54 protein-coding genes and 1 pseudogene (2 of these 55 running past the window's edge) are annotated in these 57671 nt (G+C 45.6%); 32 read left to right on the top strand and 23 right to left on the bottom strand.

Features of this window, described 5'->3' with window-relative positions:
* The 4 genes from NSQ12_RS05895 to NSQ12_RS05880 form a co-directional block, all read left to right on the top strand.
* Positions 1-388, top strand: partial view of a GNAT family N-acetyltransferase gene (locus NSQ12_RS05895; protein ID WP_339176154.1) — the final stretch only. It extends 461 nt beyond the left edge of the window; only the last 388 of its 849 coding nucleotides appear in the window; its start codon lies beyond the left edge, outside the window; the stop codon is at positions 386-388.
* A 111-nt stretch (positions 389-499) separates the two neighbouring features.
* Positions 500-1768, top strand: a complete 1269-nt coding sequence (locus NSQ12_RS05890) for an MFS transporter (protein ID WP_003233041.1) — start codon at positions 500-502, stop codon at positions 1766-1768.
* Positions 1769-1776: 8 nt separating this feature from the next.
* Positions 1777-2892 (top strand): mandelate racemase/muconate lactonizing enzyme family protein, encoded by a 1116-nt coding sequence (locus NSQ12_RS05885; RefSeq protein ID WP_339176152.1) that lies wholly within the window; start codon positions 1777-1779, stop codon positions 2890-2892.
* A gap of 95 nt (positions 2893-2987) precedes the next feature.
* Entirely contained in the window at positions 2988-3617 is a 630-nt protein-coding gene (locus NSQ12_RS05880; protein ID WP_009966972.1) for a YitT family protein, read from the top strand.
* Positions 3618-3661: 44 nt separating this feature from the next.
* Here the strand turns inward: NSQ12_RS05880 and NSQ12_RS05875 are convergent, their stop codons facing one another.
* Together NSQ12_RS05875 and NSQ12_RS05870 are read right to left on the bottom strand one after the other, a co-directional pair.
* Positions 3662-4420: a phosphosulfolactate synthase gene (locus tag NSQ12_RS05875; RefSeq protein WP_003233048.1), complete on the bottom strand. Its 759-nt coding sequence runs from the start codon at positions 4418-4420 to the stop codon at positions 3662-3664.
* Positions 4417-5103, bottom strand: a complete 687-nt coding sequence (locus NSQ12_RS05870) for a 2-phosphosulfolactate phosphatase (protein ID WP_134991596.1) — start codon at positions 5101-5103, stop codon at positions 4417-4419. Before NSQ12_RS05870 ends, NSQ12_RS05875 begins: the two co-directional genes overlap by 4 nt.
* A 184-nt stretch (positions 5104-5287) precedes the next feature.
* Here NSQ12_RS05870 and NSQ12_RS05865 point away from each other — a divergent pair, with 184 nt between their 5' ends.
* From NSQ12_RS05865 to cysC, 3 genes are all read left to right on the top strand, one after another.
* Positions 5288-5998, top strand: coding sequence for a phosphoadenylyl-sulfate reductase (locus NSQ12_RS05865; protein WP_163182301.1), 711 nt, complete (start codon positions 5288-5290; stop codon positions 5996-5998).
* A gap of 112 nt (positions 5999-6110) precedes the next feature.
* Positions 6111-7280: a sulfate adenylyltransferase gene (gene sat / locus NSQ12_RS05860; RefSeq protein ID WP_163182302.1), complete on the top strand. Its 1170-nt coding sequence runs from the start codon at positions 6111-6113 to the stop codon at positions 7278-7280.
* The gene (gene cysC, locus NSQ12_RS05855; protein ID WP_003245829.1) at positions 7277-7876 is read left to right on the top strand and encodes an adenylyl-sulfate kinase; all 600 of its coding nucleotides are present in this window, start codon (positions 7277-7279) and stop codon (positions 7874-7876) included. The genes sat and cysC overlap by 4 nt, the downstream gene beginning before the upstream one ends.
* A gap of 27 nt (positions 7877-7903) precedes the next feature.
* Here cysC and NSQ12_RS05850 read toward each other — a convergent pair whose 3' ends face one another.
* Complete coding sequence (locus NSQ12_RS05850; protein WP_003245141.1) at positions 7904-8710, bottom strand: alpha/beta hydrolase; 807 nt, start codon at positions 8708-8710, stop codon at positions 7904-7906.
* Positions 8711-8909: 199 nt separating this feature from the next.
* Here NSQ12_RS05850 and NSQ12_RS05845 point away from each other — a divergent pair, with 199 nt between their 5' ends.
* Complete coding sequence (locus tag NSQ12_RS05845) at positions 8910-9548, top strand: pentapeptide repeat-containing protein (protein ID WP_038427591.1); 639 nt, start codon at positions 8910-8912, stop codon at positions 9546-9548.
* A gap of 7 nt (positions 9549-9555) precedes the next feature.
* Here the strand turns inward: NSQ12_RS05845 and NSQ12_RS05840 are convergent, their stop codons facing one another.
* Positions 9556-11010 (bottom strand): PLP-dependent aminotransferase family protein, encoded by a 1455-nt coding sequence (locus NSQ12_RS05840; RefSeq protein WP_217024230.1) that lies wholly within the window; start codon positions 11008-11010, stop codon positions 9556-9558.
* Between the two features lie 66 nt (positions 11011-11076).
* Here NSQ12_RS05840 and NSQ12_RS05835 point away from each other — a divergent pair.
* Both NSQ12_RS05835 and NSQ12_RS05830 read left to right on the top strand, forming a co-directional pair.
* Positions 11077-11738 (top strand): annotated as a pseudogene (locus NSQ12_RS05835) (LysE/ArgO family amino acid transporter).
* Positions 11739-11787: 49 nt separating this feature from the next.
* Complete coding sequence (locus tag NSQ12_RS05830; RefSeq protein ID WP_038428145.1) at positions 11788-12297, top strand: DinB family protein; 510 nt, start codon at positions 11788-11790, stop codon at positions 12295-12297.
* A 50-nt stretch (positions 12298-12347) separates the two neighbouring features.
* Here the strand turns inward: NSQ12_RS05830 and iolX are convergent, their stop codons facing one another.
* The 3 genes from iolX to NSQ12_RS05815 form a co-directional block, all read right to left on the bottom strand.
* A complete protein-coding gene (gene iolX / locus NSQ12_RS05825) occupies positions 12348-13376 on the bottom strand; it encodes a scyllo-inositol 2-dehydrogenase (protein WP_217024232.1) in 1029 nt (342 codons plus the stop codon).
* A gap of 208 nt (positions 13377-13584) precedes the next feature.
* Positions 13585-14598, bottom strand: coding sequence for a transcriptional regulator DegA (gene degA, locus NSQ12_RS05820; protein WP_217024234.1), 1014 nt, complete (start codon positions 14596-14598; stop codon positions 13585-13587).
* Positions 14599-14615: 17 nt separating this feature from the next.
* Entirely contained in the window at positions 14616-15479 is an 864-nt protein-coding gene (locus NSQ12_RS05815; protein ID WP_003245539.1) for an AraC family transcriptional regulator, read from the bottom strand.
* A gap of 123 nt (positions 15480-15602) precedes the next feature.
* Between NSQ12_RS05815 and NSQ12_RS05810 the strand changes: the two genes are divergently transcribed.
* Positions 15603-16970, top strand: coding sequence for an MATE family efflux transporter (locus tag NSQ12_RS05810; RefSeq protein WP_339176148.1), 1368 nt, complete (start codon positions 15603-15605; stop codon positions 16968-16970).
* A gap of 30 nt (positions 16971-17000) precedes the next feature.
* Here the strand turns inward: NSQ12_RS05810 and farP are convergent, their stop codons facing one another.
* Positions 17001-17825 carry a farnesyl diphosphate phosphatase gene (farP, locus tag NSQ12_RS05805; protein WP_339176146.1) on the bottom strand — a complete coding sequence of 275 codons (825 nt, stop codon included), beginning with the start codon at positions 17823-17825 and terminating at the stop codon, positions 17001-17003.
* A 231-nt stretch (positions 17826-18056) separates the two neighbouring features.
* On the opposite strand from farP, the gene NSQ12_RS05800 reads away from it, so the two are divergent.
* Entirely contained in the window at positions 18057-18536 is a 480-nt protein-coding gene (locus NSQ12_RS05800) for a DinB family protein (protein WP_080479538.1), read from the top strand.
* 129 nt (positions 18537-18665) lie between these two features.
* Here NSQ12_RS05800 and asnB read toward each other — a convergent pair whose 3' ends face one another.
* Positions 18666-20510 carry an asparagine synthase (glutamine-hydrolyzing) gene (asnB, locus tag NSQ12_RS05795; RefSeq protein WP_106073796.1) on the bottom strand — a complete coding sequence of 615 codons (1845 nt, stop codon included), beginning with the start codon at positions 20508-20510 and terminating at the stop codon, positions 18666-18668.
* 145 nt (positions 20511-20655) lie between these two features.
* Between asnB and NSQ12_RS05790 the strand changes: the two genes are divergently transcribed.
* Positions 20656-21237 carry a DUF2777 domain-containing protein gene (locus NSQ12_RS05790; RefSeq protein WP_326144903.1) on the top strand — a complete coding sequence of 194 codons (582 nt, stop codon included), beginning with the start codon at positions 20656-20658 and terminating at the stop codon, positions 21235-21237.
* 30 nt (positions 21238-21267) lie between these two features.
* Here NSQ12_RS05790 and wprA read toward each other — a convergent pair whose 3' ends face one another.
* The 3 genes from wprA to NSQ12_RS05775 all read right to left on the bottom strand — a co-directional run bounded on the left by wprA (position 21268) and on the right by NSQ12_RS05775 (position 25497).
* Positions 21268-23952 (bottom strand): cell wall-associated protease WprA, encoded by a 2685-nt coding sequence (gene wprA / locus NSQ12_RS05785; RefSeq protein ID WP_339176143.1) that lies wholly within the window; start codon positions 23950-23952, stop codon positions 21268-21270.
* A 167-nt stretch (positions 23953-24119) separates the two neighbouring features.
* The gene (locus tag NSQ12_RS05780; RefSeq protein ID WP_003244937.1) at positions 24120-24476 is read right to left on the bottom strand and encodes a YisL family protein; all 357 of its coding nucleotides are present in this window, start codon (positions 24474-24476) and stop codon (positions 24120-24122) included.
* 115 nt (positions 24477-24591) lie between these two features.
* Positions 24592-25497: a fumarylacetoacetate hydrolase family protein gene (locus NSQ12_RS05775; protein ID WP_003233084.1), complete on the bottom strand. Its 906-nt coding sequence runs from the start codon at positions 25495-25497 to the stop codon at positions 24592-24594.
* A gap of 154 nt (positions 25498-25651) precedes the next feature.
* On the opposite strand from NSQ12_RS05775, the gene NSQ12_RS05770 reads away from it, so the two are divergent.
* The 8 genes from NSQ12_RS05770 to NSQ12_RS05735 all read left to right on the top strand — a co-directional run bounded on the left by NSQ12_RS05770 (position 25652) and on the right by NSQ12_RS05735 (position 29246).
* The gene (locus tag NSQ12_RS05770) at positions 25652-26575 is read left to right on the top strand and encodes a CotH kinase family protein (protein WP_080529155.1); all 924 of its coding nucleotides are present in this window, start codon (positions 25652-25654) and stop codon (positions 26573-26575) included.
* 144 nt (positions 26576-26719) lie between these two features.
* On the top strand, positions 26720-26890 hold the full coding sequence (gene yisI / locus NSQ12_RS05765; protein WP_003233086.1) for an aspartyl-phosphate phosphatase YisI: 171 nt from the start codon (positions 26720-26722) through the stop codon (positions 26888-26890).
* A gap of 422 nt (positions 26891-27312) precedes the next feature.
* Positions 27313-27534 carry a spore germination protein gene (locus NSQ12_RS05760; protein WP_003233088.1) on the top strand — a complete coding sequence of 74 codons (222 nt, stop codon included), beginning with the start codon at positions 27313-27315 and terminating at the stop codon, positions 27532-27534.
* 14 nt (positions 27535-27548) lie between these two features.
* Positions 27549-27782, top strand: a complete 234-nt coding sequence (gerPB, locus tag NSQ12_RS05755; RefSeq protein ID WP_003233090.1) for a spore germination protein GerPB — start codon at positions 27549-27551, stop codon at positions 27780-27782.
* A 22-nt stretch (positions 27783-27804) separates the two neighbouring features.
* Entirely contained in the window at positions 27805-28422 is a 618-nt protein-coding gene (locus NSQ12_RS05750; protein WP_003245548.1) for a spore germination protein GerPC, read from the top strand.
* Positions 28419-28595, top strand: coding sequence for a spore germination protein GerPD (gerPD, locus tag NSQ12_RS05745; protein ID WP_003233093.1), 177 nt, complete (start codon positions 28419-28421; stop codon positions 28593-28595). The genes NSQ12_RS05750 and gerPD overlap by 4 nt, the downstream gene beginning before the upstream one ends.
* The gene (locus NSQ12_RS05740; protein WP_010886467.1) at positions 28595-28996 is read left to right on the top strand and encodes a spore germination protein GerPE; all 402 of its coding nucleotides are present in this window, start codon (positions 28595-28597) and stop codon (positions 28994-28996) included. Before gerPD ends, NSQ12_RS05740 begins: the two co-directional genes overlap by 1 nt.
* 31 nt (positions 28997-29027) lie before the next feature.
* Positions 29028-29246 (top strand): spore germination protein, encoded by a 219-nt coding sequence (locus tag NSQ12_RS05735; RefSeq protein ID WP_003233096.1) that lies wholly within the window; start codon positions 29028-29030, stop codon positions 29244-29246.
* Positions 29247-29282: 36 nt separating this feature from the next.
* On the opposite strand, the gene hlpB is transcribed toward NSQ12_RS05735, so the two are convergent.
* The 5 genes from hlpB to addB all read right to left on the bottom strand — a co-directional run bounded on the left by hlpB (position 29283) and on the right by addB (position 41420).
* The gene (gene hlpB / locus NSQ12_RS05730; RefSeq protein WP_213414398.1) at positions 29283-29585 is read right to left on the bottom strand and encodes an HNH nuclease-like protein HlpB; all 303 of its coding nucleotides are present in this window, start codon (positions 29583-29585) and stop codon (positions 29283-29285) included.
* 13 nt (positions 29586-29598) lie between these two features.
* Positions 29599-32991, bottom strand: a complete 3393-nt coding sequence (gene sbcC / locus NSQ12_RS05725) for an exonuclease subunit SbcC (RefSeq protein WP_339176139.1) — start codon at positions 32989-32991, stop codon at positions 29599-29601.
* Positions 32988-34163 carry an exonuclease subunit SbcD gene (gene sbcD / locus NSQ12_RS05720; RefSeq protein ID WP_160243255.1) on the bottom strand — a complete coding sequence of 392 codons (1176 nt, stop codon included), beginning with the start codon at positions 34161-34163 and terminating at the stop codon, positions 32988-32990. Before sbcD ends, sbcC begins: the two co-directional genes overlap by 4 nt.
* Before the next feature lie 71 nt (positions 34164-34234).
* Positions 34235-37933 (bottom strand): helicase-exonuclease AddAB subunit AddA, encoded by a 3699-nt coding sequence (gene addA / locus NSQ12_RS05715; RefSeq protein ID WP_227057358.1) that lies wholly within the window; start codon positions 37931-37933, stop codon positions 34235-34237.
* Positions 37920-41420 carry a helicase-exonuclease AddAB subunit AddB gene (gene addB, locus NSQ12_RS05710; RefSeq protein ID WP_032721292.1) on the bottom strand — a complete coding sequence of 1167 codons (3501 nt, stop codon included), beginning with the start codon at positions 41418-41420 and terminating at the stop codon, positions 37920-37922. Before addB ends, addA begins: the two co-directional genes overlap by 14 nt.
* A gap of 183 nt (positions 41421-41603) precedes the next feature.
* On the opposite strand from addB, the gene NSQ12_RS05705 reads away from it, so the two are divergent.
* Together NSQ12_RS05705 and NSQ12_RS05700 are read left to right on the top strand one after the other, a co-directional pair.
* Positions 41604-42041, top strand: a complete 438-nt coding sequence (locus NSQ12_RS05705; protein ID WP_029317584.1) for a ferritin family protein — start codon at positions 41604-41606, stop codon at positions 42039-42041.
* Positions 42042-42158: 117 nt separating this feature from the next.
* Positions 42159-42485 (top strand): four-helix bundle copper-binding protein, encoded by a 327-nt coding sequence (locus NSQ12_RS05700; protein ID WP_033880479.1) that lies wholly within the window; start codon positions 42159-42161, stop codon positions 42483-42485.
* 29 nt (positions 42486-42514) lie between these two features.
* Here NSQ12_RS05700 and NSQ12_RS05695 read toward each other — a convergent pair whose 3' ends face one another.
* Positions 42515-44242 (bottom strand): SgrR family transcriptional regulator, encoded by a 1728-nt coding sequence (locus NSQ12_RS05695; RefSeq protein ID WP_339176135.1) that lies wholly within the window; start codon positions 44240-44242, stop codon positions 42515-42517.
* Positions 44243-44355: 113 nt separating this feature from the next.
* Between NSQ12_RS05695 and NSQ12_RS05690 the strand changes: the two genes are divergently transcribed.
* Together NSQ12_RS05690 and NSQ12_RS05685 are read left to right on the top strand one after the other, a co-directional pair.
* On the top strand, positions 44356-45561 hold the full coding sequence (locus NSQ12_RS05690; protein ID WP_198878838.1) for an MFS transporter: 1206 nt from the start codon (positions 44356-44358) through the stop codon (positions 45559-45561).
* Between the two features lie 106 nt (positions 45562-45667).
* Entirely contained in the window at positions 45668-46822 is a 1155-nt protein-coding gene (locus NSQ12_RS05685) for an AbrB family transcriptional regulator (RefSeq protein WP_003233112.1), read from the top strand.
* Between the two features lie 213 nt (positions 46823-47035).
* Here NSQ12_RS05685 and ntdR read toward each other — a convergent pair whose 3' ends face one another.
* Entirely contained in the window at positions 47036-48025 is a 990-nt protein-coding gene (gene ntdR / locus NSQ12_RS05680; RefSeq protein WP_003245736.1) for an NTD biosynthesis operon transcriptional regulator NtdR, read from the bottom strand.
* 103 nt (positions 48026-48128) lie between these two features.
* On the opposite strand from ntdR, the gene ntdA reads away from it, so the two are divergent.
* The 4 genes from ntdA (at position 48129) to glcP (ending at position 52617) form a co-directional block, all read left to right on the top strand.
* Entirely contained in the window at positions 48129-49454 is a 1326-nt protein-coding gene (gene ntdA, locus NSQ12_RS05675) for a 3-dehydro-glucose-6-phosphate--glutamate transaminase (protein ID WP_198878837.1), read from the top strand.
* Complete coding sequence (gene ntdB, locus NSQ12_RS05670; RefSeq protein WP_015715633.1) at positions 49426-50274, top strand: kanosamine-6-phosphate phosphatase; 849 nt, start codon at positions 49426-49428, stop codon at positions 50272-50274. Before ntdA ends, ntdB begins: the two co-directional genes overlap by 29 nt.
* Before the next feature lie 13 nt (positions 50275-50287).
* Positions 50288-51340, top strand: coding sequence for a glucose-6-phosphate 3-dehydrogenase NdtC (gene ntdC, locus NSQ12_RS05665; RefSeq protein ID WP_339176133.1), 1053 nt, complete (start codon positions 50288-50290; stop codon positions 51338-51340).
* A 71-nt stretch (positions 51341-51411) separates the two neighbouring features.
* Positions 51412-52617, top strand: coding sequence for a glucose/mannose transporter GlcP (glcP, locus tag NSQ12_RS05660; protein WP_041335551.1), 1206 nt, complete (start codon positions 51412-51414; stop codon positions 52615-52617).
* Positions 52618-52773: 156 nt separating this feature from the next.
* Here glcP and NSQ12_RS05655 read toward each other — a convergent pair whose 3' ends face one another.
* The 4 genes from NSQ12_RS05655 to NSQ12_RS05640 all read right to left on the bottom strand — a co-directional run bounded on the left by NSQ12_RS05655 (position 52774) and on the right by NSQ12_RS05640 (position 56188).
* The gene (locus NSQ12_RS05655) at positions 52774-53301 is read right to left on the bottom strand and encodes a MarR family transcriptional regulator (protein ID WP_160221478.1); all 528 of its coding nucleotides are present in this window, start codon (positions 53299-53301) and stop codon (positions 52774-52776) included.
* Between the two features lie 76 nt (positions 53302-53377).
* A complete protein-coding gene (locus NSQ12_RS05650; protein WP_160221477.1) occupies positions 53378-54877 on the bottom strand; it encodes a monooxygenase in 1500 nt (499 codons plus the stop codon).
* Between the two features lie 179 nt (positions 54878-55056).
* Positions 55057-55563, bottom strand: a complete 507-nt coding sequence (gene lepB / locus NSQ12_RS05645; protein WP_003233128.1) for a signal peptidase I — start codon at positions 55561-55563, stop codon at positions 55057-55059.
* Position 55564: 1 nt separating this feature from the next.
* Entirely contained in the window at positions 55565-56188 is a 624-nt protein-coding gene (locus NSQ12_RS05640; protein WP_010886465.1) for a VTT domain-containing protein, read from the bottom strand.
* A gap of 151 nt (positions 56189-56339) precedes the next feature.
* Here NSQ12_RS05640 and NSQ12_RS05635 point away from each other — a divergent pair, with 151 nt between their 5' ends.
* The 3 genes from NSQ12_RS05635 to NSQ12_RS05625 form a co-directional block, all read left to right on the top strand.
* The gene (locus NSQ12_RS05635) at positions 56340-56711 is read left to right on the top strand and encodes a hypothetical protein (protein WP_160221476.1); all 372 of its coding nucleotides are present in this window, start codon (positions 56340-56342) and stop codon (positions 56709-56711) included.
* 198 nt (positions 56712-56909) lie between these two features.
* Entirely contained in the window at positions 56910-57110 is a 201-nt protein-coding gene (locus NSQ12_RS05630) for a DUF3311 domain-containing protein (RefSeq protein WP_003224377.1), read from the top strand.
* Positions 57107-57671, top strand: the start of a protein-coding gene (locus tag NSQ12_RS05625; protein ID WP_122895185.1) for a sodium:solute symporter. The gene runs 905 nt beyond the window's last position; only the first 565 of its 1470 coding nucleotides appear in the window; its start codon is at positions 57107-57109; the stop codon falls past the right edge of the window. Before NSQ12_RS05630 ends, NSQ12_RS05625 begins: the two co-directional genes overlap by 4 nt.

Genomic DNA, 57671 nt, shown 5'->3' with positions numbered 1-57671 from the left:
AACCGCGGCGGATCTGGCTGCCTTTGGCGGAGATCGATCAAACCTTTTGCAGCAGCTTATTTCTGCTTCATGCGAATGTATCATCGCCCGAAATCAGGACGGACAGCTAATTGGCTACGGACTTTCTGTACAGACACCGGCCAATTTGAAATTCGGCCCTATCATCGCTCCATCATCAGATGTTGCAGCACAAATAATTAACAGGCTGGCGGCCGGCAAACAAGGGCCGATGCGAATCGATATACCGAGTGAACACACGTCTCTGCATGGCAGCCTGATAGAAATGGGATTTCGTAAAGATGATGAACCTCCGCTTTTGTTCTATCAGAAAAAAGCGCCTATTCAAAATGGACACTTATATGCTTTGATTTCACAGGCTCTCGGTTAACCCTCTTTTTTCCCGAACAGGTATCTTCTGTTCGTTTTTTTGCTGTCTGATCGCTGAATAAACGAAGCCATCAGGGACATTCTAAGCAGAAGAAAAGGAGTGTGCTCTGAGATGGAATCATCAAAACAAAATAACGGAATGACGATTGTGGCAATCGGTTCAATCCCTTTAATATTAACCCTAGGAAACTCGATGCTTATTCCGATTTTGCCAAAAATGAAATCTGAACTTCATTTATCACAATTTCAAGTCAGTCTCGTGATCACAGTATTTTCCTTGATTGCAGCATTTGCGATTCCGATTGTCGGTTATCTCGCAGACCGATTCTCAAGGAAAGTCATCATTATTCCCTGCTTAATTTTGTATGGTGCCGGCGGTTTGTTAGCCGGGTTTGCGGCAGGTTTTTTTGACAATGCCTACCCTTGGGTCATGGCAGGACGAGCGTTACAGGGAATCGGGGCAGCCGGAACCGGCCCAATTGCCATGGCACTGACGGGAGATCTGTTTAAAGGCGCCCAGGAGAGCAAGGTGCTCGGCCTTGTTGAAGCTTCAAACGGCATGGGGAAAGTGCTATCGCCGATCATTGGCTCGCTGATCGCCCTGCTTGTCTGGTATGGCGCGTTTTTTGCCTTTCCTGTGTTTTGTATCATTTCGATCGTACTGACTTGGATTTTTATTAAAGAAAAGAAAAAGGAAAAAGAACCGCCACCAATCGGAAAATATGCAAAAGGGCTGTTAAGTGTCTTTAAACATGAAGGCAGATGGCTGTTTACCGCTTATTTAGCCGGTGCGACCTGTTTGTTTACTTTATTCGGCATCCTGTTTTATCTCTCAGATGTTCTTGAAAAAACATACGACACCGACGGCGTGAAAAAAGGCTTGATTTTAGCGATCCCGCTTTTGGTTATGTGTGTGACGTCCTATACAACAGGAAGCAAAATCGGGCAAAAGCAATCGTTAATGAAAAAGCTGATCGTACTTGGATTGGCGTTCATGACCGTATCCTACGCGGCACTGTCATTCATTGAAAATCTTGTCCTTTTTATCAGTGTTCTTGTACTGAGCAGTATAGGCTCAGGTCTTGTCCTTCCTTGTGTGAACAGTTTTATTACCGGGGCTGTCGGCAAAGAAAGACGGGGATTTGTCACCTCGCTGTACGGCTCTGTACGTTTCTTAGGGGTAGCGATCGGTCCTCCGATTTTCGGCCGCCTGATGCAATGGTCTAGACCCGGCATGTTTTTAAGCATCGCGGGATTGACTCTCGTTGTCGGGATTCTTGTGATGATGCTCATCCATGTGAAGCAAAACAATGAAGAAACAAAAGAAAAAGAAGACCCTAAAATGGCTGGCAATCGACTCCAGCCCGCTGAGGAAAGGTAGCACCCAGTGTGAAAATTGTACGGATTGAAACCTTTCCGCTATTTCACCGATTAGAAAAGCCATACGGAGATGCCAATGGGTTTAAACAATATCGGACTTGTTATCTCATCAGGATTATCACCGAAAACGGGATAGACGGCTGGGGAGAATGCGTTGATTGGCTCCCTGCTCTCCATGTCGGTTTTACGAAACGGATCATCCCGTTTCTATTAGGAAAACAGGCTGGCAGCCGCCTGTCATTAGTGCGCACGATTCAAAAATGGCACCAGCGGGCGGCCTCCGCTGTAAGCATGGCGCTGACAGAGATTGCAGCCAAAGCTGCGGATTGTTCGGTTTGCGAATTATGGGGCGGGCGATACAGAGAGGAGATTCCTGTGTACGCGTCTTTTCAATCGTACTCAGACTCCCCGCAATGGATCAGCCGCTCAGTCTCCAATGTTGAAGCCCAGTTGAAAAAAGGTTTTGAGCAAATCAAAGTCAAAATTGGCGGGACTTCATTCAAGGAGGATGTCCGGCACATCAATGCGCTGCAGCATACAGCAGGCAGCTCCATTACGATGATTCTGGACGCAAACCAAAGCTACGATGCCGCTGCGGCTTTTAAATGGGAGCGCTATTTCTCCGAATGGACGAACATTGGCTGGCTTGAGGAGCCTTTGCCCTTTGATCAGCCGCAGGATTACGCTATGCTTCGAAGCCGTTTGTCTGTTCCTGTTGCCGGCGGAGAAAACATGAAAGGCCCGGCGCAATATGTGCCTCTCCTTTCACAGCGCTGTTTGGATATCATTCAGCCCGATGTCATGCATGTCAACGGAATTGATGAGTTTCGGGACTGCCTCCAGCTCGCGCGTTATTTCGGCGTCAGAGCATCCGCCCATGCATATGACGGATCGCTCTCACGGCTCTATGCTTTATTTGCACAAGCCTGTCTGCCCCCATGGTCTAAAATGAAGAACGATCACATTGAACCGATCGAGTGGGACGTCATGGAGAATCCTTTTACAGATCTCGTCAGCCTGCAGCCTTCAAAAGGAATGGTCCACATCCCGAAAGGAAAAGGCATTGGCACAGAGATCAATATGGAGATCGTCAATCGCTACAAGTGGGATGGCTCAGCCTATTAAGCTGGGCCATTTCTTTATTTTGAGACATAAATAATGGACAGCCTCATAAAATGAAAACAGCGGACAAGTCTTTTCATAAAGGAGCAAATGACTTAATGGCTGAACTGCTGATGAAAGCAAAACTTACGTTTATGATTGTCGTAGGCGGCGTACTACAGGGACTCGGCATGTCCTTGTTTTTATTTCCGCATGATATTCCGACAGGCGGTGCAGCAGGTATTGCGGTGCTATTGCATTATCTGTTTCAAATCCCCCACGGATTTTCAGTGTGGGCTGTGAATGTATCAATGCTTTTTACCGCTTTAAAATGGCTGGAGATGAGAACATTCACCGGCACCCTCGCTTCTATCACCGTCACCTCTGTCTCGGTATTGATCTTTGATGCGGTTTTTCCGGATATCACATCTAATCTGTGGCTTGATCTGGCAAGCGGCGCAGTGTTATTGGGACTCGGCATCGGACTTTTATACAAATATAAAATTTCGAACGGAGGATTCGGAGCCCTTGCTCTGATGATTTCTATCTACCGCGGCGGGAATCCTGGAACGATCCTGCTCATCATGAATTGCATCATTTTTATGGTCACCGCGTCTATTATTGACTGGGGCATCGTCATTCAAGCCCTCATATGCCAGGTGATATCGACAAGAGTCATCGACTTCATCTACAACATCCGCCTGACCTCACTTCCCTATCTCACGCCTATGTACCGCCATAAAAAATAATAGGCAGAGGCTCTCTTCACGACGAGAGCCCCGCAGCCGCTATTTTACAGAAAAAAGGTATCGGATCTTAGCCCTAAACGCAGCGTTTCCAACGCGATGGCATCATGAAATGGAATATTGGCCAGATTCACATTCGGCCCGATTTTTTGAATAAACCCTTGCTGAAGCGTTTTGTTAGGCGCTTCAAAAATCAGCCTGTTGATATCAATATCCGAGGAAATGATGTCGTCAACAATTTGAAACCTGACATCGCCGCTGCTGGAACAGATCCCTCCCGTTCCGCTTTCTCTGGCTTCTGTAATCACTTTTTCCGCGCCCGCTTCCATATCCTCAACGATATATTCAAGCCATTCCTCAGAGCTTTGCCGGCTTGCTAATTCCGCATCCTTGCTGCCCACCTCACTGAGCACAAGAAATTCATCAGAAAAATCGGCAATGTAAGCCGCTTTCTCTTTATTTGTCATCGGGAGCGTACCGTTTGAAATCTCAATATATTCACAGCCGAAATAGGTGCAGTACCTATGAAATTCATTCACTTTTTTCTGGCTTACGTACTTCTCAAACAGTGTGCCGCCAAAGAAAAATGTAATGTCATGTTCTTTCAGTGTGCTGATTTTTTCTTCAAGATCTTTCGTAAGTAATGATGTGCCCCAGCCGAATTTCACAAAATCAATATAGTCGGACGCTCCGGCTATCGCATCTTTGAAAAATTGCAAGGGATAGCCGTTATCAATTAAAATGGACTGCCCGGTTTCTCTCGGCTTGTTTGTTCTCACTGGCAATTCTAGTGAAAAATCATTCATATTATGACCCTCTCTATCGTTGGAACTTCTCCATCTTGTTTCACTTTCATCACAAAATCGCCCGTCAGTTCTTTTGTACAGTAAACGATGTCTTCCGAATCAAACAATGGCTGGCGGCAGTCAAAAAACTTCTCCGCAACAGAAGAGCCTTTTATTCTTTCAATCGCCTCCGCAGCCGTTACCGCATTTGTCCCTTCAATGATGCCTTTGATATACTCCGCACATGCCATATCGTCATCACCGGATGGATGAGAAGCCACTATGTTTATGACACAATCGTTTGCGGCGAGCTTTTTCACATGCTGTGCCGTTGTTTTGGCATTGGAAAATCCAGTTACGAACAGATGCTTTGCGTTCAGCGCCCCCAATGCTGCTGTGACGCCGTTTGTTGTTTTCTGGATCAGGCTTTTATCCGTCATATTCTGCCCAGCCATACGTTTTGGAGAATTATCTAAATCAAATCCGCTGATACCGACCCCCTTTTCCTCTCCCGTCAAAACATAATCCGGATAGGTGTCTTTCAGCGCAAAGGCTTCATCAGCTGTCCGGACCAACAAAATCTCTTTCGCCCCGCCGATAAACGCATAATGGGCGACCGTAAAGGCTCTGATGACATCAATGACGATGTTAATGTCCGCCGGGGCAAGCGAATGATGATGCCCCTGATAAATGGCAATCGGCATACTACCTCTCCTTGGGCATAAAACCATTTTGCTAAAAAGCATATTCAGCCGGGCTCTTAATGGTTCCGCACCTCATTTTAGGCGGGCGCGGCACCTAAAACCTGAACCTTTATGCAAAAAATGAATAGTCTGCCTATAACTCGATCAATAGATAAAAAAAGCAGATGCAAACGGGGGGAAAACATTGAACAAAACCATCACATATGACACATGGAACGACATGCTGTCCAAACAGATAACGGATCAATTGATCGATGAGCTCGATGTGTTGAAATGGGCTTACCGAACGTACGGAGAAAAGATTGTGTACGCATGCAGCTTTGGCGCAGAAGGAATGGTGCTTCTCGACTTAATATCAAAAATCAACAAACACGCACACATCATCTTTTTGGATACTGGGCTTCATTTTCAGGAAACATATGAGCTGATCGAAACCGTCAAAGAGCGATATCCGGGATTTGCAATCCAGATGCTCGAACCCGAGCTGAGCTTAACAGAACAGGGGACGAAGTACGGCGGAGAGCTGTGGAAGCATAACCCAAACCTCTGCTGCCAATTGCGGAAAATCGAACCGCTCAAAAAGCACCTGTCCGGCATGACAGCTTGGATTTCAGGACTGCGCCGAGAGCAGTCACCAACGAGAAAACATATTCAATACGTAAACCTGGACCAGAAGTTTGAGCTCATCAAAATTTGCCCGCTCATCCACTGGACATGGGATGACGTTTGGACGTACATCCGCCTGCACAATTTGCCTTATAACAAACTGCACGATCAACATTATCCGAGCATAGGCTGTGAAATGTGTACACTGCCTTCCTCGGACCCGAACGATGAGAGGGCTGGAAGATGGGCCGGACGGGAGAAAACAGAATGCGGCCTGCATCAAGAATAGCGGATGGCAGGTTCTTGATGTGAGAATCGAAATGATGTTAAGGCGCTGATGTCAAACTTTCATTAAGTGAAGAAAAGAAAACAAGGAAACGTATAAATGGAGGTTGAACACGTTGAATGGAAACGAACCCCACGGAGGGGTATTAATCAACCGCTGTGATCCCGCATGCCATTTTGAAGGGTGCGCGTGCCAAGCAGAGCTGGATCAGCTTGCACTGAGTGATCTGGAGCTTATTGCGATCGGCGGCTACAGCCCGTTAACAGGTTTTTTGGGAGAAAAAGATTATCATTCCGTTGTGAAAGAGATGAGGCTGGCAAACGGCTTGCCGTGGAGCCTGCCGATTACGCTGCCTGTCGGAGAAAAAACAGCAAGACAGCTGTCTGCCGGAGATCACGTCAAGCTTGTGAAAGACGGTGTTATCTACGGCATGATCACAGTCACCGATATATACCAGCCTGATAAAACACAAGAAGCACTGTCTGTTTTTAAAACAAACGATCCTGCCCACCCAGGCGTAAAAAAATTGCTGGCGCGCCCGGATTACTATATCGGAGGGCCTATCACGGTCAGCCGCCTGCCTGACAAATCTTTCGAACAGTTTTATGCAACGCCCGCTGAAACAAGAGCGGCCTTTCAAAAACTCGGCTGGAAGACGATTGTCGGCTTTCAAACCAGGAACCCTGTTCACAGAGCGCATGAATACATTCAAAAAACAGCGTTAGAAACGGTCGACGGTCTGCTGCTTCACCCGCTTGTCGGAGAAACAAAGTCAGACGATATCCCCAGCGATATCAGAATGGAGAGCTACCAGGCTTTGCTTAATCACTATTATCCAAAGGATCGTGTCATGTTATCGGTTTTCCCTGCCGCCATGCGTTATGCAGGTCCGCGGGAAGCGATTTTCCATGCGCTCGTCCGAAAAAATTACGGCTGCACCCATTTTATTGTAGGCCGTGATCACGCGGGTGTCGGCAGCTACTATGGAACATACGACGCCCAAAATATTTTTCAATCATTCACAGAGGAAGAGCTGGGCATCAAGCCGCTGTTTTTTGAGCACAGCTTTTATTGCCGAAAATGCGGAAACATGGGCACCTCCAAAACATGTCCGCACAGCCCGAGAGACCACATCCACTTATCAGGCACAAAAGTGAGAGAGCTTCTCCGCCAAGGCAAAAAGCCGCCTAAAGAATTCAGTCGGCCTGAGGTCGCAGCCGTGCTGATCAAGGGACTTCACCAACAGCCTGTTGCCATCAAACAAAACAGCGGGGAATTGCAATGACACACAATCCGAACATCATTTGGCATCCCGCTGCCATCTCAAAGTCTGACAGACAGTCCTTAAACGGACACAAAAGCTGCGTCCTTTGGTTTACAGGTTTGTCCGGCTCCGGAAAATCAGTGCTGGCCAATGCAGTCGATGAAAAGCTTTACCGCAAGGGCATTCAGAGCTACGTGCTTGACGGTGATAATATCCGCCACGGCTTAAACAAAGACCTTGGATTTCAGACTGGTGACAGGATTGAAAACATCCGCCGGATCGGAGAAGTGGCGAAGCTGTTTGTCGACAGCGGGCAAATGATTTTAACGGCTTTTATTTCTCCATTCAGAGAGGATCGGGACATGGTTAGAGCGCTCTTTCCTAAAGGTGAGTTCTTCGAAATTTATGTGAAGTGCCCGCTGCATGTTTGTGAACAGCGCGATCCAAAAGGGCTTTATAAAAAAGCGCGAAACGGAGAGATCAAACATTTCACCGGGATCGATTCTCCGTATGAAGCGCCGCTTTCACCCGATTTCATCATTGAGTCAGACCAGACCTCTATTTCCGATGGAGCTGATCTCATCATTAACGCACTGCAAAACAGAGGAATTATATAAAAAACCCGATCAATGTCGGGTTTTTTCTTATGAGTTGGAGAACTGCGCAATCAAACTGTTGATCTTCTCTTTTTCCTCATAAAATGCTCCGTGCCCGCTGTTTGCAAACGGAACCAATTCCGACTGTTTGATGCCGCGCTTCAATTCTTTCGCAAAATCAAACGGCGCAATTCTATCCTTTCTCCCGTGCAGGATCAGCGTCGGCACCTTGATTGCAGCAAGTTCCTTTCTGAGATCTTCGTCTCTTAATGCGATGCCCGAGTGGATCGTCCCGTAGGAGGAGGCCTCCAGCATCAGATTGAGAAACCACTGTCTAAGCTCTGGAGACACTTTTTTCTCAAAAAACTGTTTCCCTAAATCAGCCAGTGTTTTGGGCCGATCAGCTTTGAACAATTCAATCATATCGTCAATATCCTGCTTCCTCATCCCGTACGGATAACCCGGGCGTTTTGTAAACGCGGGGGCCGCCGCAGACAGTAAAATCAGCTTATCAACATCGGCTCCTTCATGCCTTGCCATATAACGGATTGCAATGGCGCCGCCCATTGAAAAACCGGCAAGAATCGCATTCTCAAGCTGCAGCGTATAAATGACTGCTTTCACATCATCGGCCATCGTGTCATAATCGTAGCCTTCCCAAGGGCGGTCAGATTGCCCATATCCCCGTAAATCAACGCCGATAAAACGAAATCCCCTTTTCGGAAGCTCATTCATTTGATATTCAAACATCTTATGATTCAACGGCCACCCGTGCAAAAAGATGATCGGCCTTCCATGTCCGATATCCTCTACAAACAGTGTCACATGCTCCTCGGTTTTGATGTAATGCCCCATTCCGCATTCCTCCCTTTGGCTTTCCCGGCCTGTAAACGCCTTGACGTATAGGAAGCTTTCCATTTATGCTTACAAAACAAGCTGGCTGCTGTACCAAGAAAAGGCTCTTCACGATTTACTATATGTATCAATTTCCTTAACGATCTATTAAATTGAACCCGGAAGCCTCTGTTTTTCGGGCAGCAAAGGATGTCATCACATGAATAAAATCGCAATTCAAAAACCGAACATACCGGAAAACCTGCAAACCGCAGATTTTCATGATGCCGTGACGCAGGATGATGTAATCAGCATGCATTTGTTTGAAGATTGTACCATCTGCGGCGAAGATATCGAAAGACTATGTGTTGAAAAAACGGTATTCAGAAATGTCGTCTTTATCGAAGTGTCTTTTCGGCATATTGAACTGACCGATGTGATCTTTGAAAAATGCGATTTATCAAACGCCGATTTCAGCGGGGCTGTCATTCACAGAACTTCTGTTAAGCAGTCAAAAATGGTTGGAATGAATGTGGCGGAAGCAACGCTGCGTAATGTTTCATTCGAGGAATGCCACGGACATTTCAGCTCATTTTCGTACTCAAATATGAAACAAGTTCGATTTGATCACTGTGCTCTTATGCAAAGTGAATGCAGCAATACAATGCTCCAGCAGACACACTTTGACGGATGCGAATTGGAAGGCGCCAGCTTTACCGGCACGTCCCTTCAAAACATGGACATCAGCACGTGCCGTTTTGAACAGCTTCATGTCTCCCTCGACAAATTGAAAGGCTGCAAAATCGCACCTGAGCATGCGATTGCCTTCGCCAGGGCACTGGGAGCTGTCATCGTATAACCAAAGCCTAGGACATCATCAGGCGGCGTGCTGTTTCAGCTGCCGCTTTAATGCCAGTTTCCAAATCTCCAAGAGATGCATAGGAATATGACAGCCTGATGCTGTTTCGGTCTTCACCGTCATAAATGTAGCCGGGATTCACAAGCACCTGCCGTTTCAGCAATCCATAAAAGAAACGGCTGACAGGCAGGTTTTTGTGAAATGTCACCCAAATATAAAAGCCGCCTGCGGGAATCCGCCACGTGGCAATGTCCCCGGCATACCGCTCGAGAAAATGAACGGCGGCGTCTCTCCTTTCTTTAAGCTTCCTGCGTACCCAAGTCAGATGCTCTTCATAATACCCCTGTGACAGCCACTCGGCAGCCGCCCACTGGGAAAGGCCGCTTGATCCGTAGTCTGTCTGCATTTTAATGTCCGCCAACCTTTCAATAACCGGCTCCGGACCGGCAAGCCAGCCGATTCGCAGACCGGGGCTAACCGTTTTTGAAAACGTGCCCAGATACAGAATATTGCCCTCATGATCCATTGCTTTCAACGGCTGCGGAGGTTTTTCTTCAAACCATAAATCACCGTACGCATCATCCTCAATGATGGGCAGCTGCTCTTTTTTTGACAGGCTGATGATCTCTTTCCTTCGCTGCTCTGACATGACTGTGCCTGTCGGATTATGAAACGACGGAATCGTGTAAAGCAGCTGTCCTCCATATTGTTTTCGATTAGAAGAAACAAGCCCCGCTTTGACCCCTTCATCATCCATCGGCAAGCCGCGAAGCCGCATCCCAGCTGATTGAAATACATGCAAGGATTGAAGGTAGGACGGCTTCTCCGTCAAAATGACAGAATCTCGTTTTAAAAGTCCAATTGAGATGAGCTGAAGTGCCTGAAGTGCACCGGACACAATTAAAATTGCAGACGGTGACACATGGATCTTCTTTCCTTTTAAATGGTCGGCCACTGCCTCCCGCAGCTGACGGTTTCCTTTCGGCTGCTCATATCCTAAAGACAGGAAGCCCGGATTGATTTGCTGAAACATCCGTCCAATTGTGTCAGCAGGCACAAGATCCGGTGAAAGTTCTCCAGTTCCTAATCTGATGATATCCGCTCTTGGTTCGTTCTGATTAATAGCTTGGATGATGGAAGAATTGGCGCGATGAATGCCCGAACGGACGTAATCGCTCCAATCAAGCGGAGGCTCAGCCGCCAGCACGCTCCAAGTACTGTTTACAACCTTCGTACCGCCGCCTCTTCTTCCCTCTAACAAGCCTTGAGACGTGAGTTCATCTATGGCTGCTGTGACTGTGCTCCGGTTGACTTGAAACATGTCAGCCAGCGTTCTCTGTGAGGGGATTTTCGTCCCTACAGCCCACTCTCCGTGAAGAATCTTGTCTTTCATATATTGTTCGATCTGCCGATGCAGCGGAACATCCGACTTTCGGCTTGGCTGCCATTGCGACAAGGTCATGCCCCCCTTTTTTACACATTATACATTTGGTTGGTTCCTAACCCAACCAAATGGCTGGAGACTTTAGTGACAATCTCTCTTATGATTGAAAAAAATGTGAAGGGAGCTTTTTCAGCATGAATGCAATCATTCACGGAATTGTGCTCGCGTTTGGCTTAATTTTGCCGCTGGGAGTGCAGAATGTGTTTATTTTTCAGCAAGGCGCGTGGCAAAAGCATATTTGGCGGGCTCTCCCAGCTGTCATCAGTGCTTCAGTCTGCGATACCCTGTTAATCGTATTAGCCGTTGCGGGCGTGTCTGTCATTGTGCAGGAGCTGCCTGTGTTTGAGACAGTCATGATGGCCGGCGGATTTTTATTTTTGCTTTATATGGGCTGGGTGACTTGGAACAGCCGTCCGAACACAAGCCAAAACGAGAAACATACGTTCACACCAAAAAAGCAAGCTGCGTTTGCGGCCGCTGTTTCTCTTTTAAACCCGCATGCCATTCTGGACACGATCGGCGTCATCGGCACGAGCTCTCTTCAATATTCGGGGCTTGAGAAATGGCTCTTTATGGCCGCCTGCATCGCTGTGTCTTGGATTTGGTTTATCAGCCTTGCAATAGCGGGCCGATTGTTTCAGACGATAGATACGAGCGGCAGGCTTATGCTGATCGTAAACAAATGCTCTGCAGCGGTAATGTGGGCAGCGGCAGGATATTTTGGGGTGTCACTCTTTTGCAATTGAAGGAGAAACAGATGAAAAAAACGAATTTCTTAGAAAAGGGGGCATGCTGATGACTGATGCAAAACAGTTTTATGACTATCATTCTTGGGCAAACAAGAAAATATTTACCCATATCGAAAACCTGCCGGAGGAAACTGCCTATCAAGAAGTAAAGAGCGTATTTCCTTCTGTCAGCGACGTGCTGCTTCATATGTGCAGGGCTGACTACATTTGGCTCAATGTTCTTTCGGGAGTGGCCTACCAAGAGATTATAGACAGCGCAGGCAAATTAGAGTCCGCGCAAGGTAATATGGCAGCGATTAAACAGCACGCTGCCGAGCTGGAGTCACAGTATCATGATTTCTTCAGCCGCCAGACGGACTTAGAACAGACCTTCACAATGCAGCATCCGAAACTAGGTACACTGGAATCAACCTATGCAGACACCATCCTGCATGTCGTCAATCACGGGACTTACCATAGAGGGAACGTAACCGCCATGCTGAGACAGCTGGGCCATTCAGGCATACCTACTGATTATATGTACTATTTATATGAGAAAAGAGAAAGCAAGGGCTAAAATGTCCTTGCTTTTTTTTGCGGAAAGCCTCAAATGCAACATATTAGCTTTTACATACCTGTATAAGTGCGCTTCACATCTAGCTGTACCGGCCTGCCGCTTCGAAAGGAATTGGTTGCGGCGATACCCACTTCTAAATTGATCGTCGCATCAATATCAGTCACAATCGGTGTTTTTCCATTCCGGACACACTCGGCGAAATGCTGAAGCTCCAAGCAGTAGGCTTCATGAAAACGAGTTTGAAAGTCTGGAATGATATCAAAACTGCTCCCTTTAGCCGATAGGATGGTCACATGTTGATGTCTCAATGTCCCTATGAAAATACTGCCCTCTGTCCCGATCACCTCCGCCCGGATGTCATGTCCGTATGGAGAGGTTCTGCTTGCCTCGACGTCCCCCGCTGCGCCGGAGTCAAATTCAATATACGTCAGCGCCTGATCCACATCACCATACTGCTCCATAAACGGATTGTTCAGAATCCTGCCGTGTCCTGAAACAGAAGTGATTTCCGCCCCTAGCAAATAACGGGCAATATCATAGTCATGGATGGAACAGTCAATAAAAATTCCACCGCTGTGTTTGATAAATTCTGCGGGAGGCGCGCCTTGGTCGCGCGTAAAGCCTTTATAATAGATAGGTTTGCCGATTTCACCCGCGTCAATCCGCCGCTTGGCATCTGCGTATGCGGGATCGAATCGTCTCATAAAGCCGACTTGGCAAATGACACCTGTCTCCTTCACTTTTTCAGAAACTGCTCTAGATTCCTCAAGGCTTAATGTCAGCGGTTTTTCAACAAAGATCTGTTTGCCGTTCTCGGCAGCTTTGATGATCATATCACCATGTGTGCTTGTCGGCGTTACGATAATGACAGCATCAATGTCAATATCTTCCAACACTTCATACGGGTCCTCTGACCATTTTTCGATACCGAGTTCTCTGGCAACCTGCTCCGCTCTCCCTTTTAACGGATCACCGACACAAACCAGCTTTGCCCCCGGCACACTGGTGACGAGATTTTTCGCATGATAATAACCGAGCCTTCCTAATCCCAATACTGCACATCTTACTTGATGTTCCACGTCCCATCCTCTCCTTTATCTCATTTCAGGCTCGCTTTGAGAAAGCGCTTTCTCTTAACAGCTAAAAAAACAGCGGTTCTATCCGCTCTGCCATTTTGCGCAAGCGCTTTCTCAAAAGATGGTTTCATTTTACACCGCCTTTGGTTTACACGCAATATGTTTTTTTGGCTTCAACTGTCATAATGAAAAAACCCGCTCATTAGCGGGCTCATGTGTTGAGCGGTGATGTAGAATGTCTGACTACAAGTTCAGGCGGGAGCACTATTTTTTGTTTCGCCTTTCGTTTTCCCTCTATTGCTTCTGCCAGCAGTTCGATGACGCTCCGCCCCATCTCTTTTATCGGCTGGGCTACGGTTGTCAGGGGCGGAGCCGCCATTTCTGCGAGTATCGTATTATCAAAACCAATGATAGAAAGTTCATCCGGCACTTTTATGCCTCTTATCCTCGCAGCTTGTATGGCGGCACAAGCCAATACGTCGTTGAAGGCAAAAATAGCAGTCGGAGCGTTCCTGTCGAGCAATTTTCCCGCTTCTTCCTTGCCGCTTTCCAAGGAAAACCGCGTCTGGATGATAAGTGATTCATCAATGGGCACGCCCGCTTCCTCCATCGCCTGACGGAAGCCTTTGATTCTATTTTTTTCGCCTGTCGTTGACCCGTCTCCGATAATGCAGGCGATGTTCGTGTGGCCGAGTGACAGAAGATGCTTGGCAGCCTCATATCCGCCACGAACGTCATCTATCACAACAATATCCATCGGAAGAAGCGGCTTATCCTGAGAAATCATGGCAACCGGAATTTGTTCACTGGCGATTTCCTCCAAAGCAGACATACTGTCATGGCTTTCAATCCCTGTTGCAAAAATAATGCCATCCACCTTTTTCTGTTTCAGCACAGAAAAATACTTTGTTTCTTTTTTCGGATCGTAATCGGTGCTGCAAATCAACATTTGAAAACCGAGCTCATCCGCTCTTTCCTCAATGCTTTTGGCCAGTTCGCCGTAAAACGGATTTGAAATATCAGGCGCCACGAGAGCAATCATATTCGTTCGTTTTCCCGTTAACGCCGCGGCGTGAACATTGGGCGTGTATGCCATTTCATTCATGACATTCATGACCTTCTGCCGTGTTTTATCGCTGATTCTCCCCGTATTGTTTATCACACGGGACACAGTTGTGATCGAGACACCCGCCGCCTTTGCCACATCGTAAATTGTTGTTTTCATGTTCATCCCTCGTCTGGTTATTGAACTTTCCGGCTGACAATTTTCCGGTATTCAATTGGTGAAATGCCTTCTATCTGCTTAAAGAGTTTTGAAAAGTATGTCGGATCTTCCATTCCGACCGTTTCCGCAATAACGCCCATTTTATCATTTGTAGAGGATAAAAGACGCTTCGCTTCCGTCATTCTCACCCGGTTCGTGTATTGTGCCGGAGTTACGCCGAGCACCTGCTGCATGCAGCGGCTCACATAATCCTGATGATAGTGAAGGGCGAGCGACAGATCCTTGATTGTCGTCTTTTCCTTATAGTGCTCCTGTAAGTACCGGGCCGCCTCCCAGGCTACCCGCTCTTTCGCAGACGGTATTTGGAACGCTTCTTTTTGAAGATGCAGCATCAGCTCCTCAAATAAGATTTGCTTTCTGAGGGGCAAATCAGAGTTTTCCGCGGAGTAATCGATCAGCTTTTCAAACTGCTGCGCCATAAACTGCGGGCGCTGCACCTTGCCTTTTCTCGGCAAAGCCAATCCGTAGCGGGCCGGCTCTTCGAAGCTCCCTTTTTCCTGCTGAAGCTCAGACCAGTTGCTGCCTCCCTTTGCCGTAAATTCATATCGATGTTCATCGAAGTGAAGCCAATAGTAGGAGGTTGCTTCATCACTGCCCTTCGTCCCGTAGTGTTCAAGACCGGGAGAAAGCAAGATGTACTCGCCGCCTTCAACAGAAAACGATGTTTCATTTTCCGTTATATATAACGTTCCCTGTTTGACATATATCAGATCAAACACGGAGAATACACGTTTCACATGGGTTTCTCCTTTTTTAAAAACCCCTTCCCCAGCTGCGATAAATACCGGAAAAGGCGGGACTGTAAACAGGATGCGAGGCATTTGAATCATCCTCCTTTTTAAGTCGGATTTTTACAAGAAGTATCGTTTCTATCCCTTTTTATTATAAGGAAATGGAGGTACACTTTAAAACGTTGATTTTATTTACGAAAGGGGTTAGACACTATGAAACAAGCTGTCTTCAAATCAACTGCTTTGAAAAAACCCGCTGACAAAACGTTCTCATTATTTTCGCTTACTTGGCCGATCTTTATTGAGGTCTCATTATATATGTTTATGGGTAATGCCGATACACTGATGCTCAGCCAATACTCGGATAACAGCGTGGCAGCAGTCGGCGTCAGCAACCAGATTTTAAATTTAATTATCGTGATGTTCAGCTTTATCGCAACAGGAACGACCGTTATCATTTCACAATTTCTAGGCTCACGGCAAAAGAAAGAAGCCATGGAAGTCGCTTATGTGTCAATCGGCGCCAACTTCTTCATCAGCCTGGCCATCAGCGCCGTCGTCTTTTTCGCGGCTGTCCCTCTGCTTCATATGATGGGATTATCAGACGCACTGATGCCTGATGCGAAAGTCTTTTTACAAGTTGTCGGAGGTCTGTCCTTTATTCAGGCTTTAATCATGACATTCAGCGCGATCTTAAAAAGCTACGGCTACACAAAAGATACAATGTTTGTCACTATCGGCATGAACATTTTAAACATTGCCGGAAACTTTGTTGTGATTTTCGGTTTGTTCGGCTTTCCTGTTCTCGGCGTTGCCGGTGTGGCCATGTCCACATCTATCGCCCGCGTCATCGGATTAATCGCGATGATTGTGATTGTCAACAAACGCATCCAGCTGAAGATGTCGCTGAAAAAAGTCTTTCATATGCATAAAGAGCATTTGCGCAAGCTGCTGAAAATCGGCATTCCTTCTGCGGGAGAGCAGCTTTCATACAACCTTTCGCAAATGATTGTCACGTATTTTATCGCCATCATGGGCGCGCAGGCGTTGACAACAAAAGTGTATACGCAAAATATTACGATGTTTATTTTGCTGTTCGGCACTGCGATCAGCCAGGGTACACAAATCTTAATCGGCCGTTATATCGGCGGCAAACAATTTGATGCCGCTTATGAGCGCTGCATGAAGAGCTTATGTTGGGCACTCGGAATTGCTGCGGCTACCTCTGTTTTGATGACGATCTTTTCAAAAGACCTGATCGGACTCTTCACACAAAGCCCTGACATTATAGCAACTGCAAGCCTATTGATTGCCATGACCATTATCCTTGAACCAGGCCGCTCGTTTAATGTCATTATCATTAACTCTCTGCGGGCCGCGGGGGATGCGAAATTCCCGGTTTACATGGCAATGATTTCAATGTGGGGCATCGGCCTCCCGCTTGCTTATCTTTTCGGCATCCACCTCGGTTTCGGTCTTGCCGGCATTTGGATTTCTTTTATCGCGGATGAATGGGTCCGGGGAATCTTAATGTACAGAAGATGGCGCTCACGTATTTGGATTCAAAAAGGTATGGCATAACACCCGGCTCAATCAAGGCCGGGTGTTTTTTTAGATATCAGAGAGAATCTGCTTCACTTCGGTCTCTGTGAGAGCGATGTGATGTTGAAATACATCGTGCTGCTTCGCCCGGATTTTTTCTATAACAGCCCGGTGCAAATGAAGAGCGGCTTTCACCGTTTTTTGAGAATACTGCGGAAATAGCGGCAAGGCATCCTGACACTCTTCAAGGTAGGCTTCTGCTTCAAAAGCGATATACTCCCACGTCATTGTGAACGCTTTATTTACGGTGCCTTTTTGGAGATCAGCCTCTGTATAGCCGAATTGCTGCATTACCTGACGGGGAATGCGGTTTTTTTGCTGATCTGTGCCAAGATCACTTAAGAAGCGAACCAGCTGTATGGCCAAGCCGAGAGAGACGGCTGCTTGTTTGAGCTGATCTTGTTTTCGGCGTGTCAGTATCGGCAGCAGCATCAATCCGGCAGCACCGCCCGTCCGATATGCGTACATGAGCAGTTCATCAAGGTCATCATACGGCTTGGCGTCTTCTTTTTGTGCGGCAATAAACTCCCGAAAAGGTTCGCTTTCCAATGTAAAGGTCCGATACGCATGATCAAAAGCCTTCCATAGATGTTGATTACCGTTATTTGTCCTTTGGTAAACATGATCAGCTTTAGCTTCAAATGCGGGCAATACCTTTTCGTCTGCACTGGCCGCCGTGTGGCAAAACGACAATACTGCCCAAGAGGCTTGTCTTTGCTTTAGCGGGAGATATGATAATGCTTTGAAACAGGCTGGCGCGTATTCGCCAACAATCTGTCCGCATTGCTGGTAAGCTTCTTTTATCTCTTTCATTTTCTCACTCCTATGTATCACTGCTTCTTCAAGTCTAGTATGTTTTTTCCTAATTGTATATGAAGAAAATGCCGATTCTTACTTTGTAAAAGTAACAAGACGCACAGCATCATCGACGAGATATGCATTATTATTTTTAATGCCATACAACAGGTAGAATGTAAACATTTCTCAATCATCACTTCATTAATAGAGGAATCACGGAAAAAAGGGCTAATTGTTATGATACATGATAGTATTGGAGTGAGTTCAGTGATAAAATTTTTTGAATATAACTGGCAGGTTAGAGATCAATGGTTTACTTGGTGTCATCAACTAACCACTGAAGAATTACTTAAAAACCGTCTTGGCGGAGTAGAGAATATTTTATATACCCTTTTTCATATTATTGATGTGGAATATAGTTGGATTCGTGCTATCCAAGGAAAAGAAGATATCGCTGTTCAGTTCGCTGATTATCAAACACTCAATAAAGTGAAATCTCTCTCAAATACATTCCGAACTGAAATAATTGATGTTTTACAAACACATTCAGATCAAATAAAAGATGAACTTGTAAGCGTTCCTTGGGAGACAAGCGTTTTATATACGCGAGATGAAATATTACACCATATCATCGCTCACGAAATTCACCATATTGGTCAACTTTCTGTATGGGCTAGGGAATTAAAGTTAAGCCCGGTATCAGCTAGTTTTATCGGCAGAACATTAAAACCTATTCATTCTTATTGAAGGAATGCGGGGGCAATTCGATAGTGCTGTTGTACAAAAAAGGATAGATAGAGCATATATTTCCCTGCTCATCTATCCTTCTTATTTAAATCTATACATCTCTGGCATTTAATCACATTTGCATTGAACCTACCTCTCGTCAATATCAATGCGATACGCTTCAAACCATGTATGAATTTGAGCAAGATGGGCGATCAGCTGAGGCCCCTTCATGAGCTGTCCGAACCACGGCACCTTGAAGGAGGAGCCTTCCGTTTCTAAAAGCTGATCTAATTGTTTTCTGTCCAGCAAGGTATGGAGCACGGAGTCCTTTTGGCTTCTGATCGTTTTCAGCCATTCGATGACGCCTTTTGTATATTCCGGATGGTGCGTTTTCGGATACGGGCTTTTTTTGCGATACAAAATGTCATCAGGCAAAATGCCCTCAAGCGCTTTGCGCAAAATGCCTTTTTCCCGGTTATCATGCATTTTCATTTCCCACGGAATATTCCAAACATATTCCACAAGCCGGTGATCGGCGAACGGCACCCGCACTTCCAGGCTCGCCCCCATGCTCATGCGATCCTTCCGATCCAAAAGGTTCGTCATAAACCAAAGCATATTTAAATAGAACAGCTGTCTTCTTGCTTTATCCACACCCGTTTCACCATCTAATAATGGCGTTTCTGCCAAGGTTTCTTCATATTTGGCATTTACGTATTCTTTCAGATTCAATTTTTTCTGCCATGAGTCAGAAAGCAGCTTGATCCGCTCCTCCGTTGATCTCATCCATGGAAAGCCAGACTCAACATCTGCCGTATGGAACCACGGGTACCCGCCGAAAATCTCATCCGCGCACTCTCCCGATAGGCTGACGACAAAGTCCTTTTTGATTTCCCGGCAAAACCACAGCAGGGATGAGTCGACATCCGCCATTCCCGGCAAGTCTTTGACCAGTACAGCTTCCTCCAAATGATCAACGAGATCTTTTTGGCTGATGACGCATTTGTGGTGCGTTGTGCCGAAAGTCTCTGTCATTTTTTCAATCCATGGTCCGTCATCATTCGGCTGAAAAGCGCTTGCTTGAAAATATTTATCGTTCTCTTCGTAATCAATCGAATAAGTATGAAGCGGTGCTTTTCCTTCCTTTTCAAAATGGCCCGCCGCAATCGCTGTAATCGCGCTTGAGTCCAGACCGCCTGATAGGAATGTGCAAACAGGCACATCCGACACAAGCTGCCGCGTCACCGCGTCCTGAAATAACGATCTGACATTGGCAACCGTGTCATCAAAACTGTCCGTATGTTTTTCGCTTTCAACATTCCAATAACGCCAAATATTAAGTCCGTCTTTGGAAAATGTCAGCGCGTGAGCCGGGCGGATTTCTTTTATGCCTTTAAATATGCCAGTGCCCGGGGTTCTGGACGGTCCAAGACCGAAAATTTCAGAAAGTCCCGTTCTGTCCACTCGCGCTTTTATATCAGGGTGCGCGAGGATTGCTTTGATTTCCGACCCGAAGAGAAATGAAGAGCCTTCCTTCGTGTAAAAAAACGGCTTTACGCCGAGACGGTCTCTCGCGGCAAACAGCAAATTTCGCTTTTCATCCCACACAGCGAAAGCGAAAATGCCATTGAGATGGTCGACACAGTCTTCCTGCCATTCGATGTAGCTGTGCAGAAGCACCTCGGTATCTGACGTACGTTCGAATTGATGGCCCCGCGCCCGCAATTCTTTGCGCAAATCTTCCGTGTTATAAAGCTCGCCATTGTAAATAATGGTGTACGTATCCCCTTTATAGGTACACGCCATCGGCTGGCGTCCGCCTTCAATATCAACAACCGCAAGTCTTTTATGTCCGAATAAAACATGGTGCTCCCCCCAAACGTTTGAATCATCAGGCCCTCGTTTGGAAAGAGTGTCTGTCATTCTGTCCATCGTTTGTTTTTCCTGGACGAGCTGCTTTTTAAAATCGACCCAACCCGTAATTCCACACATGTGACATCAGCTCCAATCCCGTTTCTTTCGTAACAATTTCGTTTCTTTCAGCACCTTAGTAAGTTTATGCATCTATAGGCAGATAGTTGATTTGTCCATAAAAGAGTTGTATGGGACAGGCTTGAATTGGAAAGAAAAGAGAGGAATGAAGAAAAAGGAGACAGCATGGATGAAACGGAAACAATTGTTATATACAGAGGAACGAAAGTGGGAATACGGCACCATCCTCATTGAAGACGGCATCTGCTTAATCGAAAACGGTGAAGGCGATATACTGCTGGCGGACAGTCTCCAACACAGCCCAATCTGGATCCATCATAAAGGAAAGTGGGAGCAAGCCGGCTTTCAGGACAAGTTGGTTTTGGCATGCGGTGCAGAAAACATCTCCCTTTCCGGCGGAGAACGCATCCGCTATGAGAAATCAGTCAAGCGGCCGCTCATGGCGCTTTTGGATTCGCTTGACGACGAAACCTTTCTCGCATTTCTGCAGCACTTGCACAGCTTCGGCTTATCGGTATTCGATTGCGTCTTTTCTTATAATAAAGGAGTCTTTTCGGATACTTCGGCGGGGCAGGGTGTATCCTTTTATCACTTTTCAAATGACACCGCACAATGCGCGATGCAGCATCACTACAGCAACGAAGGGACAGGAGACCGTTTTGAATGGACGGCTTCAAACGGAAAGCGATCCATTATGTATTCAGCAGTCCAACGGGGGCGCAAATAAAAAAGCGGTGCATCGAGCACCGCTTTTTGGTTACTTTTCAACAACAACTTTTGCTTCCTTGCTTTCTTTTTTATCTGTATCCGCAGCCGTGACGTACAGCACCGTTCCGGCTTTTTGTTTTTTGATTTTCACCGAAAACGTTCCTTTTGCGTCAGCTTTGGCAGAAGCAATGACTTTCTTTGATTTGTTTTTCACTCTGATCATCGCTTTGCTGTTTGCCTTCCCTTTTACTGCCGTATCCTTCGTTTTCACCGCGTTTACTTTCGGTGTGCCGGAAGGTTTTCCTTTGACGACGACAACTTTATACGATGTTTTCGCATCGCCTTTTGTTGCTTTCACATACAGTACTTGATCCTGTTTTTGAGTCGCGATATTCACCTTGAACGCATTGTCTTTTCCGGCTTTGGCGCTGCCGAGTTTCTTTTTGCCGTTCATCACCTCGATAAGTGTGCCTTCCTTCGCGTTTCCTCTGACAGCTGTTTGAGTGCTTTCCAGCTTGTTGACCTTAAGCTGTAAATCAGCTGCGCTGACAGCCTTCATGACATTCAGCCGCCCGTAGCCTGAATGCCAGTCTACACCAGGTGTCTTCGGAATTTCAATCGGATCGCCATAATCGTCATACAACTCTTCTTCTCCGCCATCGACACTTTCAAAGGAAATATCATCTGCCGTCTTTTTCAACATATCCTCAACTTCTGTTCTTTTCAGCTTAGGATTTTGAGCAAACAGCAATCCTGCAGCAGCGGCAGCATACGGCGTCGCCATAGACGTTCCGCTCATGTACGTGACATTTCCGTTCGGCACTAAGCTCGGGATATCAGACCCTGGAGCAGAGATGTCCAGACCTTTTCCATAGTTAGAGAAATCAGCGGTCATATCCATGCGGTTCGTTGCGCCGACTGACATCACATATTTAGAAGATGCAGGATAAGATAAGGCATTTTCTCCATCATTCCCGCTGGCTGCGGCAATCAAGACATTTTTGTCAGCTGCGTACTTCAAAGCAAATTCAAGCACGCGGCTGTAGCCTCCGCCTAAACTTAAATTAATCACCTTTGCTCCTTTGTCAGCAGCATATTTGATGCCGAGAGCAATTTGTTCAGTATCTCCGGAACCTGCGGAATCAAGCACTTTTACCGGGATAATTTTTGCTTTGGCATTCAATCCAGTCATTGAATAGCCGTTATCGCTTTGGGCCGCAATAATGCCTGCGACATGCGTCCCATGCCCCTGATCATCCATTGCATTGTTATTTCGTCCGACAAAATTGTGTCCGAGATCTGTTCTTACTTTTCCTTTTAAATCGGCAAGCGTGCTGTCTACGCCTGTGTCTACTACTGCAATGAGTGTATCGTTAAGCTTGCGTTTGGACAGCAATGTGTTGGCAGGCTCATATTTCACATCCGCATTTTTGACACCGCCGTTTTCACCAGTGTTTTTAAGCGGCCATTGGTAAGGATACTGAATATCGTTTGCCAAGCTTTTGTATTCCTGTACGGGTTCCGCAAACTCTACATTGGACATCTTGGATAGTGTCGCAGCAGCGCTTTTGACCCTTTTGGCGCTTGCCGTATATGCGCCGTTCTGTTTCTCGTCTTTCGGAAGTTCAAATGAATACAGATTGTCAAACAGTTTCTTTGCCTTTTTCACATTAGATATGTCTTTTTTCGATTGCGCGCTTGCAGAAAAGCCCTTCATTTCATTATGTACGGATGAGAGGCTTTTATTGTCCTTCACCTTGAAAATAACCTTTGTTGTCTGAACTTCACTTTTTGCTGCAATATTGTTTTCTGTTAAAATGGCTCCGGCTGTTTTGCCTTGCAGCTGCTTCATATTTAGTCGGTCCGCTTGTTTCTTTATCTCCTCTTTAAGGAATGACGGGACTGATTGTAAAGCTTTATCATATAGCCGGTTGATCGCTTTTTGATCCTTTTCAGTGACCTTATACGAAGATGATGCTCCGTTTTCTGACACATCGTCAAATAACGGCTTTAATGTCACAAGATCCTGATAGATTTCATTTCTTGCTGTTTTATTGAGTGCGAGCTTTGCTACGATAAACGGTGCTGCTTTGTAATAAAGGCTTGTCAGTTTTTTGCCTTCTGCTGTTTGGCTCAGCTGCTCATCACGAATCGCTCTCAACTTATCCAGGATGCCTTTTCCTGATTTCTTCTGATCGACACTCATTTCAACCGGACAAGCTTCTTCCTCTTCTAAATCTGACGGCTGTTTTTTGGTGCCTTTATACCCAATCGTATACTTGGCTTCTGCAGCTGCTTCTGCCGTTCCGCCGTCCTCTGGCTCTTCTTCTCCGAGGTATTCAACTTTTACATAGTAAGGGCCGCTCCACGCGTATGGAAAAATGACTTCGCTTTTTCCATCCTCCGCTGTGAAAGAACGGTACATCTCAAACGTCTCATCTTTAAGCGCTTTTTCCTTACTTGGATATACAGATACATTCAGTACTGAATCACTCTTTACGGTCAGTGCCATATGTGAGTTTTTCTGAATATCCGTTGCTCCCGGGGTCACTTTGTACCATTTCACCTGTTCCGGCTCCTTCATGGCGCCTGTCTGCTCTTTGCCGTTTTCCAGAGCAGCCGCCTGATCGATCGCGCCGGCCGCTGCAGCTTTGGTTCCCGGAGAAAAAAGGCTGAAAATCAGTGCAAAAATAAGCACTGCCGCCACAACCGAGCTGAATTTTCTGCGTTTCATGTTATCCCTCCTGCAAAATAATGAATCTCCTTGAAGGTATCATAATTTCATAGGACGAGATACCGCTTACAGGGAATTTTAAGGTTATTTTAAATGATTTGGAATATGAGGGGATAAATATAAAAAAACCCAACTCTATCAAAGAGCCGGGTTCATAGGTTTTTCTATTAAAACAATTGAAAACCAATTGGCAAATGCAGACCGAGCAGCACTGTCAGCAAAAGGACAATGACGAAGCCGACCCACAGGCCTCCTGTTGATTTTTCTTTTTTCTTGCGGATGAGGAGCATTTCCATCAGGCCGATGGTGATAATGCCCAGAATCATTTTGCCGGCGTATTCTCCGTTCCAGTTGGCGAAACGGACAAACAGCTCAGCTCCTGTCAAAATAATAAGGATATAGAATAACCGCAGAATCATATGAGTGATTTTTGCGCCCTTTGCACTTCCTGACGAATACAGCGAGTAGCTGACGAAAAGCAGAATCAGCGCTACCACCCATGTCGTAATATGTAGGTGTGTCATATATGTTCCCCCTATCAGATAAATTACCCCACTTATAGTACCATGAACTTGTCCTCTGCCACAAAGATGATTGTCAGAAAAAACGGGCGGGTCCGGGTCCGCCCTCCAGTTTTATTCAGCCAATTTGGTTTGACAGCGTTCCGATCGGATCAATTGTAATATCAATTTTATCACCTGACCGCAAGAATTTTGGAGGCGTAAACCCCTTGCCGACACCAGACGGCGTACCGGTGGCAATAATGTCGCCCGCTTCAAGCGTCATCCCCTTTGAGAGGGTTTCAATTAATTCCGGAATGGAAAAGATCATATCGCTTGCCGAACCGGATTGGCGCAGCTCGCCGTTGACTCTTGTTTCAACCTTGAGGCGCTCTGGCTCCTGAATCGTTGATTTATGTACAAGCACGGGCCCCATCGGACATGTCGTATCCAAGCTTTTTCCGATAAAAAACTGCTTATGCCTTTTTTGCAGATCACGCGCCGTGATATCATTCACAATCGTATATCCGAAAACATGGTCATATGCATCTTCTTTTGAAATGCGGGTCCCGCTTTTTCCGATCACGACAGCAAGTTCTCCCTCATAATCAAGCTGAGAGGTAACCTCTTCATGGCTCTTTACGATATCACCATGCCCCGTAACCGTTACCGGCGATTTTGTAAATACCATCGGATGCTCCGGAATATCAGCCTCGCTTCCCATTTCAATCGCGTGATCCCGATAGTTTTTGCCGATGCAGATGATATTTTTTGATGGCTTCGGAATGGGTGCATGGAGCTTCACCTCAGATAATGAATACATAAATGATCCCAGCTCATCATTCGGTTTCTTTGCCCACTCGGCCAGCTGCCTTGCATGCGCAACGAATTTATCCCCTTCTGCGATACATTCAATCAGCGATCCCGGAATCGTCTCAAGTTCAAACAGTTTTTTTTCAGCCTTTTGCAAATCCATAATTTTCTCATCGTCAATGATCAGGCCGACAAACATTCGGTTGTAAAGTTCCCCTGTCGCAAATTTCATGTTATTCCTCCATCATCTTTTAAATCAGAATGCTCCTTCATGTATTCTCTGTCGAATGCTGAAATCCCTTTTTCTCATTTCCGTTTTCATTTCGTTTCAGGACGGGCTTGCTCTACATATCATACAAATGTCGTTTTGAGAAGGAGGAAAGAATATGGAGCGCGTGCATTTATTTTTTCATCGGGAGCAGCTAAAAAGGAAAGGTACTGCCAAGGGGCTTTTCGTAACAGATCGATCTGTTTCTCCCATTCTTCTCACACAGCGTGACAGAGCGGAAAAGGCATCCTATGAAATCAGCTGGGAAAAGTCTCTGCTTGGTGAAAGGACACTTTTTTTGAATGCAGAACAGGATGATCCGTCCCTGATGCGGCGCAGACTCGCCTATTGTTTTTTTGACCAGATCGGCGTACCTGCTCCCGCTGCCTCGTACAGCTTTCTGACCATCAATGGCCAGCCTGAAGGCATTTATTTGAACATCAATAACCATCAGCCAGCCAGTAAAACGAGTTACGGAGTGAAGACGGCCGATCCAAGGGTTCCGTTGTCCCTTTTTAACAATGATTCCTCGGCATTCTTACATGAATTTTTCATACTGATCCGCACAGCCGGAGATGACGAATTGGCTGAAAGGATTAAATTGTATCTGGATGTCAAGCTGTTTTTTTTGTGGCTGATCGGCAACGCCTGCACCAATCAAGGCTTTTACTACACATTTTGTTTAAACGAATCCGGCCGGCTTTACGTTTCCCCGATAGAGACAAGATCGCTTGCCGTACAAGAATGGTATGACGAAGACCCGCTTCTGACAAAAGGAAAGACGCTTTCGTCAAGGCTTCTATCCATTCCCGCCTTCCGGTCGCAATATCACACATTAATGAAAAACGTGCTGAAGCGGTCGTTTACTATTGAACGATTATCTCCTCTCATCAACGAATGGCACCTTGACATTTGTCAAAGTGCTGCTGATGATCCTTTTATCAAAAAAAGCCCCTTTCAGATCGAAAAGGAGCAGACAAACATACTTAGAGAAATTGAGGAACGGCAGGACTTTTTGCAAGCACACTTAGCAAGACTTTAGTCCTTTCTCCATTAAAAAGGCCGCAGCAAAAATTGTCGCTTTTTTAGTCAAATTGACGAAAGGCAACCTTTTGAGCCAAAATAGGTTATACTAACGATATCCTGTATTTATATCAAAATAAAATCTAGAATTGGAGATAGCGTAATGAACAGTAAAATTGAAGAAATGAGGATCACACTAATTGAAACCGCACAAAAATACGGCATGAATTCAAAAGAAACGATTCAATGCAGCCAAGAGCTGGATATCCTGCTGAATACCCGGATTAAAGAAGAAATGATTTTTGGGAGATATCTTGAAAACTCCCGTATGTAAATCATTTTCTATAACAATTAGAATACACCACATGTAACTCCGCTTTTTGCTCAGCACTTCTGGGATATACCTCAGGGCGAGAATGTGCCCGCCCAAAAATCGAATACCGCAGCACGACATACTCCAAAAAGCATTCTACACGCAAAAACACCAAAGAAATAAACAAAAATCACCCTAGGCGGATAGCGGCATCCTTCGCCGCATTTCCGCTCAATTTATACCCAACATCCTCTTTTGCCATGTTTAAACATAACGGCCCGAAAAAATAAAACGCTTTCATCAAGAGCCGATATGTCCCCTTTAAATTTCTCTCACACATATGTGCGTTTGTCATAAGCTATCGTGAATAGCCCAATTGAAATCAGAATTGTCATTTCACTTTACCTGTCTTTTTTTAATTTTTCAACAAAGGATGTGCTCGTATGCCGGCCATTGTCGGAGCGTTTAAAATTAATGCGATTGGTACGAGCGGAGTCGTTCACATCGGGGACTGCATTACGATTTCTCCTCAGGCTCAGGTCAGAACGTTTGCCGGTGCTGGCAGCTTTAATACCGGCGACAGCCTCAAGGTGATGAATTATCAAAACGCGACGAATGTGTATGACAATGATGCGGTTGATCAGCCGATCGTGGCCAATGCGTAAAAGGAGTGAGGCTCATGAACTTCTATATTAATCAAACCATTCAAATCAACTATCTCCGGCTGGAATCAATCAGCAACTCCTCCATTCTGCAAATCGGGAGCGCCGGATCAATCAAGTCACTGTCAAATTTGTATAATACAGGAAGCTATGTAGAACCGGCACCAGAAGTTTCTGGCTCAGGGCAACCGCTCCAGCTGCAGGAGCCCGACACAGGTTCATTGGTCCCGCTCCAGCCTCCTGGCCGTTAATCATATGAAAGAGGTGAAGAACATGTATGATCAATCTGTTTCCTCTTACCTGCAAAACTTGAATTCCTTCGTTCAGCAGCAGGCGATTCACATTCAGCAGCTCGAACGTCAGCTGAAAGAGATTCAAACTGAAATGAATACGATGAAACAGCGGCCGGCCACTACCATTGAGCGTGTGGAGTATAAATTTGATCAGTTGAAAATCGAAAGGCTCGACGGGACTTTGAACATCGGTTTAAATCCAACTGACCCGAACAGCGTCCAAAACTTTGACGTCAGCCAGTCGACACCGCAAATCGGGATGATGCAGCAGGAAGAGAGCGCTCAGCTCATGCAGCAGATCCGCCAGAATGTCGACATGTACTTAACCGAGGAAATCCCAGATATTTTGGAACAGCTTGAAAATCAATATGACAGCAGACTTGACGATACAAACAGACATCATGTTATTGAAGACATCAGAAAACAAATGGACAGCAGGATTCACTATTATATGTCCCATATCAAAAAAGAAGAAAATACACCGCCTGCACAATATGCAGAACATATCGCTGAGCATGTGAAGCGTGATGTCATCCGCGCTGTAGAACACTTTCTGGAGCATATTCCATCAGAAATGAAAGGAGATGAGCAAGCATGATCTTTACAGTCATCAACCGCAGCTTGGAAGTCGGGGACATCCGGATGAACGGTGTGTCCAGTTCCTCCGTTTTCCACATCGGAGACACTGAATCCATTTACCTGTCTTCTATTTTTGATACACCGCCTGAATCTCTTATTATTGGGCCGTTTGCTCCGCTTGCGCCAGAATAATGCTTAAACGCATATCGCGCATCAGACTAGTTAAGTTTAATTCTCTCGGGATCGCAAGTGTGTTTCAAGTTGGCGACACAAATGAAATCGATATGAGTGTAAAAGTATTTGCTGTGCAGCGTTCTCTGTCCACGTTTTACCATAATGAAGGCTCATTTAACAAAAAGGAGTATCAGATCTTTCAGCAGCAGGCCGTGAAGCCGCTCCCCGAAACAGGTGTACAAAGCGCGTTTTGCCACGAGGTGCCGGCTATTTATGTTCGCAGCATCAAAATTCAAGGGGTCTCAGCCTCTTCTGTTTTACATGCCGGATCAGCTTCGCTTATTCGCGGTGATGCGAGACTCAAACATATCAGACAGATTCAGTCTCCGCGCTCACAATCGCCCGCCAAGAACATATAATAAACAGAGACTTCGATAAAGGGTGTCGTTTATGCCAGCAATTGTCGGGCCTATAGCTATCAATTCCATATCGGGCGGAGTCGTAAACTTTGGTGATTCCTTTTACCTTTCTCCGAAAAGCTCTTCAAAATCTGCGCTCGGTTCGGGAGCAGGAAACACGGGAGATTTCCTTCTATTAAATAATGCAGTCAACGCGACAAATTATATAGACCCCGATGTCAACGATCAGGATATGGTTGGAAACGGATAAAAGCAGCCGCTCTGCAAAGAGAGGGCTGCTTTTTAGTCATTTTTTCTTTTTTCGTTCATTTGATTTCTTTGTTTTGATCAGCTTCTCAGGCGGCTGTTTTCTGATCCATTTGACAAACCGGGCAAGCTCTGGATCGCTTCTGAGTCCAGCCATTCCGTTTAAACGTACGGCGAGCTCTTGATTGGTATATAAGGCATGAATCTGTTTATGGCAAGGAATACAGAGCATCGCTGTCGGCAAAAACGTTCCGCCTTCCTCTTTCGGTGTGAGATGATGCTCTGTCAGCTGGACATTGCTCCGGCCGCACAGCTCACATATTCCGGCAGTCTGCTTTGCCATATCCGCTCCTCCCTTACATCAACTCAAGTGATACCCGCGTACCGCGGCCGCTCGGTTCAGCCGAATGAACGATCAGCTTTTTCGGAAGCCGTGCACGCAGTTCCTGCACATGGCTGATGACACCGACAGCCAGATTGTCTGACTGAAGTTTTTCCAAGGCCGTTACAACCGTATCAAGCAGATCTTGATCCAGTGTGCCGAAGCCTTCATCTAAGAAAAAGAACTGCAGCGGGTATTCCCCCCGAAGCTGAATCTGCGCAGACAGCGCAAGAGCAAGTGAAAGCGAGGTGAGGAAGGTCTCTCCTCCAGACAAACTGGAAACCGGGCGTCGTACGCCTCCATTCGCGTCATCCCGCATCACGAAGCCGCCTTCTGAATCTACTTCGATAGCATAGCGCTGTCTTGTCAGCATACTGAGTCTTGCTGAGGCGTCCCTCGCAACGCTTTCAAGCTGCTCCTCAGCTAAAAATTCGACGAAGGTATTGCCTTTAAACACAGCTTGCAGCTTGTCCAGCCTGTCGATATGCGTCTGCCATTTTTTCAGTTCAGCTTCAATTTCATTAAACCGTTTATGATGGTCGCGAATGACAGCCAGTGCTTTTGCTGCCGCGCCTTTTTCCTCTATAGCAGCGCCAAATGCGTCCTCAGCTTCTTGTAATGCTGCAACGGTTTCGTTCCATTCGCTCTCTGATAATGCTCTGCCGGCAAGTATCTCTGCTACTCGTTTTAAGTTTGCAGCATTTTGCTTCAGTTTATCCATAAACTGGTCTATGCCGGTTTTCATCTTTTCAAGTTCATCAGCTGGGATGAGACTTTGTTCAACCTCCTCAGTCCGGGTAATGGAGGTGTTTTTTGTATTCTCAAGCCAAGCAGCTTTTGCTTTTTCCAATCTGCCCTTCGCCTCTTGAAGAGTGAGCTCGCTTGCAGAAGCGCGGCTTTTCGCTTGGTTGAGCTTCATTTGGGCGCTTTGCAGTTCTTCATATAAAGATTGTTCTTTTTCCTTTAACAGCTTTAGATCCTGCTGGACAGAGCGGAGTTTGATTTGAATCGAATCTCCTTTTGCATAATCTCCGAGTTCGTGCTCATAATCAGCTATCACGCTCTTGATGCGTTCAGCCGCATAGTGAAGCTCCAGCTTTTCCCGTTCAAGCCGGTGTCCAGATTCCCGCAGTTTTTCCTTTTGTGCTTCATGCTCAGCAAGAAACGCGATACTCTTCTCAATTCGTTTTTCACATTCTTCTGCAGCCCGGTCCTTTTCTTCAATGGCTTGCTGCCATTTTTCTGCTTCGTCCACAGATTGATTCTGAAATGCTTCTTTAAACATGTTCAGACTGCTGTCCATTGAGGATTGAAGCTCGCTGATGATGCTTTCAATACGGTCAGCTTCTCTTTTTTCAAAACCGATTTTTTCATTAAGCTGCTCGGCCTTTTTTAAAGACTCCTGATAGGCGCCAATCATTTGTGCCATTCGTGTCTTAACAGAAAGAATGTCCTGCTTGATTCGTTTCCATTCGAATTTGGCAGTTTCAAATGCTTCATACACCGGCTGATGTTCGAAGGAAGCTGCCGCTTCAAGGTTCTGTGTTTGAATTGTCTGCAAAAACGGACACTGTTCAATAAAGCGCGCGGACTGTTCTTCAAGCGTAATTTTGGCTGAAAGAATCTCCTGGCTGAGAGCTGCAGCTTCCGTCAATAACACATCTGTCCGTTTGATGTCCTCTTCAAGATGGCTGTCGGCTTCATACGTTTCATGTACTGAGGCAGATGGATCATGATCGGTTGAACCGCATACAGGGCAAGGCTTTCCGGCAGTCAGCTTTTGGGCTAACTCTTTTGTCAGCAGTGCCACCCTTGCTTTTTCACGCTGTAAGTGAAGCGTGTGTTGACTCTTTCTAGCCTCTTCCGTCATATGTGTTAATGAGCGTTCCGTTTCGCACACCAAATGGTACACAGTTTGTACAGCCTCATATGCCTGAATGATGTTGTTTTCTTCCGCTTCCGTCTTTTGAACGAGTGTATTCTTCTCTTCATTCATCTTCTGCAGCACGAGGTTCAATTCTTCACTTCGTTTTTTCTCTTTTTTGATTTGCTCCTCGGTTTGTCTGATGCGCAATGCCATTTCTGCAGCCTGATGGCAGCTTTTTCGCTCATTGGATGTCACCTGCAGGGATTTGAGCTGCTGTTTCAATTCTGTCTGTCTGTTTTGCCCTCGTGTCAGGCGGTCTGTTACGGTCTCCAATTCATTCATGACAGATTGAAGAGCCTCTTCTTTCTGCCGGAGGTCAGCCTTTTTGCGCTCTTCCTCTTGCTTGGCCTCACTCAGTTTGATTTCGATTTCCTGCAAGCGTGAAAGCTGTTCCTGTTTGGCTAAAAGCTCAGGCTCTTTCTCACTTTTATGCTGGCGCCACGCTTCATACTCTTCGTGTTTTTGCTGAAAGAAAGCTGTCCGGTCTGCTAAATCCTTTTGGGCTAGCGTTTGTTCCTTTTCAGCTTGCTCCTCATGCTGGATCGCTTCTGCGTACCGGTCCGCATAGGGCTTAAGGGCTGCTGCTGTTTCTGCTTCCAGCAGGCGTTTTTGCATGCTGTCTATATGCGGCTGTTCTTCTGCGAGACGTTTTTCCTCTTCTTCATAAGCGGATTTTTCCTTTTGGACATTCCATATCTCCTGATGCTCTGTAAACCGCTCCTTCGCCTGATCACGGTTCTTCCTCATCGCTTCCAGCCGGGCTTCAGCTTGTTCGAGAGCCTTTTCAGCCTGCTCCACTGCCTCTGAGCTCGCCTCACCGAGACCGGACTGTTCAGCAAGCATTTCATTTTTTCTCGCATTGGCTTCCTGCGCCTGCCGTCTCAGCTTTTTCACAAGCCTGTCTCCATATTGCTCCAAATTAAATAAACGCTGAAGCATATGCCTGCGCTCTGCCCCTTTTAAAGACAGAAATTCAGCAAATTTCCCTTGGGGCAGCACCACCGCTCTCGTAAAATCGTCGATCGTCAGCCCCAAGAGCTCCTCAACTCTTTTATTCACTTCGCTGGCTTTATCAGCCAGCACCGTATGCTCGTCCTTGATTTCGATGAAGCGGCAAAGTGCCGTTTTTACCTTCATTTCATCCGTTCTCTTAAACACACGCTCGACTTTGTATGAGATTTGGTGATTCGTCTGAAGCGCAAAGGTAAAGGAAACAGACAGCGTATCTTCCGCCTGGTTTAAGATACCGTGCGTATTATTCGCCGCCCGTTCCACCTTTCCGTATAAAGCAAGCGTCATTGCGTCGAGAATAGAGGATTTACCGCTTCCTGTCGGGCCGAAAATGCCGAAAACACCGGCACCGGAAAGGCCTTCAAAATCTATCGTCTGCTCCTCTCTAAAGCTGTGGAGCCCCTTAATGCTTAAGGCGATCGGCTTCATTTCGCATCCTCCTCTTCAACGCCTGATGCAAGCTCTAAAAACAGCTTCACCATTTCTTCATCCGGCACCGCACCGCCAGTTTGTTTTTCATAAAATTTCTTAAAGCGGTCCTCGATTGAGACATGTTTAACCTCGATCCGTTCCCGATCTTTGTTCTGTTCTTCAAAAACCGGCCTGATATGGATAAAGCCCGGGTGCGCCTTCCGCAGCCTGTGAATCTCTTCAAGTGACAGCTGGTCCGCGACACGGATTTCCAGGTCAATCCAAGCATTCTGATCTCTGCCTTCATCCAGCCAGCTGTACACCTCACTCAATCCATTTGCCGCTTTCCACTTCACAAGTGGCTTGCCGCTTGATAATAACACCTCTTGCCAAGTGGCCTCTTCCCCAGGCTTTGCGTCCACAATCGTCACTGATTTAGCGTAGCCCGCTTCAGAAAAGCTGTAGGCGAGCGGAGATCCTGAATAACGCGCAAGCGTCCTCGCCCGCTTGATCGTTTGCGGGCGATGCAAATGGCCGAGCGCAACGTAAGCGGCATCTGCCGGCAGGCTTTCAGCAGCCACCGTGTATGCACCGCCGACTTCAATCGGCCGCTCTGAATCGGTTTGGTTTCCGCCTGCCACATAAATATGGCTGGCGGCAATCTTCACTGCATCGGTCCGGAACCGGCTTGTCATATGCTCAAACGCCTGCCTGATTTTCACATCATAGTGATCACGGAGCAGCTTTTCATCAAACGTATCGGATAGCACTTCATTTAACCGCGCTTCAGATGGGTACGCCAGCGCTCCAACCGCCAAAAGCTCTCCTGCTGAAGGCACTTCAACATGAATCGGCTCTGTTGTCGGATAACCGATTAAATGAATGCCGTTTTCATGTGTCAGCGGTGAAGCGGCGGACAAACGGTCAGGATTATCGTGGTTTCCGGCAATGACTACGATCGGGCGCTTTCCTCTGTCGCTAAGCGCAGACAGGCTTTCATAAAACAGCTGCTCGGCTAAAGCTGGCGGGTTTACGGTGTCAAATGCATCCCCCGCCATTACAATGGCATCGATCTGCTCATCCTTTACAATCGTATTCAGTTCATCCAGCACATCGGCCTGTTCACTCAGCCTGCTTCTTCCTTCAAGCGTTTTTCCAAGATGCCAGTCAGCCGTATGTAAAATCCGCAAATGCTTTCACCTCTCTTTTATATAGAAAACGAGACCCGCTCCGCCTGAAATTCCGGAGCTTATGGATCTCGCTATAATGTTAGAATGTGCCCTCCGTCAAAGAAATAAAGCGCACATCCCTTTACCTTTGTTTTTGCAATTTGCTCCACTGCCTTCGTGTACAGCTGAATTTGCGTTTCATATCGTTTCTTCAAGATCGGGGCCGCTCCTTCAAATCCATGCTGGAATTTGCCCTCAATCCGGTCCGACTTATAATCCAATAGATATAATCCGTCCTCAGTTTCATAGAGACAGTCAATGATACCCTGCACTAAAAGCGGCTCATCTGCCTCCTGTGCATCAGGATAGATCTCCTTGGCCGGAAGCGCTAAGCTGAATGGTATTTCCCGGTCCTTCCACTTAGCACCGATCAGCTGTCCGCCGATTTCTGTATGGAAAAATTGCACGATTTCTTCTATATCAATAGCGTCTTTTTGTTCTTCAGTGAGAAGCTCTTTTTCATAAAGCCTGTGAACCGTCTGCTCAGCTTCTTCTATCGACGGCACATGTGACAGCGGGATATGCTGCATAACCGTATGCATGGCAGTCCCTTTCTCTGCCGCTGTCAGGCCTTTTTTCATCATAAAAGCGGGACGTCTGTACAGAATGCTTCCATCAGCCGGTTTTACAGGGGCCCTGCCGCTGTATTCATCCTCGTACTCTCTTTTTCTTTTGATCTCAGAAACCGATTGCTTTGTCCGAATTTGCGTCACCTCGTGATGCGGGTATGTCCAGCTCAGCTGCTCGCGGGCTTTTTCATCAAACGCAAACGAGCCGGGAACTGGTTCACCTCGGCGGATCGCTTCTAGGCGCTCGCTTTTTTCTTCCATTCTTTCATCCAGATCATCATCAAGCAAATCATAGGAATGGATCATTTGAACGGCAAAACGAGCCGGGTGACCTGAGATGTCAGCGTGTGCTGGCACACCAGCCAAATCCCCCAAGTCTCTGTGCCTGGCAAGAGCCGGCCCGATGAAATCTAGATACGTTTTCGCCTGATAGCGGTCAAATTCTGGCAGAAGCCAATCAGTTTGGGACGCGGATGCCTGCCATTTTGCAAGCTGTTTCTGATGATCCTTACATGAGCCAATCAGAAACAGCTTTTCCTTCGCTCTCGTTAATGCAACATAGAGAACACGCAATTCCTCTGACAGCAGCTCCCTGCGCATTTTTTTCTTCATCGCAATGAGCGGAAGTGTCGGATAGCTGATGCGTAATTGCGGATGAATATACTTCGTGCCAAATCCGAGCTCCTTATCCAGCAGGTACGATTTATTTAAATCCATCATGTTGAAATTCCGGCCAAGACCTGCTGCAAACACGACTGGAAATTCGAGCCCTTTGCTGCTGTGGATCGTCATTAAGCGGACAACATCCTCCTGCTCGCTGAGTGCTCTCGCCGTACCAAGATCATCGCCCCGCTCCTGCATGCGTTCGATAAACCGCAGGAAGCGGAACAAGCCGCGAAATGCCGTTGATTCATATTGACGCGCCCTGTCATAAAGAACGCGCAAATTGGCCTGGCGCTGTTTTCCGCCCGGCATGCCGCCGACATAATCCATATATTTGGTGTCGCGGTACACTTCCCAAATCAGCTCAGATACTGAGTGATTTTTCGAAAACGCGCGCCACTTTTGCAGATGTCCGTAAAACGTATTTAACTTTTGATAAAGCTCATCGTTCCGGTCACCAGCAGCCAGGTAGTCTTTCATCGCCTCATAGTACGGCGCTTTTTTATTTTCAAGCCGGATCAAAGACAGCTCGTTTTCATCTGCTCCGACAATCGGTGAGCGCAGCACAGAGGCAAGCGGTATATCCTGATACGGATTATCGATTACCTTCAGCACAGAAAGCGCGACGGCGACTTCGACCGCTTCGAAATAGCCTGACGTTAAATTGGCGTAAACCGGTATGCCCTGTGCTCTCAGCTCCTCCATGATTTGCGGAGCCCACGGCATCGAACGGAGCAAAATCACGATATCTCGGTATTGAATATTGCGATGTGTTTTCTTTTTTCCGTCATACACCTTAAACGGCGATGAAATCAGCTTACGAATTTCCTTAGCGATGGCTTTTGCCTCAAACTGCACCGTTTCAAGCTCTTCTGCTTCCTCGCTTGCATCCGTATCTTCTGCATTGTCGATCAGCAGCAGCTCTGTTTCCGTCTCGTCATTGTCCGGATACGCTGCACCAAGCTTCAGCTCAGCCTGCTCGTCATAATCGACCTCACCGATTTTGCCGCCCATCAGCTGTTTAAATAAAAAGTTTGTGCTGTCTAAAATATCAGCCCGGCTTCGGAAATTTTTATTTAAATCGATTTTCCGCCCCGTGCCTTCTCCGCTCTCTGTAAACCGTTTGTATTTAGAGAGGAAAAGAAGCGGCTCCGCAAGCCTGAATCGATAAATCGACTGTTTGACATCTCCTACCATAAACAGGTTACCAGTCTCCTCCGGCCCGCTTGTGACGAGCTGCAGAATCGATTCCTGCACGAGGTTGGTATCCTGATATTCGTCAACGAGCACCTCATGAAACTGTTCCTGATAAAACCTTGCAGCCTCGCTCGGCTCACATTCACCTTTGTCATTCTCAGCTGTCAAAATCGCTAAACAGTAATGCTCCAAATCAGAAAAATCGATGATTGATTTCTCCTGTTTCGCAGCTTCGAATCGTTTTCCATAGCTGATGACAAGCTGTACGAGCGTTTCAATGACAGGCTTCATCTCGGCTAGGCTTTTCAAGTGCTGTTCAGGACTTCGCGTGAAGTAGTCGGTTTTGAGCTTTTCAAGCAGTTTTTTTGCGCCGTTTCTCAAATCTGTCGCCTCATCAAGGAGCGCTGGATCGAACTCATCCCCTTTTACTGCTTTGGCACGCTTAAAAGAGACGACGGGCACCCGCTTATATAGTTCACTGAAATCGTCCTGATGCTGAATCAGTTCATCAATCTGCGCAAGATCATCAAGAAAATTGTCAGCACGCGGCGCCGGGCCGCCCGGCGCTTTCGTCAGCTCGAGCGCGCGCAAGAGCTTTTCCTTCGCCCCGTTAAGCACCATTGCAATATCTTCTTTGACATATTGATAAAACGGAAGCTCCTCGATGGCGCTCTTTTCTGATACATCATACAAATGAACAAAGCTTTCCAGCCACGCCTCCGGGTTGGGATGTGATCGGGAATACTCGTACACCTGTTTAACGAGAAATTGCAGATCCAGATCATGCCGGTCTGTCGTATAGCGGTCAACAAGCTCAAAAAACGCCTTTTCGCCCTTTGCATATTCGTCTTCAAACAGCTCGTCAAGCACTTCATCCCCGAGCAGCTCGCCTTCCGTCTGATCAGCTATCCGAAAGCCCGGATCAAGATCGATCAAGTAGTAATATTTCTTCAGCACTTGCAGGCAAAAGGAATGGAGCGTCGAAATGCTGGCCCGGTTTAAAAGAGACAGCTGGCGTCTAATATGCAGCGAGCCGGGGCGCTGTACAAGCTCTTTTTCCAAGGCTTCCGCGATTCGGTGCTTCATCTCTGCCGCTGAGGCGTTTGTAAATGTCACAACGAGAAGACGGTCTACATCTATTGGGTTTTCCTCCGCGGTGATTTTCCGAATCATTCGTTCAACGAGCACAGCGGTTTTACCAGAGCCCGCAGCCGCTGCCACAAGAATATCCTGGCCGGTTGAAACAATGGCATTCCATTGGTCATCTGTCCATGTGCTGTCTGCCGGTTTAGGAATGTTCATTGCCATCCGCCTCCTTTTTTATCCACTCAAGTATTGTCTTGTCCTTTTCAGCCTTTAATGGGCGATACTCGTTTTCTTCCAGTGATTCATCAAATTGGCATACTGATTTGAACGCACAGTATGTGCACGGCGTCTTGTTCTTCATTTTGTACGGCTCAATGGATACGCGCCCGTCGGTGATTTGTTCGCCCGCTTCCTGGAAGGTGCGGCGCACATGCTTTGTCAAAAGATCAAATTCCTTTTCACCGACTGCTGCCGAGTCTGATCTAAGAGATCCGTCTTTTTTCAAGCCGGCGTTTATGATATTTGAACGTCCCTCTTGAAGGGTTGTATCCATGAGGCGAACCACTTCCTGATCACCGAGGAGCAAGCCCTTCATTTTAAATTTCTTAAAAATCTCCTGTTCAATCTCGTCAAGCCCAAGCGGGAGATTAGATTGAATCATCGGGTCATGAATATGGAAATACAGCACTCCGGCAGGCGTCGCCCTCATCCCGAGCCAGTCAGCTGAATGTGTGATCGATAAATCAAGGTACGTCAGCATTTGCAGTGCCAATCCGTAATATACTTCCGCTAAGTCAAGGCCTTTGTCGCTTGATTTATAATCGACAATCCTGAGGAGCAGGCCTTTTGAGCTTTCAGCCTTATCAACACGGTCAATTCGCCCGACGAGTTCCATCGTACAGCCGTTTTTCAGTTGAAAGGTCAGCGGCGGAAGCGGCCCTTTTCCTCCAAAGCCCAGTTCAAGCCCGATCGGTACGAATCCGCTCGCTTTCGCATGCTCGCTTAAAATGCCGGACACACGTGTCACAATTTTTTGCAGTTTTTCCTTCACATAATAATGCCGGTTTGAGCTGAGCAGAATTTCCTTTTGCAGTTTCGGTGCCAGCCGCTCTACCGCATCATAGGAAAACAGCTCGCACTGCTCCTTCGTTAAATCGCGCCAATCCAGCTTTTGCTCACGCAGCCTGTCAGAAATCAGCTTTAAGCTGGAATGAAACAGCTGGCCGATATCCGGTGCTTCAAGCTTGAAGAATTGCCGTTCCTTCAAATGCAGCCCGTGTGACGCAAAATGGGAAAACGGGCATGCGTTAAAGGTTTCCATTCTCGATACACTGCCCTGAATGCGTTCACCATAGAGCTGTCTCGACACGCTGCGTTCAAGCTGCTTCACTTCATTCCGGAAAAACAGGCTTGAGAACAGCTTTTTCGATTGCAGCCTGTCCGGCTCACTCATCAGCACGTTGTACGTGCTCCACCAGACGTCGCTGATGTCGTATTCCCGAGTCCATAACCTGAGCTGGCTCGCGGTAAAGGACTGTGCCACGCTTTTATTCACAACATACATCAGCTGTTCCTCATCGCTGACCTGTTCAGGTTCATTTGTTAACAGGCGCTCCTTATGATGCGGAAACAGTTCTTCCAGCCGCTTAACGATCATCGACGGCAAAAGCGTTTTTCCTTCCGCATCAGCAATCGGATACGATACGTAAAGCCGGTCAGACGGACTTGAAAACGCCATGTAGATGAGGAAATGCTCATCAAGCAAACGCTCCCGTCCGCCTGAGGATAGCTCAACCCCAATCGTTTTCAGCCATTCCCGGTCATCATCCGACAGGACCCCGTTTTCATCAGGGCGTGCCGGCAGAACGCCGTCGTTTGCCCCGAGCACAAAGGTGCAGGAGGTGCCATACATTCTGGACAAATCCATATTGCCGACAAACACCTGGTCAAGCGCAGGCGGAATTAGAGAAAATGTAAGCGACTCCGCGCCGGTTTCTATCATTTGCTGAAACAAATCAAGAGAAATCTCATCATCTCCCATCATTTCAACAAACTCCTCAAGCAGCTGAATGACTGCGTCCCACGCCTGCTGATGCTGCTGCGCTTCAATGATTCTGCCGTCTTCCTCAGCACGCTGCCTTTCCTGATCCAGCTTCAGCGGCACATCCGTCTCTTCTAAATAACGATAGAGCGCCTCCGCCTTCTCTTGAACCGTCTTCGCTTTTTTCATGCGTTTTTGAAGCTGAAAAAGCGGCGGAACAATCCAATCGCGGGTGTCATTCAACATGTTTTCCATTTCGATTTCCTGATCAGTCTGCGCAAAATCATCATCCAATGACACAAAACGCCTGTATTGGAACCGATCGCCCTTTGTCCAGCGGTCGCCTTTAATACCATAGGCGATACAGTAATTTTCGAGCTGATCGACCTGTTCTCTCACTTTGGCCTTCGGTTCATTGAGCGGGAATAGCAGTTCGGTTTTCACGCAGCGAAACACCGCTTCATAACGCCAATTCCCTTTCAGAACATCAAGGCTTGACCGGATAAATTCAATTAACGGATGGTTCAGCATGGATGCTTTTCCGTCAATGAAATAAGGAATCTCGTAATCTGCGAAAACTTCCTTCACCATATCCTTGTAGTCTTCCGGCTGGCGCGCAAGAATGGCTACATCCTTATAGCGATATCCCTTCTCTCTGACTAGGGCGTGAATTTCCCGGGCAATGCCTTCCAGCTCAGCTCGTCTGTTTGCGGCCTGCATCACAGTAAGGGCTTCTTGTTTTTCTGCGTATGGAACGGCCGGACGCGCTTCATACTGTGCCTCTAGATGCGCCAATTCCGGCGTCTTTGTATGCCGCTCAGTCCCGCTCAGCTCTTTATACGTAATGTCCAAATTCAGTTCCTTCGCCTTCTGATGCAGGCGGTAATAGGTTTTCCCCGTCATTCTGAACAATTCCAGTTCATGCGGCTCCCGCTCATATGACGGCTTGTCCGCTGTGAGCGAAAACGTGATATGCTCCGCATGAACCATAAGCTGCTCCAACACCCTGAATTCCTGCGGTGTAAACTGATAAAAGCCATCCACATAGATATGGGCGCCTTTTATATCTTCCGCAAGCGGGATATGCTCTGCCAGCAATGTCAAATAATCCTCAGAGTGAAGATATTGATCTGCGAGGCTTTTTTCCATTTGCTGATACAGAATTGATAAGTCATGGAGCTTTTCAGATAAAACACGTTCTCCACGATACTCGGAAGCCGTTCCGCTTTCCGCCATCCGGCGGATATCCTCCGGTTCCAGACAATAGCGCTTAAACTCTGTCAGCATCCGCTCAACCTGTGCGGTAAACCCGCTTTTGTCACTCGCTTTTTGATAGACTTTGAACTCCTGTTTATGCTCCTCAATGAGCTTCCGCAGGAGCATTTGTACGCCGGTGCTCGTCAGAAACGGCCTGCTCATTCCTCCCGTATGCTGGAGGACGCGCCAGGCCAATCGTGAAAAACTGAACACTTGAGCGCGTATCATCCCGCCCATATCTGGCGTTTTAGCAAGCTCGTATTCCATTAAAAACGTCATTTGATCCGGGACTAGAAAAATGATCGGCTTCCCGAATGGAGCCCGGCGCAATTCATCCTGAATGCTGTTGATGATCAGCTTCGTTTTTCCACTCCCGGACCTGCCTACTAAAAACTCTGCTCCCAAATTAGAATACCCCTCTCTTTTTATCTCTATATATTTTATCGAATGTTGACCAAAATGACCAATCTGATCTATTGGTAAAAACGGCCTTTTCACATATAAAAAGCTGATTACCTCCGCACATCTCTCCCTGCCCAACATATACTTTTACAGAAGCCCAATTCCTAAGAATGGAGTTGAATCCCCTTGCATTACAGCTACTATCCCTATCCGGTGCCATACAGGGAAGATCCTGGTTTGATTCGGAATTTGCAGAAGGCCATCAACGGAGAATTCAGTGCCATTCAATGCTACCGCAAGCTCGCCGAACTCGCCCACAGCGATGAAGTCAGAAAACAGATTGAAGAAATCAGGCGTGACGAGATTCGCCACCTCCGTGAATTTTCCACACTGTATGGTTCAATTACCGGCAAACACATCATGCCGAAACAAACGGAAGAATGCCCGGACAATTTCACAAGAGGACTGGACGCCGCTTTTAAAGATGAACAAGAAACCGTCGACTTTTACTTGCGTGCGGCCGAGGAAACGTCAAACTTAAAAGCGAAAGGCGTCTTTACGCGCGCAGCACGTGATGAACAAAATCACGCTGTCTGGTTCCTATACTATCTGATGGAACGTTAGATATACCCGTTCAGGGTATATGTACATATCCCCTTAGCTAAAAACACACTCCCCTGTTTTTTTCAAATGCAGCCGGGAAACATAAAACCATATACTGTCATACAGGGGGAATCAACCATGGAGCAATATTCTGAAGCTTGTATTGAGGCTTGCATCGATTGCATGAAGGCTTGCAATCATTGTTTCACTAAATGCTTGCAAGAAAGCGTGCAGCATCATCTCAGCGGCTGCATCCGGCTTGACAGGGAATGCGCGGATATTTGCGCGCTGGCGGTCAAAGCCATGCAAACGGACAGCCCGTTTATGAAAGAAATTTGTGCACTTTGCGCCGATATTTGTGAAGCATGCGGCACTGAATGCGGAAAGCACGATCATGATCATTGCCAAGCATGTGCGAAAGCCTGCTTCACCTGTGCTGAACAATGTCGCAGCATGGCAGCGTAAAAAAGAGGGTTCAAAAAAGAACCCTCTTTTTATTTGGACAGCCATACGGAGTACAAATCAACCCATCCCTCTTCATCAAGCACCAGGCCTTTTACATTTTTACTTGATGTCACCTGGAGCACATTTTGATACAGCGGGATCGCATTCAGCTCCTGTATCATCTGCCGGTCAATGTCACGCAGGATGTTGATTCTCGAACAACGGTCAGGCATGGAAAACATCTGCTCTGTCATTCCTGAGCATATCTGTGTCAGCTTTTCAGATAGATGCTGATACAAGAAACTGTTCTCCGACAGCAGCAAATGCAGAAAACCAAACTCGCTGTCTTGATAAAACGTCGCACTGTCATGAATGATATCCGCCATCTGCACGATTTCCGGCCGTCGCAGATCAGCAGCATCACAGAATTGAAGTGTAAGCCTGATACCGTGCTGGGCGCAAATATTTTGAATCCATTCGGCGTCCTCACGATGATCCGTTTCCGAAAAGGTATAAAGCACGATTGTTTCGCCCTCGTATCCGCTTTTCTTCAACAATTCAGATGGTGAAACGCCCTCCCACTCAAAAGAACTCGGTTGCAAAAAGGACGTAACCGGGATTCTTCGGTGCCCTCCCGCTTCACGAACGAGCCGTTCAGAGGAAATCAGCAGCCGGAGCGCTTTTCTAAAGCTTCGGTGCTGAAGAGGCCCCTTCTTTTTTAGATTAAGCGACAAATACTGAACATGCCGCTCATCAAAAACAGTTTGCTGCTCAGGGCATGTTTGTTTTTCTTGAATGGTAAAACCGTTCATCTCTCCGGCTTGCTCAGAAAAAACAAACTCAACGCGATCCAAATAGGGGCGTCCCTTGAAGTAGCGCTCATTGGCTTCAAGCACAAGCATCCCGCTGTGTTGCTGATTCACCTGAAAAGGCCCTGTTCCATTTTTCCCGCCGCCCTGTTCTGCCGGCAGTATGGACAGCCGTTCATCACAAAGAGCATACGGCAAAAGCGCATTCGGCTTATCGAGTATGAGTTCCACACAATAAGGGCCCTTTTCTAAGACTTGTTTCACTCCGTGCAGAAGCCATTTATACGGGTTGTCACCCAGTTCCAAAAAGCGCTGAAACGTAAACGCAACGTCCCGCGATGTCAGCTGCTGTCCATTATGAAATGACACACCTTTTCGAAGAAAAAATCTCCATTGTTTTTTTTCGACCTCTTCCCATCCATGAACCAAATGAGGCTTTGGCTCCTGCATATCCGAATCAAACGTGAAGAGTGTATCAAATATCTGTTTGACGAAATGGCCCTCAGACCGCAAAAATATTTGGCATGGATCCAAACTGCTGACAGATTCGGGCGTGATGAACAGCCGCAGAACATCCTTCGCCCCATTCTCGCCTGTCTCCGTCACAAATCCAAATACCTCTGAAAGCCACATGTTATATTCGTTTTGAAGCCCCGGAAACGCGGACTGATACTGCTGAAGCAGCTCCTTTGCCTTTTTAAGCTTTCCTGACATGGTATATTCCTTTGCAGTTTGAAGAAGCAGTTCCTCAGGCCTCCGAAGAAACGCGATTTTAGATTTGCGGCCGCGCCCCGCCCCGCTTTCCCGGATAATCCAATTGCTGTTCTCCAGCTTATGTAAAATGAGCTTTGCATTTCTTTCTGTACAAAATAAACAGTCGGCAATCTCAGTGAGCGTCATTTCGTTCATTTGCCCATACTCGGCGCAGCCTGTTTTTACAAGCGCCACGTAGTGCTCTATCAGCTTCAATCCCCGCACCTCCCGACAAAAGGGGAACTTTTATCTCTTCTTTTCTTCACTTTTTGGGCCGCCGCCCCTTCTATACACTACTACTATATCAAACAGCGAAAGGCGGCGATCACATGTTGACCAGTTTTCACTCTATAAAATCGAGATATACCGCTCCCGTTCGGCTCCGCTTTTTCGGCGAATTGCTGACAAGCCTGACAGGTGCAATGATGGGACCTTTTATGGTGCTGTATCTGCATGAACAATTAAACGGCAGTATCATGATGCCAATGCTGATCATCAGCCTTCAGCCATTTGCTGATATTTTCCTGACGCTCGCTGCAGGACGGGTGACGGACCGGCTTGGGCGGCGCACAGCGATTTTGACCGCATTGCTTCTTCAATCAGCGGCAATGACAGGGTTTGTATTTGCTGAGCATGCGTATGTTTTCGCTATTCTCTATGTCATGAATGGCATCGGAAGATCGTTGTACATTCCCGCTTCCCGCGCCCAAATCGCTGAAAGCACGCCGGAAAGCAGACGTTCGGAAGTGTTTGCGGTCATCAATGCGATCTATTCGACGGGTCTGACGGCAGGACCGCTAGTGGGGATGCTGCTGTACAATCATAACCCCGTGTGGATATTCGCATTAGATGCTGCAGCATTGTTTATCTACTTTCTGATCGCTGCACTGAAACTGCCTGAGACAAAGCCGCTATACCCAGCTGTTACCCCGAAAATGTCCGCGAGCTTTACAATATACAGGCCTGTCCTGCTTCTTTTGCTGCTCTCTCTCCCCATCAGCATGTTATATGCACAATCAGAAACAACATACAGGCTGTTCAGCAAAAACATGTTTTCTGATTATCTGTCCATGCTGACCATCTATTCAGCAGCAAAAGCTTTATTCAGCTGTGTTCTCCAAGTACCTCTTGTCAAAGGGACCGAAAAGCTTTCAATGAAAACGATCCTCTTCATTACTTATATTTGCTACACCCTTGCGGCTGCCGGTTTTGCATGCTCAACCTCCCTGACAATGCTTTTAGTGACGGCAGCGGTGATGACGGTTGGCGAAAGCATCGGGCTAACCCACATCCAGACCTTCATATCAAAATTGGCGCCGCCTCATTTGCTGGGCCGGTTTTATGCTGTCTATGGTCTGCATTGGGATATATCCCGCTCAATCGGACCGCTGGCAGGCGGGCTGATCCTGACATCATTTGGCGGAGAAGTGATTTTTTACGCTCTTGCCGTGTGTCTGCTGACAGCGGGTTTATCTCTGACTTACACAATAGAAAAGCTCAAACACAAGGTCATAAGAAAAGTGAATCGCTTATAGAAAATAATTCATAATTTCTTTATCAACAAAAATATACTATAGTAATAAATACATTCACTACGTGAACAATTGGAGTGTTACGTGAAAAAGGAAGAAGGGTTTTACATTGAAGAAAGACGAAAATCTCCTCAAAGATCTATGGTTTATCGCAATCAGTGCAGCCGGGGGGTTTATTCTTTCATTAACCGGAATATCAATTGGATGGATGATCGGAACACTGATTGTCGCCTGCTGCCTCGCCATGATACGGCCGGCATGGCTGATGATGGCACCAGACCAAAAAGGAATTAACCGACGATGGCTCGCCCTCGGGCAGATGATCCTCGGCATCGAATTGGGCCAAAAGCTGAATTTATCCGTTCTCTCTGTTCTCAAAGACCATTGGTTTTCAGTCGGCGTTATGCTGATATTGTCTATCCTGCTGGCCATGCTGTCAGGATATGTGCTTTGGCGTTTCAGCAAAACGGATATGATGACTAGCTTTGTCGGCACCGCTCCCGGCGGGCTTTCAGCCATGCCGAGCATCGCACAGGAAGTAGGCGCCAATACCGCTATAGTCAGCCTCGTTCAAATGATGCGTGTGCTGCTCGTGGTGCTTTCCATTCCGTTTTTAGTCATTCTGATCTATACAAAACAAGATCGTACCGCAAGTGCCGCAGCAGAGACGATTTCTTCTGCAACGACAGATTTTAGGCTCGCTCCCGTTTTGTGGACCGTCATTCTTATTCTCGCTGCCTGGGGAGCTTGCAAAGCTGCGAAATTTTTAAAATTTCCAGCTCCATGGCTGCTCGGCAGCATGCTCGGTGTAGCAATTGTACATGTTGGCGGAGCTGCGGTGACAGGGCACGACATGACGGCATGGTGGCCGTCACAAGCTAACCATGTATCACAAGTATTTCTCGGGGCAACGATCGGCTCTAAGATGTACAAAAGCATGTTTGCCGGCGTCACCCGTATTATCATCGTCGGGTTTGTCTCGTCCGTCGGTTTAATCGCAGCAATGTTTTTGAGCGCCGTGATCGTTTCCGAGCTGACAGGAATTTCGCTCATCACTTCTGTTCTGGCATTTGCGCCCGGCGGGATTGCAGAGATGGCGACGACGTCAGTTACCTTACACGCTGATTCCACCTTTGTCGTTGCGGTTCAGGTCATTCGCGTCATTCTGGTTATTGCCCTGCTGCCGCCGTTTTATCGTCTGCTTCACCATCTTCATGGTGAAAAAAAAGACAAAAAGAGCTCAATCAGCGGCAGTAGTGCCTAGTTGAAAAAAAGGTTCAAGAACTTTTAATTCGCAAACCATCGAGATGGGGAAATATAAGCGGATATTTCGTTGTTAATGGATCAGGTTTGAAGTGAGTGCTGCCAGAGGGTGAAATGAAAGAAATAATTGACGACTTACGATTGAAAAAGAGGTTAAAATGAATAACCTCTTTTTCTTATATAAAGATATAAAATGATAAAGGGAAATCTATCGTTACGTTGATTCTCTTATAATAAGCTTTGTTGGCAGTTTAATAATTCTTCTGTTTAAAGAGGCATTACCCGAAATGGACTCGATGATTTTCAACACAGCCTGTTGGCCTAATTCTATTACGGGGATATCAATTGTTGTTATGGTCGGAGTAACGACTTGGCAAATCAATTGGTTGTCAAAACCAATTACAGCTAAGTCTTCTGGAACTTTAAAGCCATTTTTCATCGCCTGTTTAATAATCCCTGCGGCGACTTGATCATTTCCTGTAAATATTGCTGAGGGTCTGTCCTTTAGATCCTTTATCTTATGAAAAACACGAAAGCCATCCTCGATATTAAACATTTCGCCGAATATCCATTCGCTTCTATGATGTAAATTGTAATCTTGTAAAGCTTTCAAGTAACCCTCTTTCCTCTGACATTGAGCTTCGCTATATGGAGTATCAAAACAAAACCCAATTTTTTTATGCCCTCTTTCAATTAAATGTACTACCCCCATGTATGCGGCTTCAAATTCATCATACCCAATTATCGTGATGTCCGCTGAGTGATGATATTCATTACATAATAAGATAGGACCATACTTTAAGAAAGGGGATATCTGATCCCATTCATTTTCTAAAGTTCCAAGAATAATGCCATCCACTTCTTTATGTTTCAATAACTCTAATAATTCTAGCTCCGTCTGTTTGTCATAAAAGGTCTGAAATACAATTACCTTGTAATTCTTAAACAGTGCTTCATGAGAGACCCCTTTTATTAATTGAGCAAAAAATGGATGGTCGATACTCGGAACCGATAAAGCTATCGTTTGTGTCTTATTTCTCCTAAAATTCCGAGCTAAATAATTGGGAGTGTAGTCAAGTTCGTTAATTGCCTTTAAGATCATATCTCTTTTTTCTTTCGACACATACGGATGATTATTCAATACTCTTGACACTGTGGTTTTAGACACATTGCATAATTTTGCTATTTCATCAATTGTAGGCATATTTTCCCTTCCTTAAAAAAGTTGTTGACATGTTACCGATTTCAGAAATTAGGATAAATTTGTAATAAATTTTTAGATTATAAAATCATTGGAGGTACTGTTCATGCAAAAACAGGTTAAGATTTCAGGTAAAAGCAAAGAAAACATGTCACTATTAAAACACTTAAAAGGTGACGTACAAGGAAAAGAACTTGTTATTGAAGACAGTATTGTAAACGAGCGGTGGAAACAAGTATTAAAGGAAAAGATAGATATTGAACATGATCTTTTCAACTATCAAAAAAATCGTGAAATCAGTAAAGTCCCTTTTTTGCCTGTAGACAGATTAATAACCAATGATGAAGTGGAAGATATCTTAAATACATTAACTGAAGTTTTGCCAACTGGAAAATTTACGAGTGGCCCCTATTTAGAGCAATTCGAAAAAGTTTTATCTACATATTTACATAAAAGGTATGTAATTGCAACCAGCAGTGGAACCGATGCTATTATGATAGGTTTATTGGCTTTAGGGTTAAACCCAGGGGATGAAGTTATCATGCCGGCTAATAGCTTTTCAGCTACTGAAAATGCTGTGTTAGCTTTGGGAGGCGTTCCTATCTATGTAGATATTAACCCACAAACATTCTGCATCGATCCTGACAAAATTGAAGAAGCAATAACTCCTTATACAAAGTTTATTCTACCTGTGCATTTATACGGAAAACATTCAGACATGCAGCATATCCGTCAAATCGCAAATCGTCATAAATTGAAAGTAATTGAAGATGCCTGCCAAGGTATTGGACTGACAGACTTAGGAAAGTATGCAGACATCACTACATTAAGTTTTAATCCCTATAAGAATTTTGGTGTATGTGGCAAGGCTGGGGCAATAGCAACTGATAATGAAGAACTCGCTAAAAAATGCATTCAATTTAGTTATCATGGTTTTGAAGTAAATGTGAAAAATAAGAAAGTCATCAATTTTGGATTTAATTCAAAAATGGACAATTTACAGGCAGCAATTGGTTTAGAGAGAATGAAGTACCTTTCATTAAACAACTTCAAAAGACTGTTCTTGGCGGATAGATACATTACCCAATTAGCAGAATTGCAGAATAAAGGCTTTATTGAATTACCAGAATTAAGTGAAGATCATGTATGGCATCTGTTTCCTATTAAGGTGAGAACAGAAGATAGAGCAGATATCATGACTAAATTAAATGAAGATTTTGGTGTTCAAACAGATGTATATTATCCAATACTGTCTCATATGCAAAAAACTCCTTTAGTACAGGACAAGTATGCAGGACTCCAATTGGTTCATACGGAAAAGGCTCATAGTCAGGTACTGCATTTGCCTTTATATCCGTCATTTACTTTAGAAGAACAAGACAGAGTAATGGAGGGACTGTTTCATGTTATTAAGCAAGAAATCGGAGTATAAAACGTTATCCACGGTTGAACATCCTCAGTATATTGTTTTTTGTGATTTTGATGAAACGTATTTTCCGCATACAATCGACGAACAAAAACAACAAGACATCTATGAACTCGAAGACTATCTAGAACAAAAAAGTAAAGATGGGGAGCTAATAATCGGATGGGTTACTGGAAGCAGTATAGAATCTATTCTCGATAAAATGGGACGAGGAAAATTTAGATATTTTCCGCATTTTATAGCTAGTGATCTTGGAACTGAAATTACGTACTTTTCTGAGCATAACTTCGGACAGCAAGATAATAAGTGGAACAGTCGCATAAATGAAGGGTTTAGTAAAGAAAAGGTTGAAAAACTTGTGAAACAGCTACATGAAAATCATAACATTCTTTTGAATCCTCAAACTCAATTAGGAAAGTCACGGTATAAGCATAACTTCTACTATCAGGAACAAGATGAAATAAACGACAAGAAAAACCTATTAGCAATTGAAAAAATCTGCGAGGAATACGGCGTTTCAGTAAATATAAATCGGTGTAATCCCTTAGCAGGCGATCCAGAAGACAGCTATGATGTAGATTTTATCCCCACAGGGACAGGAAAGAATGAAATTGTAACGTTTATGTTAGAGAAATACAACCTAAATACCGAAAGAGCTATCGCATTTGGGGATAGTGGAAATGATGTTCGTATGTTACAGACAGTAGGGAATGGATATCTGCTAAAAAATGCAACACAGGAAGCCAAAAACTTGCACAACCTTATAACTGATAGTGAGTACTCAAAAGGAATTACTAATACCTTAAAAAAATTAATTGGATCATGAGGAGGAAATAAAAATGAAGAAGATAGGAATCATAGGTGCAGGTGGTATTGCAAGAGCGCATGCAACTGCTTTATCTACAATAAAAAATGCAGAGTTAGTAGGGGTATATGACATAAATCAACAAAATGCGGAAAGCTTTGTGAAAACTTTCGGCGGGAAGTCATTTGAAAACGCAGATGAACTAATTGATGCCTCAGAAGGTTTAATTGTAGCATCACCAAACTTTTGCCATAAAGAACATGCTTTGCAAGCATTAGGAAAACATAAGCATGTATTGTGTGAAAAGCCTATGGCTATTTCTCTTGAAGAAGCAAGCATAATGAAAGATACCGCTGAAAGGTTGAGCGTAAGAGCCAGTATGGGATTTAATTATAGATATTTATCTTACGTAATTATCTTAAAAAGCTTAATTATCAATAATGAACTAGGTAACATACTGTCCATAAAAGTACACTTCAAGAAAAATAGTGCACTTAGACGTAAGAAGTTTACTTGGAGAGATGACGCTAACAGTAAGAAGACGAGTGGATCATTGGGGGATCTGGGTATTCACCTTATTGACATGGTATGGTATTTGTTCGAGAGTGATTTCATCACAGAATCAGTAAGGGCAAAGATGAACACAAATGTAAAAACAAAAGAGGATAAACAGGTACTTGTAGATGACTATGCAGAAATTTATGGCCAGCTGAAGAACAAGGTATTTGTAAATATCATCACATCAAAGTGTTCTGTACCTGAAGACTGTGGTTTTAGCATTGAGGTAGTTGGACACAAAAAAGAGTTTAAATACCACACAGGTAATCCTCACGTTTACAAGCTCATAGATGGCTTGAACGTGGTAGACTGCCCAGTACCGCAAAGCCTATTAAACGATCCGCCAAACGAGTTTTATGGATGGGCTGATTCTTTTAGAAGCGAGTTAATCAATTGGATTGCATCAACTCAGAATGATTGGGTTGAGATCCCTTCTTTTAGTGATGGTTTTAGATCTCAGGAAGTGTTAGAAATGTTCTTTGAGAAAGACAGCAACTCTCAACCCATGTCTGTTTCAGCAGTCAACTAGTATTTCAAAGAGAGAAGTTACTAAAAAAGCAGGAATTTACTTTCCTGCTTTTTCATATAGGGGTGTAATGAATGTTAAGAGGGACATATTTATTTGGATATGCTTTCTTTTTTACAGTAGGTATTATCCATATATCAACAGGGAGTTTGACGCCATTTCTATTAGAGGCTTTTAACAAGACAACAGATGATATTTCGGTCATAATCTTTTTTCAGTTTACCGGATTTCTAAGCGGAGTATTAATCGCACCTTTAATGATTAAGAAATACAGTCATTTTAGGACACTTACTTTAGCTTTGACAATAATGCTTGCAGCGTTAAGTATCTTTTTTCTAACCAAGGATTGGTATTATATTATTGTAATGGCTTTTCTCTTAGGATATGGGGCAGGCACATTAGAAACGACAGTTGGTTCGTTTGTTATTGCTAATTTCGAAAGTAATGCAGAAAAAATGAGTAAGCTGGAAGTTCTCTTTGGATTAGGCGCTTTATCTTTCCCATTATTAATTAATTCTTTCATAGATATCAATAACTGGTTTTTACCGTATTACTGTATATTCACCTTTTTATTCGTCCTATTTGTAGGGTGGTTAATTTTCTTGTCCAAGAACCGAAAGTACGCTAAGAATGCCAACCAACAAGTGACCTTTCCAGATGGAGGAGCATTTCAATACTTTATAGGAGATAGAAAAAAATCAAAGCAATTAGGCTTTTTTGTATTTTTTGCTTTCCTATATGCTGGAATCGAAACAAATTTTGCCAACTTTTTACCTTCAATCATGATAAACCAAGACAATGAACAAATTAGTCTTATAAGTGTCTCCTTTTTCTGGGTAGGGATCATCATAGGAAGAATATTGATTGGTTTCGTAAGTAGAAGGCTTGATTTTTCCAAATACCTTCTTTTTAGCTGTAGTTGTTTAATTGTTTTGTTGATTGCTTTCTCTTATATAAGTAACCCAATACTTCAATTGGGTGGTACATTTTTGATTGGCCTAAGTATAGCGGGGATATTTCCCATTGCTTTAACACTAGCATCAATCATTATTCAGAAGTACGTTGACGAAGTTACAAGTTTATTTATTGCCTCGGCAAGTTTCGGAGGAGCGATCATCTCTTTCTTAATTGGATGGAGTTTAAACCAGGATACGATCTTATTAACCATGGGAATATTTACAACTATGGCGGTCATTCTAGTAGGTATTTCTGTAAAGATTAGGAGAACTAAAACAGAAGACCCTATTTCACTTGAAAACAAAGCATCAAAAACACAGTAGAAAATGTGTAAATTAAAGATACTAATAGACATATCGTATAAGCAGGGCAAATTCCTGAACATCTTGAATTTCATTCTTCAAGAGGAAATCTGATTTACGTTACAGCCTTGAAAAAGATAGAAAAAAGCGAAAAACACGCACCGCAGTGCGTGTTTTTTATTTAAAAATGCTCGGGAGACCCCCTTCAATTTCTTCTGACGACGGATACCATTTTGTCACCAGATCCCGAAACAGCCGTTCCGCAAAAAGAATCTCTTCCTCGGTATAGCGGTCAAAAAATGACAAAAAACGCTGTTCAGCCTTCTGATGATAATATTTGTGCAAACTGTGCAGCTTTTTTCCAGCAGGCGTCAATCGGAAGTAGACCTCCTTTTTATTATCGCTGAGCTGTGTTCTGCGAAGGAAGCCTGCGCCGAGCAATTTTGTGCTGATGCGTGATACAGTCGCTTTTGTCGTATTCATTTTTTCTGCTATCGACGTGACATTAATTGGTTCATTGTCCCCGACACAAGATAGAACATGAATTTCTGTCATCGTCAATTGAGATTTACTCCCGTGCTCTACATCCAGCTTCCTCAATTCGTCAGATAAAAAGGCTTTAATAAGCCCCTCCCATTTCTCCTGCTGATGAATGAGCTCCGCATACAATTCAAAAAGATTGCGTTTTGTATGATCTGTGTTCATCGGGTTTTCCATCCTTTTTCATTCGATTGTTTCTTCTATCATACCGTTTTGTTACAGATGAAACAATCGAATTGAATTATATTCGGCTGGTGACGGAAAACCAGCGGCTGATCCCTTTTTGAATCACCTCGGCACAATCGGGCGCTGATGCATCCACCGCCCAGGCTACATGTCCATCGGGACGAACCAATATGGTATGCACATCCCGCAACTTTTCATTCGGTTCTGCAAGCGAGGCGGTTACCGTACGTAAGCCTTTCACTTCGATATGCTCATCAGCTTCCTGCCTCAATGACAGCAAAACGAATGACCCGTTTTGGAGAAAGCTGTACAGCCATTCCGAACTGCCGTCGGAAAGAATCAGCTTCATGTCAGGGAGCCGTGCCCCGTTCAAACGATTCGGCGGCATGGTACGATCAGCTTCATATCTGACATCGAGCGCAGAAATTTGCCCCGCTACATATCGATTGACATCAGGGAAGGCCAGCAGCTCCGACATCATGCTTCGCAAATGGAGGCCTGCTTGAGTGAAATCGATCAGCTTTGTCTGTGCCTCCGTGTTTCTCAGGAGCCCTTCAGCTGCCGGATGCCGCTCGTCATGGTAGCTGTCCAAAAGCCATGAAGGCGCAGAGCCTTTGATGGCCGTCGCCAGTTTCCACCCGAGGTTCATTGCATCCTGAAGGCCAACATTCAGTCCTTGCCCGCCCGCTGGAAAATGAATATGCGCGGCATCACCCGCAAGAAAGATTCTGCCGTCCCGATACCGTTTCGCTTGGCGCGCGGCGTTCCCGAACCGCGACATCCACGAAGGGTCGCTTAAACCAAAGTCAGTTCCGCAAATTCGCAGGAGGTCAGCTTTCAGCTCTTCCTCAGTCACAGGCACATCTTTCGGCGTTTGCGTGCGATAAGGGCTGATCACAACGACACGATATCGGTCTGAAGATAACGGAACAATCATAACACCGCCCTCTTTTGTGCAAAGGGACAGCACGCCTGACGCCGGCGGAGAAAGGAGCGCCACATCCCCAAGCGCAGCGGTGACAGTGCTGTCTGTTCCCGGAAACTCAATTTTCGCCTGTTTCCGGACGGTACTCCCGGCGCCATCTGCACCAACGGCAAACTTGCTTGTGATCGTCCGTACACTGCCGTCCCGATCCTTAAAAATCGTTTGGACCGCTTCCCCGTTTTGCGTAACCGCCAGCGCCTCGGCACCCCGAAACACCTCTGTTCCCAGGCTTCGTGCATGATCTTCAAGCAGTTTTTCTGTTTTTGACTGCGGGAGCAAAAGCGTGTAAGGACAGCTCGTATCCAAGCCTGAAAAATCCAGACGGGTATCCAGCATTGAAAAATGTCCGGAAGGTATCTTGCTTCCCTTGGATACAAACCGCTCTAAAATCCCTCTCATCTCAAGGAGCTCCAGCGTTCGGGGATGCAGCGTCAACGCCTTGGAATGCGGAACAGGTTTTTCAAGCCGTTCAATCACACATGTTCCCACTCCGGCCATCGCAAGCTCAGAAGCCAGCATAAATCCAACCGGTCCTCCTCCTATAATCACTGCTTCATATTTCATCATCATTCACCACTCCTTTTGTTTCATGAAAAACGAACAAAAACCAATAAAAACGGCCCTCCAATCAAAAAATATATAAATTTTGTTACGTAGGTAACAATTTTGATTATAGCTCCTTACAAATTTTTCTTCAACACATTTTTCCAAACGGCATACAAAAAGACGCCTCTTCCATTAGCGTCTTTTTATTCGGCATCAGAAATCACACCGACAATATTTTTTTCTCTTATCGGACCAAAATGCCGGCTGTCGAAGCTGTATATGCGATTATCTCCAACGACAAAATATTTTCCTTTCGGCACCTTGCTTGTTCCCGTCACATCTTTCAAAGAAAAATCACCCGTTACATGGCTGCCGGCAGAAACAGATTTCAAATGCTTCAAAAATGGCTCAGCAACCTGCTTTCCGTTCACATACAGCTGATCATCTTTATATTTGATCGTTTCACCGGGCAAGCCGATTACCCGTTTAATCAGCACTTTATGATCAGGGCCTTTAAAAAGGACAATGTCAAAACGATGGATGGTTTTAAATCGATGCGAAAATTTATTGACCAACAATTCGTTTCCTTCCTGGAAGGTCGGGTTCATACTGACGCCTTCTACCTTGTAATCAATAAAGACAGCATTTTTAACCTGAATGGCGAGAACAACGGACACTACACCGGCAAGAAACCAAAACCGTTTTTTCATGTTACTGTCTCCCTCCATCATGCTCACGCTGACTGGCTCTTACATGCAGATACCGCTCCACCTTTTTGCCGACATACCATAAGACAGTGATCACCAATACGGCGATGACCGTTCGAATCGGCTGTGTAATCAGCGCGTGCAGATCATATCCGATGAAGCTGATCATAAAAATCATGACAAGCTTCCCCGAGGCTGCCGCCAAAATAAACGGCCGCGTTCCGATCCTTGACAAACCGGCAACAACATTCACCGCGGCTGACGGTGTAAATGGAAAACAAAGCAGAAGAAACATGGGACCGAAGCCGTGTCTTTCCACCCATAACATCAGCTTTCTGACAGACGGATGACTGCGGATAAATCCAAGCAATTTTCTCTGTCCGTATTGACGGACAATCAAAAAGACGAGAATGGAACCAGCAGTTGATCCCGCCCAGGACAGGATGAATCCTTCCCACAAGCCAAACGAGTTCGTATTCGCCACCACAAACACGATCAGCGGCAAAAACGGGAGAAATGCTTCAATTAAAGGCAGCAGCACAGCAATGAGCGGACCGAAAGCCCTATAGCTTTGAAATAATTCAGTTAAATGTTCTTGTGTCAAATAGGATAAAAAATGCTCCAACATTTATACTCCTTACCGGGTTTGTCTATCCTTATTCTACACATTATCAGCAGAAAACTAAAAAGTTTTGGTGATTTTTTCTGTCTTGAAACATTTCACCAGCCGATATAGAATACAAATAGAACAAACGTTCCCTTAGAAAGAAGGAGTCAACATGCCAAATCTGCAGGAGGAAATATACGATTTAATTGAACGGGCTCTCTTTTTACCCATGGCCATTACGATTTTTAACCGTGATCTCGCCGGAATTGAAGAAAGCACATTAAAATTGAAGCATCCTTATAAACAGCTTATCGGCGAATCATTAAAAATAGCACAAAAGGATTTGATGGAGGTCAGAAAAGAACTGAGGAAAAGAAAAATTGCAATCCGCGAGACGGAACGCGATGAGGCCTTTACGCTCTATACATTTGTGATCGACGGTTATGAAGAAAAGCACCGCTATTTTAATCCGCGAATCCGTGAGCAGGTCAGCGAATTATTAACATACTATCTATTTGCCCCGGACAGACTCCGAGCCTTTTGAATCACACTGCCCGTTCCCTCTTCGGGCGATTCAGATCATTAATTTCAGACAATTCACACTATACAAACAAAATAAATTTATTTATAATTCGAACCACAGCCTTTCACCCTAAAAAGTGACATGTGCTGCCATATCTGCGACATCATTTTCAGTACGCTTGGGCTTGTACACCCCAATCCTAAATAGAAGGAGGATTCTATGAAACTGATTCACGTTCTTGCCGCTTTGCCCTTTATCGGAATCTTACTCGGCATCCCTTTTGCAAATAAGGTGACCCCCTATGTGTTCGGCATGCCGTTTATTCTTGCCTATATTGTGATGTGGGCTCTTTTGACCTCTGCGCTGATGGCGATTGTGTATGTCCTCGACAAGGAAAATAAAAAGGAGGAAGCAGAATGAATGCAGCTCTCATCATCATTTTCGGTGTCCTGCTCTTGAGTATTTTTCTCGGTATACGCGCCCAAAAAGGAAAAGACATGAACCTGGAGCAGTGGACGGTCGGAGGGCGCGGCTTCGGAACTGTTTTCGTCTTCCTTTTGATGGCAGGCGAAATTTATACTACTTTTACGTTTCTCGGCGGCAGCGGATGGGCCTACGGAAAAGGCGGTCCAGCCTTTTATATCATCGCCTACGGATGTCTGGCCTACATCCTTTCTTACTGGCTTCTTCCAGCAGTTTGGACGTACGCGAAACAGCATAAACTAATGTCGCAGTCTGATTTTTTCACAAAAAAATACAACAGTCCGCTGCTTGGCATTCTCGTTTCACTGGTCGGCATCGCCGCACTCATTCCCTATCTTGTACTGCAGCTGAAAGGCCTCGGGCTGATTGTATCGGAAACCTCGTACGGCAAAATCACCCCGACCGCTGCCATCTGGATCGGCGCTGTTTCCATCACGGTTTATGTTATGGTTTCAGGCATTCACGGGTCTGCCTGGATATCGGTTGTGAAGGACATCA

It is taken from the genome of Bacillus sp. PS95 (assembly GCF_037963565.1).
GTDB classification, from domain to species: domain Bacteria; phylum Bacillota; class Bacilli; order Bacillales; family Bacillaceae; genus Bacillus; species Bacillus subtilis.
This window is presented reverse-complemented; position numbering and strand designations above follow the sequence as displayed.

What these genes read in the sequence shown, in the direction of transcription:
- NSQ12_RS05870 (WP_134991596.1), bottom strand. Translation starts at nt 5,103, where the DNA reads ATGCCGATTGCCATTTATCAGGGGCATCATCATTCGCTTGCCCCGGCG.
- NSQ12_RS05810 (WP_339176148.1), top strand. Translation starts at nt 15,603, where the DNA reads ATGAAACAAGCTGTCTTCAAATCAACTGCTTTGAAAAAACCCGCTGAC.
- sbcC (WP_339176139.1), bottom strand. Translation starts at nt 32,991, where the DNA reads ATGAAGCCGATCGCCTTAAGCATTAAGGGGCTCCACAGCTTTAGAGAG.
- NSQ12_RS05770 (WP_080529155.1), top strand. Translation starts at nt 25,652, where the DNA reads ATGGAGCGCGTGCATTTATTTTTTCATCGGGAGCAGCTAAAAAGGAAA.
- lepB (WP_003233128.1), bottom strand. Translation starts at nt 55,563, where the DNA reads ATGAAAAAACGGTTTTGGTTTCTTGCCGGTGTAGTGTCCGTTGTTCTC.
- ntdA (WP_198878837.1), top strand. Translation starts at nt 48,129, where the DNA reads ATGCAAAAACAGGTTAAGATTTCAGGTAAAAGCAAAGAAAACATGTCA.
- NSQ12_RS05775 (WP_003233084.1), bottom strand. Translation starts at nt 25,497, where the DNA reads ATGAAATTTGCGACAGGGGAACTTTACAACCGAATGTTTGTCGGCCTG.
- NSQ12_RS05760 (WP_003233088.1), top strand. Translation starts at nt 27,313, where the DNA reads ATGCCGGCCATTGTCGGAGCGTTTAAAATTAATGCGATTGGTACGAGC.
- NSQ12_RS05630 (WP_003224377.1), top strand. Translation starts at nt 56,910, where the DNA reads ATGAAACTGATTCACGTTCTTGCCGCTTTGCCCTTTATCGGAATCTTA.
- yisI (WP_003233086.1), top strand. Translation starts at nt 26,720, where the DNA reads ATGAACAGTAAAATTGAAGAAATGAGGATCACACTAATTGAAACCGCA.
- NSQ12_RS05780 (WP_003244937.1), bottom strand. Translation starts at nt 24,476, where the DNA reads ATGACACACCTACATATTACGACATGGGTGGTAGCGCTGATTCTGCTT.
- NSQ12_RS05690 (WP_198878838.1), top strand. Translation starts at nt 44,356, where the DNA reads ATGTTGACCAGTTTTCACTCTATAAAATCGAGATATACCGCTCCCGTT.
- NSQ12_RS05700 (WP_033880479.1), top strand. Translation starts at nt 42,159, where the DNA reads ATGGAGCAATATTCTGAAGCTTGTATTGAGGCTTGCATCGATTGCATG.
- NSQ12_RS05845 (WP_038427591.1), top strand. Translation starts at nt 8,910, where the DNA reads ATGAATAAAATCGCAATTCAAAAACCGAACATACCGGAAAACCTGCAA.
- NSQ12_RS05635 (WP_160221476.1), top strand. Translation starts at nt 56,340, where the DNA reads ATGCCAAATCTGCAGGAGGAAATATACGATTTAATTGAACGGGCTCTC.
- cysC (WP_003245829.1), top strand. Translation starts at nt 7,277, where the DNA reads ATGACACACAATCCGAACATCATTTGGCATCCCGCTGCCATCTCAAAG.
- NSQ12_RS05890 (WP_003233041.1), top strand. Translation starts at nt 500, where the DNA reads ATGGAATCATCAAAACAAAATAACGGAATGACGATTGTGGCAATCGGT.
- NSQ12_RS05815 (WP_003245539.1), bottom strand. Translation starts at nt 15,479, where the DNA reads ATGCCTCGCATCCTGTTTACAGTCCCGCCTTTTCCGGTATTTATCGCA.
- addA (WP_227057358.1), bottom strand. Translation starts at nt 37,933, where the DNA reads ATGAACATTCCTAAACCGGCAGACAGCACATGGACAGATGACCAATGG.
- ntdB (WP_015715633.1), top strand. Translation starts at nt 49,426, where the DNA reads ATGTTATTAAGCAAGAAATCGGAGTATAAAACGTTATCCACGGTTGAA.
- hlpB (WP_213414398.1), bottom strand. Translation starts at nt 29,585, where the DNA reads ATGGCAAAGCAGACTGCCGGAATATGTGAGCTGTGCGGCCGGAGCAAT.
- NSQ12_RS05750 (WP_003245548.1), top strand. Translation starts at nt 27,805, where the DNA reads ATGTATGATCAATCTGTTTCCTCTTACCTGCAAAACTTGAATTCCTTC.
- gerPD (WP_003233093.1), top strand. Translation starts at nt 28,419, where the DNA reads ATGATCTTTACAGTCATCAACCGCAGCTTGGAAGTCGGGGACATCCGG.
- NSQ12_RS05830 (WP_038428145.1), top strand. Translation starts at nt 11,788, where the DNA reads ATGACTGATGCAAAACAGTTTTATGACTATCATTCTTGGGCAAACAAG.
- NSQ12_RS05790 (WP_326144903.1), top strand. Translation starts at nt 20,656, where the DNA reads ATGAAGAAAAAGGAGACAGCATGGATGAAACGGAAACAATTGTTATAT.
- NSQ12_RS05840 (WP_217024230.1), bottom strand. Translation starts at nt 11,010, where the DNA reads ATGACCTTGTCGCAATGGCAGCCAAGCCGAAAGTCGGATGTTCCGCTG.
- ntdC (WP_339176133.1), top strand. Translation starts at nt 50,288, where the DNA reads ATGAAGAAGATAGGAATCATAGGTGCAGGTGGTATTGCAAGAGCGCAT.
- NSQ12_RS05640 (WP_010886465.1), bottom strand. Translation starts at nt 56,188, where the DNA reads ATGTTGGAGCATTTTTTATCCTATTTGACACAAGAACATTTAACTGAA.
- NSQ12_RS05850 (WP_003245141.1), bottom strand. Translation starts at nt 8,710, where the DNA reads ATGGGGCATTACATCAAAACCGAGGAGCATGTGACACTGTTTGTAGAG.
- glcP (WP_041335551.1), top strand. Translation starts at nt 51,412, where the DNA reads ATGTTAAGAGGGACATATTTATTTGGATATGCTTTCTTTTTTACAGTA.
- NSQ12_RS05740 (WP_010886467.1), top strand. Translation starts at nt 28,595, where the DNA reads ATGCTTAAACGCATATCGCGCATCAGACTAGTTAAGTTTAATTCTCTC.
- asnB (WP_106073796.1), bottom strand. Translation starts at nt 20,510, where the DNA reads ATGTGTGGAATTACGGGTTGGGTCGATTTTAAAAAGCAGCTCGTCCAG.
- degA (WP_217024234.1), bottom strand. Translation starts at nt 14,598, where the DNA reads ATGAAAACAACAATTTACGATGTGGCAAAGGCGGCGGGTGTCTCGATC.
- gerPB (WP_003233090.1), top strand. Translation starts at nt 27,549, where the DNA reads ATGAACTTCTATATTAATCAAACCATTCAAATCAACTATCTCCGGCTG.
- NSQ12_RS05650 (WP_160221477.1), bottom strand. Translation starts at nt 54,877, where the DNA reads ATGATGATGAAATATGAAGCAGTGATTATAGGAGGAGGACCGGTTGGA.
- NSQ12_RS05655 (WP_160221478.1), bottom strand. Translation starts at nt 53,301, where the DNA reads ATGAACACAGATCATACAAAACGCAATCTTTTTGAATTGTATGCGGAG.
- ntdR (WP_003245736.1), bottom strand. Translation starts at nt 48,025, where the DNA reads ATGCCTACAATTGATGAAATAGCAAAATTATGCAATGTGTCTAAAACC.
- NSQ12_RS05875 (WP_003233048.1), bottom strand. Translation starts at nt 4,420, where the DNA reads ATGAATGATTTTTCACTAGAATTGCCAGTGAGAACAAACAAGCCGAGA.
- NSQ12_RS05880 (WP_009966972.1), top strand. Translation starts at nt 2,988, where the DNA reads ATGGCTGAACTGCTGATGAAAGCAAAACTTACGTTTATGATTGTCGTA.
- NSQ12_RS05735 (WP_003233096.1), top strand. Translation starts at nt 29,028, where the DNA reads ATGCCAGCAATTGTCGGGCCTATAGCTATCAATTCCATATCGGGCGGA.
- wprA (WP_339176143.1), bottom strand. Translation starts at nt 23,952, where the DNA reads ATGAAACGCAGAAAATTCAGCTCGGTTGTGGCGGCAGTGCTTATTTTT.